General features: G+C 68.8%; 41 protein-coding genes (1 of these 41 running past the window's edge). 26 read left to right on the top strand and 15 right to left on the bottom strand.

Annotated elements, in window-relative coordinates:
• The 5 genes from AC06FP_RS05230 to AC06FP_RS05210 form a co-directional block, all read left to right on the top strand.
• Positions 1–241, top strand: the final stretch of a protein-coding gene (locus tag AC06FP_RS05230; RefSeq protein WP_478074790.1) for an FAD-dependent oxidoreductase. It extends 1316 nt beyond the left edge of the window; 241 of the gene's 1557 nt are visible here — the last part of the coding sequence; the start codon falls outside the window, past its left edge; the stop codon is at positions 239–241.
• Positions 238–762 carry a hypothetical protein gene (locus AC06FP_RS05225; protein WP_478074789.1) on the top strand — a complete coding sequence of 175 codons (525 nt, stop codon included), beginning with the start codon at positions 238–240 and terminating at the stop codon, positions 760–762. The genes AC06FP_RS05230 and AC06FP_RS05225 overlap by 4 nt, the downstream gene beginning before the upstream one ends.
• Before the next feature lie 89 nt (positions 763–851).
• Positions 852–2249 carry a cytochrome ubiquinol oxidase subunit I gene (locus AC06FP_RS05220; protein WP_478074788.1) on the top strand — a complete coding sequence of 466 codons (1398 nt, stop codon included), beginning with the start codon at positions 852–854 and terminating at the stop codon, positions 2247–2249.
• Between the two features lie 2 nt (positions 2250–2251).
• Positions 2252–3253 carry a cytochrome d ubiquinol oxidase subunit II gene (gene cydB, locus AC06FP_RS05215; protein ID WP_478074787.1) on the top strand — a complete coding sequence of 334 codons (1002 nt, stop codon included), beginning with the start codon at positions 2252–2254 and terminating at the stop codon, positions 3251–3253.
• A 78-nt stretch (positions 3254–3331) separates the two neighbouring features.
• The gene (locus tag AC06FP_RS05210; RefSeq protein WP_456119295.1) at positions 3332–3613 is read left to right on the top strand and encodes a DUF3247 family protein; all 282 of its coding nucleotides are present in this window, start codon (positions 3332–3334) and stop codon (positions 3611–3613) included.
• A 6-nt stretch (positions 3614–3619) separates the two neighbouring features.
• Here the strand turns inward: AC06FP_RS05210 and AC06FP_RS05205 are convergent, their stop codons facing one another.
• Together AC06FP_RS05205 and AC06FP_RS05200 are read right to left on the bottom strand one after the other, a co-directional pair.
• Positions 3620–3796: a hypothetical protein gene (locus AC06FP_RS05205; RefSeq protein WP_478074786.1), complete on the bottom strand. Its 177-nt coding sequence runs from the start codon at positions 3794–3796 to the stop codon at positions 3620–3622.
• On the bottom strand, positions 3793–4428 hold the full coding sequence (locus tag AC06FP_RS05200; protein WP_478074785.1) for a DUF4142 domain-containing protein: 636 nt from the start codon (positions 4426–4428) through the stop codon (positions 3793–3795). Before AC06FP_RS05200 ends, AC06FP_RS05205 begins: the two co-directional genes overlap by 4 nt.
• An 83-nt stretch (positions 4429–4511) precedes the next feature.
• Between AC06FP_RS05200 and AC06FP_RS05195 the strand changes: the two genes are divergently transcribed.
• Complete coding sequence (locus AC06FP_RS05195; protein WP_478074784.1) at positions 4512–5003, top strand: hypothetical protein; 492 nt, start codon at positions 4512–4514, stop codon at positions 5001–5003.
• An 11-nt stretch (positions 5004–5014) separates the two neighbouring features.
• Here the strand turns inward: AC06FP_RS05195 and AC06FP_RS05190 are convergent, their stop codons facing one another.
• From AC06FP_RS05190 to AC06FP_RS05170, 5 genes are all read right to left on the bottom strand, one after another.
• Positions 5015–5353, bottom strand: coding sequence for a hypothetical protein (locus AC06FP_RS05190; RefSeq protein ID WP_478074783.1), 339 nt, complete (start codon positions 5351–5353; stop codon positions 5015–5017).
• Positions 5350–5940, bottom strand: a complete 591-nt coding sequence (locus AC06FP_RS05185; RefSeq protein ID WP_478074782.1) for a hypothetical protein — start codon at positions 5938–5940, stop codon at positions 5350–5352. The genes AC06FP_RS05190 and AC06FP_RS05185 overlap by 4 nt, the downstream gene beginning before the upstream one ends.
• 25 nt (positions 5941–5965) lie before the next feature.
• Positions 5966–6745 carry a BON domain-containing protein gene (locus AC06FP_RS05180; protein ID WP_478074781.1) on the bottom strand — a complete coding sequence of 260 codons (780 nt, stop codon included), beginning with the start codon at positions 6743–6745 and terminating at the stop codon, positions 5966–5968.
• 198 nt (positions 6746–6943) lie between these two features.
• Complete coding sequence (locus AC06FP_RS05175) at positions 6944–7132, bottom strand: hypothetical protein (RefSeq protein ID WP_478074780.1); 189 nt, start codon at positions 7130–7132, stop codon at positions 6944–6946.
• Positions 7125–8435, bottom strand: a complete 1311-nt coding sequence (locus tag AC06FP_RS05170) for a sigma-54-dependent transcriptional regulator (protein ID WP_478074779.1) — start codon at positions 8433–8435, stop codon at positions 7125–7127. Before AC06FP_RS05170 ends, AC06FP_RS05175 begins: the two co-directional genes overlap by 8 nt.
• A 345-nt stretch (positions 8436–8780) precedes the next feature.
• On the opposite strand from AC06FP_RS05170, the gene AC06FP_RS05165 reads away from it, so the two are divergent.
• From AC06FP_RS05165 to AC06FP_RS05155, 3 genes are all read left to right on the top strand, one after another.
• Complete coding sequence (locus AC06FP_RS05165) at positions 8781–9158, top strand: response regulator (RefSeq protein ID WP_456119304.1); 378 nt, start codon at positions 8781–8783, stop codon at positions 9156–9158.
• Positions 9142–10539 (top strand): sensor histidine kinase, encoded by a 1398-nt coding sequence (locus AC06FP_RS05160; RefSeq protein WP_478074778.1) that lies wholly within the window; start codon positions 9142–9144, stop codon positions 10537–10539. Before AC06FP_RS05165 ends, AC06FP_RS05160 begins: the two co-directional genes overlap by 17 nt.
• 307 nt (positions 10540–10846) lie before the next feature.
• Positions 10847–12190, top strand: coding sequence for a hemerythrin domain-containing protein (locus tag AC06FP_RS05155; protein WP_478074777.1), 1344 nt, complete (start codon positions 10847–10849; stop codon positions 12188–12190).
• 109 nt (positions 12191–12299) lie between these two features.
• Here AC06FP_RS05155 and AC06FP_RS05150 read toward each other — a convergent pair whose 3' ends face one another.
• Positions 12300–13193: a LysR family transcriptional regulator gene (locus tag AC06FP_RS05150; RefSeq protein WP_478074776.1), complete on the bottom strand. Its 894-nt coding sequence runs from the start codon at positions 13191–13193 to the stop codon at positions 12300–12302.
• A 122-nt stretch (positions 13194–13315) separates the two neighbouring features.
• Here AC06FP_RS05150 and AC06FP_RS05145 point away from each other — a divergent pair, with 122 nt between their 5' ends.
• The 5 genes from AC06FP_RS05145 to AC06FP_RS05125 all read left to right on the top strand — a co-directional run bounded on the left by AC06FP_RS05145 (position 13316) and on the right by AC06FP_RS05125 (position 17668).
• Positions 13316–14371, top strand: coding sequence for an NAD(P)-dependent alcohol dehydrogenase (locus AC06FP_RS05145; protein ID WP_478074775.1), 1056 nt, complete (start codon positions 13316–13318; stop codon positions 14369–14371).
• 11 nt (positions 14372–14382) lie between these two features.
• Positions 14383–15417 (top strand): alpha/beta hydrolase, encoded by a 1035-nt coding sequence (locus tag AC06FP_RS05140; RefSeq protein WP_478075289.1) that lies wholly within the window; start codon positions 14383–14385, stop codon positions 15415–15417.
• A gap of 91 nt (positions 15418–15508) precedes the next feature.
• Complete coding sequence (locus tag AC06FP_RS05135; protein ID WP_478074774.1) at positions 15509–16726, top strand: MFS transporter; 1218 nt, start codon at positions 15509–15511, stop codon at positions 16724–16726.
• Complete coding sequence (locus tag AC06FP_RS05130; protein WP_478074773.1) at positions 16726–17223, top strand: cyclophilin-like fold protein; 498 nt, start codon at positions 16726–16728, stop codon at positions 17221–17223. The genes AC06FP_RS05135 and AC06FP_RS05130 overlap by 1 nt, the downstream gene beginning before the upstream one ends.
• A gap of 34 nt (positions 17224–17257) precedes the next feature.
• Complete coding sequence (locus AC06FP_RS05125; protein ID WP_478074772.1) at positions 17258–17668, top strand: (R)-mandelonitrile lyase; 411 nt, start codon at positions 17258–17260, stop codon at positions 17666–17668.
• 38 nt (positions 17669–17706) lie between these two features.
• Here the strand turns inward: AC06FP_RS05125 and AC06FP_RS05120 are convergent, their stop codons facing one another.
• Complete coding sequence (locus AC06FP_RS05120) at positions 17707–18342, bottom strand: LysE family translocator (RefSeq protein ID WP_478074771.1); 636 nt, start codon at positions 18340–18342, stop codon at positions 17707–17709.
• Positions 18339–19196 carry an NIPSNAP family protein gene (locus tag AC06FP_RS05115; RefSeq protein ID WP_478074770.1) on the bottom strand — a complete coding sequence of 286 codons (858 nt, stop codon included), beginning with the start codon at positions 19194–19196 and terminating at the stop codon, positions 18339–18341. Before AC06FP_RS05115 ends, AC06FP_RS05120 begins: the two co-directional genes overlap by 4 nt.
• A gap of 122 nt (positions 19197–19318) precedes the next feature.
• On the opposite strand from AC06FP_RS05115, the gene AC06FP_RS05110 reads away from it, so the two are divergent.
• Positions 19319–20272, top strand: coding sequence for a helix-turn-helix transcriptional regulator (locus tag AC06FP_RS05110; RefSeq protein WP_456119309.1), 954 nt, complete (start codon positions 19319–19321; stop codon positions 20270–20272).
• Positions 20273–20288: 16 nt separating this feature from the next.
• On the opposite strand, the gene AC06FP_RS05105 is transcribed toward AC06FP_RS05110, so the two are convergent.
• Both AC06FP_RS05105 and AC06FP_RS05100 read right to left on the bottom strand, forming a co-directional pair.
• A complete protein-coding gene (locus AC06FP_RS05105; protein WP_456119310.1) occupies positions 20289–20759 on the bottom strand; it encodes a DUF2269 family protein in 471 nt (156 codons plus the stop codon).
• Positions 20740–22020, bottom strand: coding sequence for an SDR family oxidoreductase (locus AC06FP_RS05100; RefSeq protein ID WP_478075288.1), 1281 nt, complete (start codon positions 22018–22020; stop codon positions 20740–20742). The genes AC06FP_RS05105 and AC06FP_RS05100 overlap by 20 nt, the downstream gene beginning before the upstream one ends.
• A gap of 24 nt (positions 22021–22044) precedes the next feature.
• Between AC06FP_RS05100 and AC06FP_RS05095 the strand changes: the two genes are divergently transcribed.
• Positions 22045–22494, top strand: coding sequence for a hypothetical protein (locus tag AC06FP_RS05095; protein ID WP_456119311.1), 450 nt, complete (start codon positions 22045–22047; stop codon positions 22492–22494).
• A 95-nt stretch (positions 22495–22589) separates the two neighbouring features.
• On the opposite strand, the gene AC06FP_RS05090 is transcribed toward AC06FP_RS05095, so the two are convergent.
• Positions 22590–25535 (bottom strand): bifunctional diguanylate cyclase/phosphodiesterase, encoded by a 2946-nt coding sequence (locus tag AC06FP_RS05090; RefSeq protein ID WP_478074769.1) that lies wholly within the window; start codon positions 25533–25535, stop codon positions 22590–22592.
• Between the two features lie 403 nt (positions 25536–25938).
• On the opposite strand from AC06FP_RS05090, the gene AC06FP_RS05085 reads away from it, so the two are divergent.
• The 5 genes from AC06FP_RS05085 to AC06FP_RS05065 all read left to right on the top strand — a co-directional run bounded on the left by AC06FP_RS05085 (position 25939) and on the right by AC06FP_RS05065 (position 31278).
• A complete protein-coding gene (locus AC06FP_RS05085; protein ID WP_456119313.1) occupies positions 25939–26583 on the top strand; it encodes a UdgX family uracil-DNA binding protein in 645 nt (214 codons plus the stop codon).
• 227 nt (positions 26584–26810) lie between these two features.
• Positions 26811–27863, top strand: a complete 1053-nt coding sequence (locus AC06FP_RS05080; RefSeq protein WP_478074768.1) for a DUF3182 family protein — start codon at positions 26811–26813, stop codon at positions 27861–27863.
• A complete protein-coding gene (locus AC06FP_RS05075) occupies positions 27853–28656 on the top strand; it encodes an alpha/beta hydrolase family protein (RefSeq protein ID WP_478074767.1) in 804 nt (267 codons plus the stop codon). Before AC06FP_RS05080 ends, AC06FP_RS05075 begins: the two co-directional genes overlap by 11 nt.
• A gap of 114 nt (positions 28657–28770) precedes the next feature.
• Positions 28771–29265, top strand: coding sequence for a DUF6496 domain-containing protein (locus tag AC06FP_RS05070; RefSeq protein ID WP_478074766.1), 495 nt, complete (start codon positions 28771–28773; stop codon positions 29263–29265).
• A gap of 51 nt (positions 29266–29316) precedes the next feature.
• The gene (locus AC06FP_RS05065) at positions 29317–31278 is read left to right on the top strand and encodes an erythromycin esterase family protein (RefSeq protein ID WP_478074765.1); all 1962 of its coding nucleotides are present in this window, start codon (positions 29317–29319) and stop codon (positions 31276–31278) included.
• Positions 31279–31532: 254 nt separating this feature from the next.
• On the opposite strand, the gene AC06FP_RS05060 is transcribed toward AC06FP_RS05065, so the two are convergent.
• The gene (locus AC06FP_RS05060; protein ID WP_478074764.1) at positions 31533–32186 is read right to left on the bottom strand and encodes a VOC family protein; all 654 of its coding nucleotides are present in this window, start codon (positions 32184–32186) and stop codon (positions 31533–31535) included.
• 530 nt (positions 32187–32716) lie between these two features.
• Between AC06FP_RS05060 and AC06FP_RS05055 the strand changes: the two genes are divergently transcribed.
• Positions 32717–40660 (top strand): DUF7507 domain-containing protein, encoded by a 7944-nt coding sequence (locus AC06FP_RS05055; RefSeq protein WP_478074763.1) that lies wholly within the window; start codon positions 32717–32719, stop codon positions 40658–40660.
• 411 nt (positions 40661–41071) lie between these two features.
• On the top strand, positions 41072–41875 hold the full coding sequence (locus AC06FP_RS05050) for an Imm26 family immunity protein (protein WP_478074762.1): 804 nt from the start codon (positions 41072–41074) through the stop codon (positions 41873–41875).
• Between the two features lie 202 nt (positions 41876–42077).
• On the opposite strand, the gene AC06FP_RS05045 is transcribed toward AC06FP_RS05050, so the two are convergent.
• Positions 42078–42971, bottom strand: coding sequence for a LysR family transcriptional regulator (locus AC06FP_RS05045; RefSeq protein ID WP_478074761.1), 894 nt, complete (start codon positions 42969–42971; stop codon positions 42078–42080).
• A gap of 368 nt (positions 42972–43339) precedes the next feature.
• Between AC06FP_RS05045 and AC06FP_RS05040 the strand changes: the two genes are divergently transcribed.
• The 3 genes from AC06FP_RS05040 to AC06FP_RS05030 all read left to right on the top strand — a co-directional run.
• Positions 43340–44188 (top strand): hypothetical protein, encoded by an 849-nt coding sequence (locus AC06FP_RS05040; RefSeq protein ID WP_478074760.1) that lies wholly within the window; start codon positions 43340–43342, stop codon positions 44186–44188.
• A 20-nt stretch (positions 44189–44208) separates the two neighbouring features.
• Positions 44209–44955 (top strand): MHYT domain-containing protein, encoded by a 747-nt coding sequence (locus AC06FP_RS05035; protein WP_478074759.1) that lies wholly within the window; start codon positions 44209–44211, stop codon positions 44953–44955.
• Between the two features lie 949 nt (positions 44956–45904).
• Positions 45905–57671: putative Ig domain-containing protein (locus tag AC06FP_RS05030; protein ID WP_478074758.1), on the top strand; the 11767-nt coding region annotated here is incomplete at its 3' end.

Genomic DNA, 57671 nt, shown 5'->3' with positions numbered 1-57671 from the left:
GCACCAGGTGGCGGTGTACCGCTCGGGCGACGGCATGCTGCACGCCCACAACGCACGCTGCACCCACATGGGCTGCGTGGTGCGCTGGAGCAGCGAGGAGAAATCCTGGGACTGCCCCTGCCATGGTTCGCGCTTCAAGGCGACCAGCGGCGCCATCCTCAATGGCCCGGCCAGCGAGCCGCTGGCGCCGTTCGAGCTGCCGCAGCAGGAGGTCGGGCGCGATGCCGGTAGGTCCGAATGAGCGGCACGGCCTGGGCCCATGCCGGCTACCTGCTGTGGCTGCTGGCCGGCTGCGCCGATTTCCGCTGCCACCGCCGCAGCGATCTGCCGCACACCTCCGGCCTGGCCGAATCGGGGCTGCACGTGCTGCAGATGGGCCTGATGGGAACGCTGGTGCTGGCGTGGCTGGCCGCGCGCCCGACGTTGCCGCTGCTGGCGCTGTCGGCGCTGCTGGTGCTGGCGCACGCACTGGCCGCTTACCTGGATACCCGCACCGCCTGGGGCCGGCGCCCGGTGACGCCGCTGGAACAGCACCTCCACAGCGTGCTCGACGCCGCGCCGTGGGTGGCGCTGGGCGTCGCGGCGTACGGCCAGGGCGCGGCGGCGCTGGCCCGTGGCTGGACGTGGGAATGGCGCTCGCCGCTGCCGCCGGCCCCGGCGTGGATCGCGGTGCTGCTGCCGGCGCTGCTGCTGTGCGTGCTGCCACTGCTGGCCGAACTCGCCGCGGCATGGCGTGCCCGCACCCGGGGTGCCGGCGGCTGACCCAACCGGCGGACAGAGCCGGCGGCGACGCCGTGGTGGACGAACGTGCGGCCCGCCTGCCGCGCGCGGTGCATCGGTGACGGCAGCGCATGGACACGTTGCTGCTTTCCCGCCTCCAGTTCGGCTTCGTGATCAGTTTCCACGTGCTGTTCCCGGCCTTCACCATCGGCCTGGCCAGCTGGCTGGCGTTCCTGGAGTTCCGCTGGCTGCGCACCCGCGAGGCGATCTGGCGCGACCTGTATTTCTTCTGGCTGAAGATCTTCGCCGTGTCCTTCGGCATGGGCGTGGTCAGCGGCATCGTGCTCAGTTTCCAGCTGGGCACCAACTGGTCGCGGTTGAGCGCGTTCGCCGGCGCGGTGCTCGGGCCGCTGCTCGGCTACGAGGTGCTGACCGCGTTCTTCCTGGAAGCCGGTTTCCTGGGGGTGATGCTGTTCGCTTGGTCGCGCGTGCCGGAAAAGCTGCATTTCCTGGCCACCTGCATGGTCGCGCTGGGCACCCTGCTGTCCACGTTCTGGATCCTGTCGGCCAACAGCTGGCTGCATACGCCGCGGGGGTACCAGATCGTCGACGGCGTGGTGCGGGTGGTGTCGTGGCGCGAGGTGATCTTCAACCCGTCCTTTCCCTACCGCCTACTGCACATGACGCTGGCCGCCTACCTGACCACCTGCTTCGTGGTCGGCGGGGTGTCGGGCTGGTACCTGCGTCGCGGCGTGCATGCGCAGGCGGCGTGGCGCATGCTGCGGCTGGCCACGCTGTTCGCGGTCATCGTCGTGCCGCTGCAGATCACCGTCGGCGACCTGCACGGCCTGAACACGCTGCGCCACCAGCCGGCCAAAGTGGCCGCGATCGAGGCGCACTGGCGGCCGGCGCCGGCGGGCGAGGGCGTGCCGCTGGTGCTGTGGGCGGTGCCGGACGAACAGGCCGAGCGCAACCGCCAGGAAGTGGCGGTGCCGGGGCTGGGCAGTCTGATCCTGACCCACTCCCTGCACGGCGCGGTGCCGGCGCTGACCGAACATCCGCGCGACGAGCGGCCACCGGTGAAACCGGTGTTCTATGCGTTCCGGGTGATGGTGGGCATCGGCGTGCTGATGCTGCTGCTGGCGCTGGCATCGGCGCTGGCCTGGGCGCGCGGCCGCCTGGCCGGCAGCCGCCTGCTGCACGGCTGCTGGAACCTGATGCTGCCGGCCGGGTTCGTGGCCATCATCGCCGGCTGGTTCGTCACCGAGATCGGACGCCAGCCATACGTGGTGCAGGGCCTGCTGCGCACCGAAGCGGCGGTGAGCGGGGTGGGTGCCGCCAGCGTGGCCGCATCGCTGGCGGTCTATGTGCTGGCCTATCTGTTCGTGTTCGGCTTCGGCGTGTTCTACCTGTACCGCATGTTCCACCGCGGCCCGTTGCCGCATGAGCCGCAGCCGCGCAGCGAAGGCGGCGAGCGCACGCCGGCGCGGCCGATCAGCGCGGCCGACGACGTACTGGAGGAGCACTGACGATGGACGTGGCGTACTGGTTGCCGGTGGCCTGGTTCGCGGTGATCGCCTTCGGCGTGTTCATGTACGTGGTGCTGGACGGCTTCGTGCTGGGCCTGGGCGTGCTGGCGCCGCTGGTCCGCGACGAGGCGCAGCTGGACGCGATGATGAACACCGCCGCGCCGATCTGGGACGGCAACGAAACCTGGCTGGTGCTCGGCGGCGCCGGCCTGCTGGCGGCGTTCCCCGCGGCCTATGCCGCGATCCTGCCGGCGCTGTACCTGCCGGTGCTGCTGATGCTGGTGGCGCTGGTGTTCCGCGGGGTGGCGTTCGAGTTCCGCTTCAAGGCCGTGCGCACGCGCCGGCTGTGGGGCTGGGCGTTCGCCGCCGGTTCGATCTGCACGGCGTTCTGGCAGGGGGTGATCCTCGGCGCGCTGGTGCGCGGGCTGCCTGTGTCCGGCGGCGACGCCTGGCTCTGGCTGCATCCGTTCGCGCTGCTCACCGGCGTGGCGCTGGTGGCCGGCTACGCGCTGCTGGGCGCGACCTGGCTGGTGCTGAAGACCAGCGGCGGCCTGCAGGCGCTGGCGCGCCGGCTGGCGCGGCCGCTGGTGCTGGCGGTGGCCGGTTTCATGGCCGTGGTCAGCGCCTGCCTGCCGTTCCTCAACTCGCGGGTGATGGCGCGCTGGTTCAGCGACGGCCACTTCTGGTGGCTGTCGCCGGTGCCGCTGCTGGTGGCGCTGGTGGTGTGGGCGCTGTGGCGGATGGCCGCGCATCCGGCGCGCGACGCGCGGCCGTTCGTGCTGGCGCTGGCCTTGTTCGCGCTGGCCTACGCCGGCCTGCTGCTGGGCATGTGGCCCTACCTGGTGCCGCCGTCGCTGACGGTGTGGCAGGCCGCCGCGCCGCCCTCGTCGCAGGCCTTCATGCTGGTCGGCGTGGTCTGCCTGCTGCCGTTGATCCTCGGCTACACCGCGTGGTCGTACTACGTGTTCCGCGGCAAGCTCGAACCGGGCCAGGGCTACCACTGAGGCCGGCGGTTGCTTCATGCGCCGGCGCGGGAAGACACGCCGGAAACCCGTGACATGTCACTGAAAGGAGTGGATACGATGAGCAGAACAGCGCCCCGTGTATACGTGGACCAGGCCGGCATCGACCACCTCAAGCGGCTGCAGCTGGCGCTGGACGCCGAACTCATGGTCGAGCTGCGCATGCGCGACGGCTCGAACCTGGTGGGTACCCTGGTGGATCGCCCCACGGTCCAGCAGTTCCGCGGCCCCGACGGCGGGGAGGGCACCAACGGCCAGGTGCGGATCGACCTGGGCGGCGGCGACATCCGCGACCTCTGGCTGGACGAGGTGGAGCACTACACCCGCCTGGGTTCGAGCTAGAACCGCTCAGTCCTTCCGGCGTGGCACCGGGGGACGTTCGTAGTCCTGCGGATGCGCGGTGTGTTCGGCCTCGGGCATGTCCGGGCGTTTCCACTGCGCCTCGTCGTTGCGCAGCCTGTCCGGGGTGTGGGCCTTGTCCTGGTCGCTGGCCTTGCCGGGGTTGAGCGGCAGCTTGTCGTTCATGGCGTGCTCCCGGCGTCCTGCGCCGGCGTGTCGGCAGTGGCCAGCGCACGTGCCTGATCCAGGTGCTGCGCCACCCGGGTACGGGTCTGCTGCAGGTGGGCCTGCACGTCCGGACGGGTAGCGGCCGGGATGAGGGTCTGGTCCAGCGCGGCCAGCGCATCGGTATGCCCGGCGACCATGGCCTGCACGTAGGCGCGTTGGTAGGCCTGGCCGTTCTGGGTGGACAACTGCTGCATCACGTCCTGGCCCTTCTTCATCTGCGCCCGGGCGTTGGCGCTGTCGGGGTCGGGGTGCAGGGCGTCGGTCTGCTGCCTGTTCTTGCCGTGTTCGTCGATCATCCGGCGCGCGTAGTCGGCGACCGGACCGGTGACGTTCTTTTCCAGGGCCTGCCGGCCCATGGCGATCTCATGGTCGTTGATGGCGTTCAGCACGGCCAGCGCGTCGCCATCGGCGTCGTGGGACGCCGCGCCGCCGGCGCGGGGCACCGGGCCCGGCGGGCCGTCGTGCGGCGCAGCGGCGGCATCGGAGGCGGTGGCCTCGGTGCCGCGCGAGGGCATGTTGTCGTTGCGGCAGGCGGACAGGGAGACGATGCAGATCAGCAGAAGCAGCTTTGCCAGGTCGAGGATCTTCATGGAAGGACTCCGTGGTGGGTGGCGCGCCGGTGCCGGCGGGCTCCGGCGCAGGTCCATGCTTGCCGCGCCGGCGTTCGGTGGGCGTGGACCGAGGTGACAAGAAGATCAGCGTGGCCATGGCCGCCACGCGGAACAATCTGCATCGCGGCTGCAGGTTTTTCATGGACGCATGGCGCTGGCGACGCGCTGCGGGGCAGGGCGGGTTGGCACGGGAGTTGCGTCACCCCGTCATTTCCGGAGGCATCGACAACGGGAGCAGCGACATGGCCGGCAACAGGGTGGTGCAGAAGGTGCAGGACGGGCGGTGGCTGCACTGGACCTTCGGTTGCGGCCACGTCCACCTGCGCGTGGGCCATGTCGACGTGCTGGAAATCCTTGCGATGGCGCCGGGATGGCGCGTGGAGACCGCCATCACCGACCTCGAAGGAAACCGCGCGCGCCAGGTCGTGCCCACGCTGCACGCCGCCCTGTGCTGGTCCTTGCGGTGGACGCGGGCGCGCTGGCCGTACCTGCTGGCCCTGTCGCGCACCTGCGAGGAATACCTGCGGCAGCGCGGCGCGGGTCGGCAGGCATGACGCAGGCGCGATCAGGCCGGGTCGGCATCCACCGCCGGCGGCGCGGGCGCCTGGCGCAGGCGCTGCCGGCAATGGGCACAGCCGGAGGCATGGGAGGCGGCGATCCGCTGCAGCAGGCGGACCCGCATCTTGGCCCAGCGCGCACCCCAGCGCATGCCCGCGCTGGGCGAGCGCACCGCCACCGACGGTTGCCGGTACAGCGGGTCCTGCAGGTGCACCTGCACGATCCAGCCGTGGCGCTGGGTGCGCACCTCGAGCACCTCCACGTCGCCCAGGAACAGGCGCCTGCTGTCCTCTTCCTCCATCCAGTCGAACGGCGCGGGAAGGCGGCACGGCACGGCGCGGCTCATGTCCCGCTCCCGGGCCAGTGCAGGGCCGCGCGCGCATCGGCGCGGAACGGCGCGGGCGGCCAGCGCCGCGACGCCGGCATCGCGGCGAGCAGTTCGTCGGCGCGCTGGTAGAAGTCCAGGTCGCAGGCCGAGGCGTCGACCGTCGCGATCGCCGCGGCCGCCCGCCGCCGCAGCGGGCGCCGCGACGAAACGCGCAGGGCCTGCAGGTGTTCCCGCGCCAGTTCCAGCCATTCCTGCATGGCCTGCGCGGCCCGCGCATCGAAGGTCTCATCGTCCTGCGCGTGGAGCAGGAACTGGCGCGGTTCGTCCGGCGCCTGCGCGGCCAGGAACGGGTGCCAGCTTCCCCCGCGCGCCAGCGCATCCAGCCAGCGCTGTGCGGCGGCGCGCAGTTCGTCACTGGCGGTGTGCTTGGCGATGGTGTCGGCGAGCGCCGCCGCGGCCGCCATCTCGCGGGCGAGCTGCGCCAGCAGCACGTCGTCGGCCATGCGCCCGGGATCGTTCCGGCGCCGGGCGGCGAGCAGGGCAGCGGCGCAGGCGCCGGCCGCGCCCACCAGCAGGTACCGCCAGGTTCTGTTCGTCGTGCTCATCTTCGGCCTCCTGTGATGCCGGCGCTCAGGCCGGCAGGCCGCCGCCGGGCGCAGCGTCGCGCGCACCGCGTGCGGCGCCCGCGACCGTGATCTCGTTGCGGATGTCCTTCACGCCGCCGCAGGAATCGGCAATGTCCTCGGCCAGGTGGCGCATCCAGCGCGAGGCGACGCTGCCGCGCAGGGTGGCGACGCCATCGACCACCTGCACGCTGATGTCGCTGGCGTCGAGCATGTCGTTGTCGGTGAGGCGCTCGTTCAGGTCCTCGGTGATGCGCTCGTCCGAGCGCGCGTAGTTGCGCGGACCGCGACCGCGGTAGGAGCCGGCGCGCGGTTCCGGCTGCCGCTGCCCGCCGCGGGCCTCGGCCCACGGCGCCCGCCAGTCGCGGCCATACCCGGCCCGGGAAGGCGGGGACGAGGGCGCGCGGTCGGGGTCGCCGACGCCGTACAGCGTGTTTCCCTGCCAGCCCGGCTGCTGGTATTCGTGGCCGCGCGCGTGCGCGCCGTAGTCGCGCAGGGCGCGTTCCTCGTCGTCCGGGTAGCCGCGGCGGTTCCAGCGCCCATCGTCGCGCCGGCCATCGCCATAGTCGGCCTCACTGGCGCCGAACAGCGCGCTGTCGCCGTGCGCCATGCCGCGCCACAGATCGCCGGCGCCGCCTTCATCCTGCGTGCCGCCCCATGCGCGTGGCAGCGGGGAGGCATCGCGGCGGCGCCCGCCGTCCGGATGCGGCCGCGCGTCGTCGTCGCCGTGTTCCCTGCCGAAGCCGCGCCCGCCCTGGTTGCCGTCCGGCCAGTCGTATCGAGTCATCTTGTTCTCCTGCATGCCGATGGAAAGTCGCCGTCCGTCTTCCGCGGGAAAGAACGGATGCAGGGTGCGGTCGCAAAACCCATGCCAGCGCGCATCGCGGCAATGCCAGTGCCGCCGGTGCCGCGGCGCGCCGGCGACGTGCAGCTTGTGCACGGAAATGAAGATTCTGCAGGCGCGGCCCGCTCGTGCGCGGCGGCGTCAGCGCCCGGCCCCGGGTTCCCTGGGCGCCACCGCCTGCGCGCAGCGCTCGAACGCGCGTTCGATCCGGTCCAGCGTGTCCACGGTTTCCGCCGGCGCCCCGGTGCCGAGCTGGCGCCGCAGCAGCGACAGGCCGACCCCGACCACGTTCAGGTCGTTGCGCAGGCGATGCAGGGTCCGCTCATCCATGGAGCCGGGACCGCGCCAGGTGATTGTGGACGGTACGCACGCTGACGCCGAGGCTGCGCGCGGTGGCGGTCTTGTCGCCGCCATGGAAGGCCAGCGTGCGCCTGAGCATTTCCTCCTCGATGTCCTGCAGCGGCGTGCCGATGCGGAACTGCACCACGTCGCCGCTGTCGTGCGTGCGCCGCGCCAGCGCCAGCGGGTTGATGTCCACCATCGGCCCGCTGGCGTTGAGGTAGGCGCGCTCGGTGGCCGCCATCAGCTCGCGCACATTGCCCGGCCAGGGGTGGCGCAGCAGCCGCGCGATGCCGGCCGGGTCCAGCCGCTTCGGCGGGCCACCGTACTTGTCGTTCAACATCGCCACGAAGCGGTTGGCCAGCAGGCGGATGTCGTCACCGCGCGCGCGCAGCGGCGGAAGCTCGATGAGGTAGTGGCCCAGGCGGTAGAACAGGTCGTCGCGGAGCATGCCTTCGTCGGGCAGGCGGTTGGTGGCCGCCACGATGCGCACGTCGACGGGGATCTCGCCGGTGCCGCCGACCCGCACCACGGTGCCGGTCTCCAGCACGCGCAGCAGGTAGACCTGCAGGGCGGCGGGCATTTCGCCGATCTCGTCCAGGAACAGCGTGCCGCCGTCGGCCTGTTCCAGGAAGCCGACATGGCGGTTGGCCGCGCCGGTGAACGCGCCGCGCTCGTGGCCGAACAGCTGGCTGGCCATCAGGTCGGCCGGCACGGCGCCGCAGTTCATGCAGATCAGCTTGCCGGAGCGGCCGCTGTGCGCGTGCACGGCGCGCGCGACCAGCTCCTTGCCGGTGCCGGTCTCGCCCAGGACCAGGACGTTCATATCGGTGGGCGCCACGCGCAGGATGTCGTGCTTGACCCGCTGCATGGGCGCGCTTTCGCCGACCAGATCGAAATCGTGACGCTCCTGCCCGTGGAAGCGGCACTGCAGGTCTTCCTGCACGCGGCGGAACAGCTGCTCCAGCGCATCGGCGCCCACCGGCTTGCCGATGAACTCGGTGGCGGGGCTGGCCACCGCGCGGCGGATCTGCTCGGCGTCGCTGGTGCCGGACACGAACACGATCTGGCCGTGGCGGTCGGCGGGAATGCGGTCGAGGATGTCCAGGCCGGTGCCGTCGGGCAGCGCCATGTCCAGGATGGTCAGGTCGGCGTCGTTGCTGGACAGCCAGAAGGTGGCCTCGGACACGGTATGGAACTGGTGGGTGAGAAAGCCCTCGCTCCGGGCGACCCTCGTCAGGAACACGGAAAAATCGGGATCATCATCGACGATGGCCAGGGTCGGGGCAGTCACTCGCTTCTCCTCCATTGCACGGCAACGACGCTAGGCGCCTGCGCGTTACTCCTTCGTCAGCTGCGTGCACCCGCATTTGATCGGCACAACACACGGCCTCGATGGGATGGCCGTGCCGGGCATGAAACAGCGGCGTCGGCCGCGCGCCGGTCCTGCCGCGAAGGTGCTGCATGTGGAATGCGGGAGCCGCGCGGAGCCCACCTGCGCACCGCGCCCTTCGCGGAAGGTGCTGCGCGTCGGGATATGGATGCGGTGGCGGCGCCGTGATGCGGTGGTGACATCCGCTCACATGCTGCATACATCCGCGTCCGGATATTCACCAATTCGACCGAGGGATGAACGACCATGACCAGCACGCTTTCCGGGCGCCGGATTCTCGTAGTCGAGGACGAATACATGCTTGCCGAGTGCCTGCATGAACTGCTGCAGGACGAAGGCGCCGAAGTGCTGGGGCCGGCCAGCTGCGTGGAGGATGCCAACGCGCTGCTGGACGGTCATCCGATGCCCGATGCGGCGGTGCTGGACATCAACCTGGGCCGGCAGAGCGTGTATCCGGTGGCGGACCGGCTGAGCGGGCAGGGCGTGCCCTTCCTGTTCACGACCGGCTACGACCACGGATTGATTCCCGAGCGTTATTCCGATTGCCTGCAATGCGTCAAGCCGTTCGGCGCGGAAGACGTGCGGGCGTTGCTCCTGGAACTGCTGCATGACCACGCCGGCTGAGGCTGGCGGGGAGGACGGGGCAGCCGGGTCGCGCATCGCCAGGCCCGCTCACCTGGCCGGGTGGGTCTGGCATGTGGCCAGCGATACGATCGCCTGGTCCGATTCGGGCTTCGACATCGGCGGCTTCCGGCCAAGCGTGGTCGCCCCGGACATGCACGGCTTCCTGTCGCGGGTCCACGAGCAGGACCGCGGGCGCATGCAGGCGCTGCTGTCGCGCACGGGCGAGGAACGCGGCGACTCCACCTGCCAGTTCAGGTACTGGCTGCCCGACGGGCAGCAGCGCCAGCTGCTGCTGAGGACGCTGTTCCGCCTGCGCGACGCGCACGATCTTGGCAAGGTGGCCGGCACCCTGCACGACGTCACCGGCCATGTCGATGTCGAAAGGGCGCTGCACGAAAGCATGGCGCGCTTCGCCCAGTTCGGCGAAGCCGCCTCCGACGTGCTGTGGATCCGCAATGCCCAGACGTTCCGGCTCGAATACCTGAGCCAGGCCTTCGATCACCTGTATGGGTGCGACCGCGGCACGATGCTGGCCAACCCGACCCTGGAAAAGTGGACGAGCCTGATCCTGCGCGAGGACCGGCACCGGGTCCGCGAGGCGCTGGAACGGGTCAGGACCGGCGAGCGCGTGGTGATCGAATACCGGATCCGCCGCGGCGACGGCACGATCCGCTGGATGCGCAATACCAAGTTCCCGCTGCTCGACTGCGAAGGACGGGTGGTGCGCATCGGCGGCATCGGCCACGACGCCACCGAGGAAAAGGAGGCCTCGGAGCGCGCCCAGGTGCTGATGGCCGAACTGCAGCACCGCACCCGCAACCTGATGGCGGTGGTGTGCGCGGTGGCCGACCGCACGCTGGACGAATGCACGACGCTGGCCGAGTTCCGCGACAGCTACCGCAGCCGCATAACCGCCATCGCCCGGGTGCATACCCTGCTTTCCAGCCTGGACGAGGGCAGGACGGTCACCTTCGACCGGCTGCTGCTGGAGGAACTGCAGGCGCATGGCGCCGACCGCGCGCAGGTGGTGCTGGACGGCCCGGGCGGCGTCGGCCTGGAATCGGCCACGCTGCAGACCCTGGCCCTGGCGCTGCATGAGTTGATGACCAATGCCACCAAGTACGGCGCGCTGGCTGCCGGCTCCGGCCGGCTGGCGGTGCGCTGGCGCCGCCACCGCCGCGAGGACGGCACGCCGGTGCTGAAGGTGGAGTGGAGCGAGGCGTGCAGCGATGTCGTGCGGCCGGAGCCCGGGCGCAAGGGCGGGTACGGCCGCGAACTGATCGAGCGCGCCCTGCCATACCAGCTCAAGGCGCGTACCTCCTATGAACTGACCGACCACGGCGTGGAGTACGTGATCGAGGTTCCGCTGCGCAGGCGCTGAATGCCGCGTCGGCCGCGCCTGCCGCGTGATGCGCGCAGGCACCCGGGTCGACGATGGACGGGGATGCCGGAGAAACCGGGCGACGCACCGCGTGCTGCACGGTGCGTGCGCATGCGCGCATGGTCGAAGCGGGCGCGATGCGAAACGCAGCGGCCACCCTGAAATATTTGCAGCGGGTGCGCATTTGCTTCGCGCATGCCGGCGCCACGGTCTTCGCGAAACCGCTTGAAACGCCGTGTCCGCGGCGAATCCGGCGTTGGCATGGTGTGTGCTGACTCTCCTGGTACCCGCACACGGAGTCCAGGAAATGAAGGCAAAAACCACCAAGGCCGCCACGACGAAGACCGCCAGCAAGAGCGCCAGCAAGGCCGTCGGCAAGACCGGCGCCGGGACTGCCGGAACGGCCGCCAGCAGGACGCCCACGCCGGCGTCGTCCACTGGCCAGGATGCGGTCGCACTGCTCAAGGCGGACCACCGCCAGGTCGAGCAGATGTTCGCGCAGTACGCCGCCACCGGGGATGCCGACGACAAGTCCGAGCTGGTGCGCAACATCGGCAACGCGCTGGTCATCCACGCCATGCTGGAAGAGGAGATCTTCTATCCGGCGTGCCGCGAGGGCGGCATCGAGGACGCGGTGATGGACGAAGCGCAGGTCGAGCACGACTCGCTCGGCATGTTCATCCAGGAGCTGACCGACGACAGCCCCGGGGCGCCGTTCTACGACGCGAAAGTCAAGGTACTTGGTGAGTACGTGAATCTGCATGTCCGCGAAGAAGAGAAGCCGAGCAGCGGGATCTTCGCGAAGGCCGTTTCATCCGGCCTGGACATGGCAGAGCTGGGGGAACGCCTGAAGGCCAGGAAGCAGGAACTCGAACTGCAGGCCGAAGCCGAAGGCGTGATTCCCCCGACCTCCCGCTCGCTCGGCAGACAGCGTTATTCCGATTATGGAGATATGAACATGGCACGATACAACCAGGAACGCGACGACCAGGGTCGCTTCGTGAGCGATGACGACCGCCGCTACTCCAGCCGCGGACGCCAGGACGATGACGACCGCCGCTACAGCCGCTCCCGCGACGACGAGCGTTCTTCGCGCGGACGCGACTACGATGATGACGACCGCGGCCGCTACAGCCGTTCGCGCGATGACGACGACCGCGGCGGTTCGCGTGGCGGCCATGGCGGCTGGTTCGGCGACCCGGAAGGCCATTCGCGCGCTTCCGAACGCGGTTGGGAAGGCCGCCGGAACGACGATGACGACCGCGGCGGCCGCTACAGCCGTTCGCGCTACGACGATGATCGCGGCGGTTCCAGCCGCTCGCGTTACGACGACGACCGCGGCGGTTCGCGTGGCGGCCATGGCGGCTGGTTCGGCGATCCGGAAGGCCATGCGCGTGCGGCCGAACGCGGCTGGGAAGGCCGCCGCGATGACGATGACCGGGGCCGCTACAGCCGTTCGCGCTACGACGACGACCGGGGCGGCTCCAGCCGTTCTTCGCGCTACGACGATGATCGTGGCGGTTCCTCGCGTGGCGGCCACGGCGGCTGGTTCGGCGACCCGGAAGGCCACGCCCGTGCCGCCGAGCGTGGCTGGGAAGGCCGCAGGGACGATGACGACGACCGCGGCCGCCGCAGTTCGCGTGGCCGCTGAGTAGCCCGGTGCGCCGATGCGCCGCATGGAGGGCCCGGTTCCGGGCCCTTCGTGCGTTGCTGCCAACACCAACACCAACACCAACGCCATCGCGCCTGCTGCCTGTTCCTCAGCTGCCCGCGCGCAGCGCCTCCACCACCAGCGCGAACGCCGGCGAATGCTGCTTCCGGCTGGGGTAGTACAGGTGGTAGCCGGAAAACGGCGGGCACCAGTCCTGCAGCACGCGCAGCAGGCGTCCTTCCTCGATGTGCGGCGCGAACTCGTCCTCTGGCAGGAACGCCACGCCCAGGCCGTCCAGCGCGGCCTGCACGATGGGCGGGGAGGCATTGAAGATGGCCTGTCCTTCCACCCGCACGTTCACCTGCCGGCCGCGGCGCTCGAACTCCCATACGTACAGGCCGCCGGCGGTGGGGAAACGCATGTTGATGCAGTTGTGCGCGGTCAGGTCCGCGGGCGCCTTCGGCGGCGGGTGGCGCTGGAAATAGGCGGGCGACGCGACCGCCGCCATGCGCAGCTTCGGCCCGATCGGCAGCGCGACCATGTCCCGGTCGATGCTCTCGCCCAGGCGCACGCCCGCGTCGAAACGGTCGGCGACGATGTCGCGCAGCCCGTAGCTGATGTCGAACTCGATGGCGATGTCCGGGTAGCGGTGCATCAGCGGCAGCAGCCGCGGCAGCAGCAGCGTGCGCAGCACGTGGTCACCGCAGGTAAGGCGCACCGTGCCGGCCGGCTTGTCGCGCAGCTCGGTCAGCGCATCCAGTTCGGCCTCGATCTCGTCGAAGCGCTCGCCGATGGCCAGCAGCAGCCGCTCGCCGGCCGGGGTGGGGGAGACGCTGCGCGTGGTGCGCGTCAGCAGGCGGATGCGCAGCCGTTCCTCCAGCGCCTTGATCGCCTGGCTGAGCGCGGACTGGGAAACCCCCAGCGCCGCGCCGGCACGGGTGAAGCTGCCTTCCCGGGCGACGGTGACGAAGGCCAGCAGGTCGTTGAGGTTGCGTCGTGCCATGGCGCCAGTGTGGCACGCTGGATTGATTAGCAGGGCTAATAGACCTTAAAAGAATCCATCGGCTAATCATTGCAATAAAGGAGGCGCAGAATGCCCCCACCTCCCATCCGGATGCAGCCGACATGACCCAGTCCGTCAAAGCCTATGGCGCCCACGCCGGCGACCGCCCGCTGGAACCGCTCGACATCACCCGGCGCGTGCCGGGCCCGCACGACGTGCAGATCGACATCGCCTACTGCGGCATCTGCCATTCGGACCTGCACCAGGTGCGCGCCGAATGGCAGGGCACCCGGTTCCCGTGCGTGCCGGGCCACGAGATCGTCGGCCGGGTGTCGGCGGTGGGCGGGCAGGTGAGCGGCTTCGCGCCGGGCGACCTGGTCGGCGTGGGCTGCATCGTCGACAGCTGCCGCCACTGCGCGGACTGCGCCGAGGGCCTGGAGAACTACTGCCAGGGCATGGTCGGCACCTACAACGGGCCGACCGCCGATGCGCCGGGCTGGACGCTGGGCGGTTACTCCGAACGCATCGTCGTCCACGAACGCTACGTGCTGCGCATCCGCCACCCCGAAGCGCAGCTGGCGGCGGTGGCGCCGCTGCTGTGCGCCGGCATCACCATCTGGTCGCCGCTGCGCCACTGGCAGGCCGGCCCGGGGCGCAAGGTCGGCGTGGTCGGCATCGGCGGCCTCGGCCACATGGGCATCAAGCTGGCCCATGCGCTGGGCGCGCGCGTGGTCGCCTTCACCACCTCCGGCTCCAAGCGCGAGGCCGCGCTGGCGCTGGGCGCCGACGAGGTGGTGGTCTCGCGCGACCGCGAGGCGATGGCCGCGCACGCCGGCAGCTTCGACCTGATCGTCAACACCGTGGCCGCGCCGCACGACCTGGATGCCTTCCTGGCGCTGCTGCGCCGCGACGGCGCCATGGTGCTGGTCGGCGCGCCGGCCACGCCGCACCCCTCGCCGAACGTGTTCAACCTGATCACCCAGCGCCGCACCCTGGCCGGGTCGATGATCGGCGGCATTCCCGAGACCCAGGAGATGCTCGATTTCTGCGCCGGACACGGCATCGTCGCCGACATCGAGCTGATCGCCGCCGACGGCATCAACGCCGCCTACGAGCGCATGCTGGCTGGCGACGTGAAATACCGCTTCGTCATCGACAACGCCACCCTGTCCCGATGAGGCCGATGCCGATGCGAACGCTGCTGCTCGCGCTGGCGTTGGCCGCCGCGATCCCCGCCGCCCCGGCGCAGGACCTGTCCCACGGTGCGGACAATTTCTACTGGAGCGAGCGGCTCGTGCACCGCAAGGTGGGCTTCGACAACCAGTACCGCATGCGCATCGCCGGCAACCTGTTCCTGCCCGGCGACCACGAGCCCGGCAGGCGCTACCCGGCCATCATCGTCGGTCACCCGATGGGCGCGGTGAAGGAACAGAGCGCCACCCTGTACGCGCAGAAGCTGGCCGAGCAGGGCTTCGTCACCCTGGCCATCGACCAGTCGTTCTGGGGCGAAAGCGCGGGACAGCCGCGCAACGCGGTGGCGCCGGACCTCTACGCCGAAGCCTTCAGCGCCGCGGTGGACTACCTGGGAACACAGGACTTCGTCGACCGCGAGCGGATAGGCGTGCTGGGCATCTGCGGCAGCGGCAGCTTCGCGATCAGCGCGGCCAAGATCGATCCGCGCATGAAGGCCATCGCCACGGTGAGCATGTACGACATGGGCGCGGCCAACCGCGACGCACTGAACCATTCGCAGACGCTGGAACAGCGCCAGGCGATCATCGACGAGGCCGCGCGGCAGCGCTGGGTCGAGGCCGAGGGCGGCGCGACGCGCTACACCAGCGGCACCGTGCACCGGCTCCAGGCCGATACCCACCCGATCCAGCGCGAGTTCCACGACTTCTACCGCACCCCGCGCGGCGCGTTCACGCCGGCCGGCTCGTCGCCCGAGTTGACCACGCACCCGACGCTGAGCAGCAACGTGAAGTTCATGAACTTCTACCCTTTCAACGACATCGAGACGATCTCGCCGCGGCCGATGCTGTTCATCAGCGGCGACCAGGCGCACTCCAGGGAGTTCAGCGAACAGGCCTACCGCCTGGCCGGCGAGCCCAAGGAACTGCTCTGGGTGGAGGGCGCCGGGCACGTGGACCTGTACGACCGCACCGACCTGATCCCGTTCGAACGGCTGGCCTCGTTCTTCCGGCACAACCTGCCGGCGCCGTAGCCGCCGCGCGCGCTCCGGCGCATTCGCCCCACCGTTGTCGACGACCGCGCCCCACCGGGCGCGCGGCGTCCTTCATCCCGATGGAACCGCAATGACCTCTTCCCCGATATCCGCCGCCGCGCCGCAGGACGCCGGCCGCGAGCGCGCCCGCTGGGGCGGCGTGTTCGCCATGACGTTGTGCGTGTTCGCCCTGATCGCCTCCGAATTCATGCCGGTCAGCCTGCTGACGCCGATGGCGGCCGATCTGGGCGTCAGCGAGGGGCGGGCCGGCTACGGCATCGCCATTTCCGGCGCCTTCGCGGTGCTGACCAGCCTGTCGATCACGCGGCTGGCTGGCGCCATGGACCGCAGGACGCTGCTGCTGGCGCTGACCGCGCTGATGGCGCTGTCCGGCGTGGTCGTCGCGCTGGCCCCGGACTACCCGACCTACATGGCCGGCCGCGCGTTCATCGGCGTGGTGATCGGCGGTTTCTGGTCGATGTCGGCGGCCACGGCCATGCGCCTGGTGCCCGCCGACCAGGTGCCGCGCGCCCTGGCCATCTTCAACGGCGGCAACGCGCTGGCGACAGTGATCGCCGCGCCGCTGGGCAGCTACCTGGGCGCGGTGATCGGCTGGCGGGGGGCGTTCCTGTGCCTGTTCCCGGTAGCGGCGATCGCGTTCGCCTGGCAATGGATCAGCCTGCCGCGCATGGCCGCGGCGACCGGCGCGACGCGCGGGCAGGGGCTCCAGTTGCTGCGGCGCAGGGTGGTGCTGCTGGGCATGGTGGCGTGCGGCGCCTTCTTCATGGGCCAGTTCGCGCTGTTCACCTACGTGCGCCCCTTCCTGGAGCTGGTGACGCGCGTGGACCCGCGGGGCCTGTCGCTGGTGCTGCTGGGCATCGGCGTCGCCGGCTTCCTCGGCACCGTGGCGATCGGTGCGTTCCTGCGGCGCGGCCTGTACCGCACGCTGGTCGTCATTCCGGTCGCGATGGCCGCCATTGCGCTGGTGCTGATTCCCACCGGTGGCTGGCTGTGGGCCGCGACGGCGCTGCTGGCGCTGTGGGGCCTGCTCGCCACCGCGGCGCCGGTGGGATGGTGGAGCTGGGTGGCGCAGACGTTTCCCCACGACGCCGAGGCCGGCGGCGGGCTGATGGTCGCCGTCGTGCAGTGTTCCATCGCGCTGGGGTCGACCGTGGGCGGCGTGCTGTTCGACGGCCGTGGCTACCAGGCCACCTTGGTCGCCGCCGCCGCGATCCTGCTGCTGGCGGCGCTGCTGACGGGCTGGACCGCGGGAACGCAGCGGCGGATGGCGATGGGAGCGGGGCGCTGATGCGTGCCGATACCCGTGCCTTGCGATTGCCGCTCGCCTTGCTGTGTCTGCTGTCCCTCGCGCCAGTTGCATGCGCGCAGCAGGATGATCCCCATGCTGCCGCACGCCCACAGGCTGCCGCCACACCGGAGAACCGTTCGATGAAGATCCGACTGCTGATCGATGGCCGCGCGTTGTCCGCCACGCTGGAGGACGGCGCCGCTACCCGCGACTTCCTCGCGCAGCTGCCACTGAACCTGCAGCTGGAGGACTACGCCGCGACCGAGAAGATCGCGCCGCTGCCACGGCCGCTCTCGACCGTGGGCGCGCCCGCCGGCGTGACTCCCGTTGCGGGCGATCTGGCCTTCTACGCGCCGTGGGGCAATCTGGCGATCTTCCACAAACCGTTCGGCTACTCGAAGGGTCTGGTCCGGCTGGGCCGCATCGACGGCGACCTGCAGGCGCTGCGGCATCCAGGGCCGGTGCAGGTTCGCATTGAGCCGGCCGCGGATGACTGATCCCAACGCCCTCATCCAAGAAGCGAGGCATTCCATGGAACTCAAACGCGCTGGCTCCCAGCCCTCGGTCAAGGGCCCTGCCGAGTGGTTCACCGGCACGGTCCGCATCGACCCCTTGAACACGCCGCCCGGACCGGCCCGCGTCTCCTGCGCCGCGGTCACCTTCGAGCCGGGCGCGCGCACGGCCTGGCATACGCATCCGCTGGGGCAGACCCTGGTCGTCACCGCCGGCTGCGGCTGGACCCAGTGCGAGGGCGGCCCGATCGTCGAGATCCGCGCCGGCGACGTGATCTGGTGCCCGCCGGGACACCGCCACTGGCATGGCGCATCGCCGACCACGGCCATGACCCATATCGCCATCCAGGAAGCACTGGACGGCAGGAATGTCGAATGGGCCGAGCATGTCAGCGACGCGCAGTATCTGGCGGGGCCGCCGCGCGGCTGAGCGAACGGACGCGATGGGGCCGGTGCCTCCCTGCGCCCTTATGCCAGCCGCCAGCCTTCCCACGCGGTGAAAGCCGCCACCGCGACCAGCAGCGCGCCGACGCCGCGCGCGACGCGCAGGTTGGCCGTCGGCCGCGATTCCAGCCAGGCGCGCACGCGCTCGCCGACCAGCGCCATGGAGCCGTACACGCCGGCCTGGCAGGCGGCGATGATCGCCCACAGCACCACCGCCTGCAGCCACAGCGCACCGTTGCCCGGCTGCAGGAACTGCGGGAACACCGCCAGCATGAACAGGTAGGCCTTGGGATTGAGCAGGCTGGTGAGCAGGCCCTGGCCGAAGCTCGCCCCGCCGCCGCGCGCCGGCACCGATGGCAGGGCGCCGAAAGTGGCGCGGCTGCGCAGCAGCGACACGCCGATCCAGGCGATGTAGAGCGCGCCTGCCAGCAGCATGACGTTGAAGGCGGCGGGCACCAGCGCCAGCACTGCCATGATCCCGAGCACCCCCATCAGCACGTGGCAGGCGCCGCCCGCGATCACGCCGGCGGTCGCCAGCAGGCCCGCGCGCCGGCCGCCGACCAGGGCGTTGGCCATCACGCAGGCCATGTCCAGGCCCGGCAGCAGCACCACCCCCAGCACCATCACGAAGAACAGCCACAGGTGCGCGGCGCCGGTCATGGCGCGTCCTGCGCGGCGGTGGCATCGAACGGCAGCCAGCGCAGCCGCGAGCGCGGCGTGGGGTCCATGACGATGCGTTCGACCGGCCCGCGCAGCGCGCCGCCGGCGCCCAGTTCGCGTTCGGCCGCTTCCAGCCGCGGCGACAGCATGCGCAATGCCGCTTCGTCGCGGCATACGCCCAGCCACACCAGCCACGGGCCGTCCCCGCGGACCGGCAGCTGCGGGAAGTTGTTGGGCACGTCCAGCGACACCAGCACGCCGGCGCCATGCACGCCCGGCCCGTCGTAGGCCGCGAACGCGCGTTCGGCATGCCTGGCGAAGGTGTCGAGGTCGTCCTTCTCCACCGCGAACACCTGCGCGATGACGATGCCGCCGGCACCGCCGGGCTCCGCCACCGGATCGACCGCCGGCAGCACGGCGACACCGCGGCCGGGGTGCAGCGGCCGCATCAGCATCACGTTGTCGCTGTCGGGCAGGATCGCGTTGACCTTGGCGCGGTGCTCGCGCCACAGCGGTCCGTAGTAGAAGGCGGCGTTCACCACCGGCCGCGCCTGCAGGTCGTGGAATCCGCGCAGCCAGGTGAAGCGCTGCGGGTCGCCGCGCTCGGCGAACTGGCCGAACACCATCGCGCCGAGCTGCTCGAACGCTTCCGGGAAATAGGCATCGAAATAGCGCGCGAAGTCGCCGCGCCGGCCCGCGGCGGTGACGTAGCGCCGGAACTCGATGACCTGGTAGTCGTGCAGGTGCGCCACCGTCTCCATCGGCGGCGGCATGGCGGGTGCAGGGGCGGCCTGCGCCGCGAGGGGCAGGGCGCACAGGCTGGCGGACAGCGAGAGGCGGGCGGCAAGCGTCATCGAGTTTCCCCGGTTGGATGGATCACCGACAGGCGGTCGCAAGGGGCCACTCGCCGGGCACCGCGCTACCGTAGAAGCCAATCAGGGCAGAATGCGTCCTGATTGAATCCGGAAGCGCGGTCATGACTCTCCCGACCACCCGTGTTCTGGCGGTGCTCGAACTGCTGCAGGCCCATGGCCGCATGAGCGGCCCGGAACTGGCGCGGCGCGTGGGCGTGGACGGCCGCACCCTGCGCCGCCAGGTCGCCACGCTGGAAGCGATGGGCGTGCCGGTGACCGCCGAGCGCGGCCGTTATGGCGGCTACGCGCTGGTGCCGGGGTTCCGGCTGCCGCCGATGGTGTTCAGCAATGACGAGGCGCTGGCGCTGTCGGTGGGCCTGCTCGCCGCGCGCGGCCTCGGCCTGGCCGGCGCGGCGCCGGCGTCGGCCAGCGCGCAGGCCAAGCTGGAACGGGTGATGCCAGAAGCCCTCAAACGGCAGGCGCGCGCCATCGACGACAGCGTCGCCCTGGATATCGCCGGCGCCGGCACGGACGGCGGCGTGGACAGCGCCGCGCTGGGCGTGCTGAGCCAGGCGGCGCAGTCGCGCCAGCGCGTGCACCTGCGCTACCGCGCCGCGGGCGGCACCAGCGAGCGCGATTTCGATCCGTGGGGGCTGGCCTGGCGCGGCGGCCGCTGGTACGCGGTCGGCCATTGCCACCTGCGCGGCGGCGTGCGCTCGTTCCGGCTCGACCGCATCGAGCAGGTGCAGGCCATGCCGGCCAGCTTCGGCCGCCCGCACGGCTTCGACATCCTCGCCCATCTGGCTGCTTCCGTGGCCACGCTGCCGCGCGCGCACGCCATCGAGGTGCTGCTGCACGCGGACCTGGCCACCGCGCGGCGTGGCATCTTCGACGCCCTCGGCGTACTGGAGCCGAGCGGCGAGGGCACCCGGCTGTGCGCGCAGGCCGACGACCTGGACTGGTTCGCGCGCGAACTGTCGCGGCTGCCGTTCGACTTCCAGGTGCGCCGCCCCGCGGCGCTGCGCGACGCCCTGCAGGCGCAGGCCGCGCGGCTGCAGCGCCTGGCGTCGGCCTGACGGACTTCACCGCGCTTCACCAGAACGTCTGCCTGGCGGTCATCAGGTAGAAGATGGCCAGGAACGAGAGCAGCGCCGGCACGCCCAGCGCGGCCCAGGCGCCCAGGTGCCGGTCGTATTCCAGGGGCAGGGGCTGGCCGCTGTCCGCCGCCGCCTGCGCGATGTCGCGCAGGCGGATCTGCAGGCGCACCACCGGCAGCCAGCACAGGGCGGCGATCAGGAACAGGACCAGCGACCAGTACAGCCACGGCGTGCCCAGCGGGATGCCCAGGCGATGGGCCAGGTACAGCCCGGACAGCGGCTGGAACACCACGGTGGTGGCGGTGAAGATCCAGTCGGCCACCACTACCAGCCGCGCGACCGCCGCCACCACGCGCGGATCGCGGCCGCGGCTGGCGAACAGCAGGTAGAAGGCGGTGCCCACGCCGGTGCCGAACAGGAAGGTCGAGGAAAGGATATGCAGGTACTTAACCAGCACGATGTCCACGCGGGGCCTCCAGCCAGAGCAGCAGCAGGGTCAGGGCGAGCAGCGGCAGGTTCTTGATCATCGGGCCATAGGGATGCGCCCAGTACTCCGGCAGCCACAGGCCGATGACCACGCTGTAGAACAGCACCATGCCGATCTGGACCAGGTAAGCCGCCCGCCGCCAGCGTCGTACCCACATGCCCAGGCCCAGCGCCGCATCCAGCGCCGCGGCGGCATGCAGCGATGCGGGTGCCAGGGCCGCCGGGACATGCGCGCGCAGCAGCAGGTCGATGCTGGCGGCCTGCGGAAAAACGAACAGCGATACCCAGGCGGTATACAGCCAGGTAAGCGACAGGCTGGCGCGCAGCAGCGGCAGCATGTTGGCCAGCACCGCGGCGCGGCGCAGGGCCGGCCGCCGCGCCGGCGCGATGAAGGCGGCGGGGTCGCGCGGTTCGCGCCGCAGCAGTGCGCGCCATGGCGCCGCGTCGCCGGTACTGGGCCGGGCGAGCATGCGCAGCGCATCGCCGTCGACCGGCTGGCCCGGCAGCCACCGCAGCGCGCTGGCCGCCGTCCGCGCCACGCGGTCGGCAATGCGCAGCACGCGTGGCGGGCGCGCATCCAGCGGCGACAGCGCCCGCAGGTAGGACGCCAGCGGCAGCGCCCGCGGACCGACCGCATCGATCTGCGGTGGAGGATCGGGGTGTTCCAGCAGGGCGACCAGGCCCTCGACCAGGTCGTCCAGGTGGATGGGCTGCACGTCGGCCGTCGTGGCCGGCAGCGGCAGCCACGGCAGCGTGGCCAGGCGCTGGAACAACAGGCTGCTGGCACCGTCGTCGGCATAGACCAGCGACGGCCGCACCACCACCGACGTGCCCGGGAAGGCGCGCGCGCAGCGGTCGCCGCGCGCCTTGCTGCGCCAGTACGGCGTGGGCGCGTCCAGCTCCGCGCCCAGCGCCGAGAGCTGCACGACGCGGGCGACGCCGGCCAGTGCCGCGGCCCGGAAAAGGCTGCACGGCCCGTTCACGTGGACGTCGTCGAAACTCTGCTGCCGTCCTTCCTTGAACACGCCCGCGGCGTTCACCACCACGTCGGTGCCGGCCAGCGCATCGGCCAGCGCCTCAACCTCCGGCGCCACGAAATCGAAACGCACTACGTGCGCTCCCGGCCGCCGCCGCTTCATGGCAGCCACGTCGCGCACGCCGAGGATCACCGCATGCCCCGAGCGCTCCAGCCTGTCCGCCAGCGCGCCGCCGATCAGGCCGCTGCCGCCGGCGATGAACACCGTCAACGCCCGTTCTGGCGCCGCGTGCTGGCCCGCGCCCTGTGCTCGGGCAGCTGCGCCAGCGTCTGTTCCAGCCTGCTGGTGTCCTGGTTCAGCCACCGCCGCAGCCGCGCCGCGGCCGCCGGCACCAACGCCACCAGCCATTGGATCTGGCCGCGGCAGGCGCACCTGCGCACCGGCTGGAGCCTGCGCCATACCCTGACCGGCTACCTGATTCATCACGCCTCCTCGGTGTTCTGGGCCACGGCATTCGAAGCGCTGCGCAACGGACGGTCCTCGCCGCGCCGCACGCTCGCGCTGGCATCAGCCACCGCGGCCACCGCCTACCTGGTGGACTACAAGGTCGTGCCGCCGCGGCTGACGCCGGGCTTCGAAAGGCGGCTTCGACCTACGGACATGTTCTGCATCTACGCCATGTTCGGTGCCGGGCTCGCCCTGCCGTGGCTGCTCTCCCGGCGCCGATCCAGGCGCTGATGCCGCGTACTCCACGCCATGCTCGGCGATCGCGCATTCGCGGCGCATGCATCGCCGTGAGGCCGGTGTAGAGGCCTGCGGCCGGTGGGGCGCCACTAGCCGGCGTCCGCTGCGGCGCCCGCGCCGCCGGAATCGCGGTGATCGTCCAGCCACGATGCGAAATCCTCCAGCCGCATGGGCCGCGCGATGAGGAAGCCCTGCGCGCTGTCCACCCCGTGCCCGCGCAGCCACTGCAGTTCGAGCGGGTGCTCCACGCCTTCGGCGATCAGTTCCAGGCCGAGGCCACGGCCGAGCGCGATCAGCGCCTGGCAGATGGAGGCGTTGCGCGGATCGCGGTGCACGTCCTGGACGAAACTGCGGTCGATCTTGAGATGGTTGAGCGGCAGGTCGCGCAGGTAGCCCATGCTGGAGAAACCGGTGCCGAAATCGTCTATCGACACGCATACGCCTTCGCGCTGCAGTTCCTCCATCGCCGCGCGGGCGATCTCCGGCCGCTGCAGCATCGCCGTTTCGGTCAGTTCCACGTGCAGGGCGCCGCGCGGCAGCCGGTAGCGCGCATGCACCCGCCGCAGGCTGCGCGGAACCGCGCCGGACATGAACTGCACCGCCGAGATGTTGACCGCGATGGAGATGGCGTCGTGGCCGCGCGCGCCCAGCTGCTGCCGCGCCTGCGCCGCCTGGTCGATCACCCATTCGCCGATGGGCACGATCATTCCCGATTCCTCGCACAGTGGAATGAAGGTGGCCGGGGAAACATGGCGGCCGTCCACGCGCCAGCGCAGCAGCGCCTCGGCACCGGTGACGCGGCCGTCGCCGATGCGCAGGATGGGCTGGTAGACCAGCTCGAACTCCTCGTTCGCCAGCGCGGTGCGGAGCCGGCCGACGGTGGCGAGCCGTTCGGCCGCGCGTTCGGCCATGCTGGCCGAGTAGAGCATCGAGGCCTGGTTGTGCGCACGCGCCTCCAGCGCGGCCAGCACCGCATGCCCGGCGGCCTGCTCGGCGGGCTCGCCGGCCTGCTGGAAGGCGACGCCCAGCCAGGCCTGTACCCGGTGGCGACCGGTGGCCGATTCGATGGGCGCCGCGAGCGCGGCCTTCATCTCGTCGACCAGCTCGTGCCAGTTCTCCGCCTGCCACATGGCCAGCACGAATGCGTCGGAAGGCAGGTAGGCCACCAGGCCATGGCGCTGCACGACCTGTTCGATGCGGCGCGCCACGTGCAGCACGATCTCGTCGCGGGTGCGCGGGCCGAAGGTCGGCGAGACGAGTTCCAGATCGCGCAGCTGCACATGGACGAAGGCATGCGTGCCGGTGCCGCCGGCGGCGCCGCGTGCGTCCACGGCATCCAGCAGCGCACGCAGGTGCAGCAGGCCGGTGCTTTCCTCATGGGTCGCGCGCCATTCCAAGTCGCGCTCGTACGCCACGCGCTCGCTCACGTCCTCGGCCAGCACCAGCCGCGCGTCGCGGCCGTCGAAACGGATGGTGCTGCTGTGGACGCGTACGTGGATGAGCCGGCCGTCGCGGGTGACATGCTGCCAGACGGGCCGGGAATCGCGCGGCTCGGCGGTGTCGGCCACCGAGTCGCGTACCTCGTCGGCGGCCTGTTCGGGGCGGATCTGCAGGATCGTCATCGCCAGGAATTCCTCCCGCGAATAGCCGTAGCGCTGCACGGCGGCGGCATTGACCGCCAGGAAGCGCAGGGTGGCGATGTCGAACACCCAGAACGGCAGCGGGTTGCGCTCGAACAGCTCGCGGAACTGCGCCTCGGCGCGCTGCAGCCGCGCCTGCTGCCGGCGGCGTTCGGTGATGTCGGCGATGGTGCCGGTCATGCGCAGGCCCGCGTCGTGGTGGGCGACCGGCGCGCCGCGCGCGCTTATCCAGCGCACCGCGCCATCGGGCAGCGCCACGCGGTACTCGAAGGCGAAGGCGGCGCCCCGGTTCCAGGCATCGGCGAACTCGGCCTCGATGCGGCTCCGGTCGCGCTCGTGGATGCGCTCGAAGAACGCCCGCGCCGGCAGCGGCGCGGTCCCCGGCGGCAGGCCGAACAGCTGCCGGGCGTGCGCGGAGGCGTGCACCTCGTCGTTGACCGCGTCCATCGCCCATACCCCCATGCGCGCCGCCTCCTGCGCCTTGCCCAGCCAGTCGGCCTGGCGCTGCAGTTCGGCATGGACCGTGCGCCGGACCGCTTCGGCCGCGGCCACGCGCCGCGTGAGGTGGATCATTCCGGCCCAATAGAGCAGGAGCAGGCCCAGTGATGCCGCGGACGAAGCGAACCAGGGCGCCAGCACGTCGCGCCGCGACAGGGAAACCACCACTTCGAAGGGATAGCCGCTCGCCGCGGACCTGCCGACGATCGGCGCCGCGAGGGAATGCAGCCACGACGGGCGAAGCGGCGGCGCGTTCGCGGCGGTGGCCGGCGGCCACGCGCCGGGGCGCCGCTGCGCCAATACCTGGCCGCTGGCGCCCAGCAGGGTGATGCTGCCGCGCCTGCCCAGGTCGGCATCGCCCAGCATCTCCTGGAGCTCGGACGCATGTAGGTACGCGACCAGCCAGTTCTGCTTCGGCGTGCGCACGACCAAGGGCACCACGGGCTGCGACCTGCCCTCGTGCAGCACGGCGCCGGGCACCAGCCGGCCGGTGGCACTCGATCGCAGCACGTCCGGCGGAACCGCACGCGCCGGCGCGTCGACGCCGTGGTAGAGCAGGCGCCCGTCCCGTCCCACCAGGTCGATGTCCTGGAGCTCGCCATTGCGCGCGACCACGCCGCGGATCGCGCCCGGCAGGTCCCATGCCGCCGGGTCGGCGGCGTACCCGTCCGCCTCGGTGGCCATGCCGTTGAGCGCGCGCTCCAGATTGCGGATCTCGTACCGGAGCAGCTTGTCGATGCCGGCCGCGACCGCCGCGCTCTGCCGGCGCGCGGCGTCCAGCCGGGCGAAGCCGCCATGCACCACCATCGCGACCAGGCCGGCGCTGAGCGCCAGTCCCAGCAGCATGCCGATCCACGGCGCCCTGGGCGCCGCACCGTCGCCGGTCTTCGGTGTCACTCTCCAGCCTCCGCTTCGGCTCCACGCCGCTTGTGTTCGCGGCGTATCGGGGTGTCGCGCCGTCCTGGATCCCGCGCGACGCGATCCCGCGCCCAACATGGGCGAAGGAAAGGAAGCACGAGGTGATCGGGCCGTCGTTGCCGCGTGAGAATCCGCGCGGATGGTAGCCAAGTCCGCCAGGTACTGCAGCACCCCTCCAACGCGGTGCGGCCGCACGCGGCAGTGACACCCGGATCGCCGTTCCCGGGCTGCTGCATGCGCCGAAGTGAAATGCGTGGGAAGCCGCGGAAGGTGCGTGGCGCGTTCCCGGCCGTCCGCGCAGGGATGCGGATGGGCGTGGCGTGGTTCCGCGGGCGCGATGTGTTTCACGCCTGGCCAGTCACGCCCCGGCTACGGTGGCGCCATGGCACGCATTCCCGCCCGCGAACCGCCCCGGCTCGCCAAGCCCGTGGACGACATCCCGTCCGGCAGCCTGGCGGCGCTGCGGCGCGAAGCGGCCGGGTGCCGGCGCTGCCCGCTCTGGCGGCATGCGACGCAGACCGTGTTCGGCGCCGGCCCGGGCGGCGCGGCGCTGATGCTCATCGGCGAACAACCCGGCGCGCATGAGGACCTGGAAGGCCGGCCCTTCGTTGGCCCGGCGGGGCGGCTGCTGCGCGAGGCCATCGCCGAAGCCGGGCTGGACGCCACCGGGCTGTACATGACCAACACGGTCAAGCACTTCAAGTACGAACAGCGCGGCAAGGCGCGCCTGCACAGGCGCGCAAGCGCGTCCGAGCAGGCCGCGTGCCGCCCGTGGCTCGCCGCGGAACTGGCGCAGGTCCGCCCGCGCATCGTGGTCGCGCTGGGCGCGATGGCGGCGCAGACCCTGTTCGGCAACGCATTCCGGGTCAGCCAGGACCGCGGTGCATGGCAGGCACTGGGCACCGGTACGCGTGCACTCGCCACCTGGCATCCTTCGGCGATCCTGCGCATGCCGTCGCCCGGCCGCGAGCGCGCGCGCAGGGAACTGGTCGCCGACCTGACATTGGCGGCCATGGCGCTTACATGAGGGCAGCGTGGCGTGCATGGCCGGGACGCACGTCGGGACGCTCCACGACGCGGGTCGGGGCTCCACCCGGTTAGACGCGGGTGACGAACGCCGCAGGGCCGCTCACGGGTCGACCACCATGCCGCTGCTACAGCTGCCCACGACGCCGGGGAACCCGGGACGGCCCCTGATCGCACAGACCAGTTGCCTGCCGGCATGGATGCGGAGCGGCACGCCCCGGAGCAGGAATGCGCAGGCTTTCCCTCATCTTCGATGGTACGCACCAGTGCAGCGCGCACGAAGTCGCCACGCTGCGCTTCGCGGCAACGCGGATCGCGGCGCTGCTGGGGCTGGAGTACGACGCGGCGCTGGCGTCGCCGGGCATCAACGGCGGCAGCTATTGCATTCCCATGTCCACCCTGACCCGGCGCGAGGCCGATGCCCTGGGAATCCAGGACGAATCGCAGTTGTGGGGCGGCGTGGTGCCCCACGATTTCGTCGCCACCAAACTGATCAGCCATCGGCCGTGGCGCGCGGACGCATCGCTGCCAACGGGATGGCAGGAACTGGACGGCATCGAGCGGCTGACGCTGCCCGGCTGCTGCGTGTTCACCGCCGATGACGCGTGGGCGGCGGGAACCGAGTTGCTGCGCGAAGGCGAGGTGCGGCTCAAGCAGCCGTTCGCGCGCGGCGGCAACGGCCAGGCGATCGTGCGCGCCCCCTCGGCGCTGGCGCGCTGGCTGGAGGCGGTGGACGGGGCGCTGGAGGACGGACTGGTCCTGGAAAGGAACCTGGTGCGGTCATCGACCTGCAGCATCGGCAGCGCCAGCCTGCCGGGTCACGAGATCGCCTACTGCGGCCAGCAGCGCACGGTCGTGGACCGCGCCGGCCGCCAGGTATACGGCGGCTCCACGCTCACCGTGTTCCGCGGGCCGTTTTCCAACCTCGCCGGAAAGGCGCCCGCCGAGGCGGTGGCCGTCGCGCTGGCCTACGACGCGCTGGTGCGCGGCAGCTACGGCGTCCTGGCATCGCGGCGGAATTACGACGTCATCATTGGCGTGGATTCCCGGGGCCGGCGACACGTGGGCGTGCTCGAACAGTCCTGGCGCTTCGGCGGCGCCAGCATGGCCGAGGTGATCGCGCTCGAATGGCTGGCGCGCCACCCCGACCGCCCGTCGGTCGTCGCCGAAACCCGGGAATCCTACGACGACGCGCCACTGCCGGCCGAGGCCATCCTTTATGGCGACGGCGATGCCGGTTCGCCACGCAAATACGCCAGGATCGTGCCCGATGGACGTTGAACTGGACCATTGCCGCATCGAGGTGACCCCCGAGGAGAGCGTGGAGGCCACGATCCTCTCGCCGCAGCGCGAACTGCCCGGCGTGCTGTTCGTGCATGGCTGGGGCGGAAGCCAGGAGCACGACCTGAGCCGGGCGCGGGAAGCGGCCGCGCTCGGCTGCGTATGCCTCACTTTCGACCTGCGCGGGCACCGGGCCAGGGCGGCCAGCCGGGACACGGTCACGCGCCCACAGAACCTCCAGGACCTGTGCGCCGCCTACGACTGGCTGGTACGGCAGCCGCATGTCGACCGCGATGCCATCGCCTTGGTCGGCATCAGCTATGGCGGCTACCTGGCCGCGCTCCTGTCGCAGCTCAGGCCGGTACGCTGGCTGGCGCTGCGGACACCGGCGATCTACCTGGACAAGGACTGGGAAGCGCCGAAGCGGCAGTTGAACGAGGACCCCGGGCTGGCCGGCTACCGTCGCCGTCCGCTGGCGGTGGATCAGAACCGCGCATTGCAGGCATGCGCGCGCTTCGCCGGCGACGTGCTGCTGGTCGAAGCCGAGCACGATGAGATCATCCCGCGGCAGGTCATCGACAACTACGCCGGCGCCTTCGGCAGCGCCCGCTCGATGACCCGCCGGCTGATACGCGGCGCCAGCCACGCGTTCGACGACAAGGCGGCGCAGAAGGACTACACCGACGTGCTGATGTCGTGGATGACCGAGATGATCGTCGGCTCGCGCGGCGCGATCGCCGAGCGCAAGGTGCGCGACTACAAGCAGGAAGGGCGCATAGACGCGGTGAGGTGAGGGCGCCGCGGTCTGCGTATCGCGTGCAGGGCACGCTTCTTTCACGCGCTTTCGCTCGCGGGTAACCGCCGCGCAGGCAGGTTCACCGCAACCGTGCGTCGCAGGAGAACGCTCATGCCCGACAAAGAAACCACACGGCGGGCCAGGCAGGACAGGCGCGAAGGAAAGTCGCCCGGTACCCAGGCCGGGGAGTTCGTGCGCGAGGAAATCGAGCACGTCCGCGAAGGCAGGCATGGCGCCCGTTCCACCCGGCAGGCCATCGCCATCGGCCTGTCCAAGGCGCGGCGCGCGGGTGTCGACCTGCCGCCGCCCCGCAAGGGCAGCGCCGAGGTCAGGCACAAGGCGGAGCAGGGCCTGCAGGCCGGCAGGAAACCGGCCGGGAAGGTATCGCGCACGCGCGCCCGGGCCACCACCGAAGCGCTGGAGAAAGAGGGCACGGCGGCCGCCTCCAGGACCGCGTTGGCGCGGCAGGGCAAGGCCGCGGCGCGCAAGCGCAGCGCGGCGGACCGTTCGGCCGCCGCCAGGAAGGCCGCGCGTACCAAGGGCGCCAAGGGCCGTTCGGAGGCCGCCAGGAAGGCGGCGCGCACGCGCGCACGGCGGTCCGGATAAGGCGCGTACCCGCCTGGGGGGGGTACGCACCATCAGCCGGGAGGACGGCCCATGATCTTCGCCAATCGCCGCGAAGCGGGAAGGGCACTGGCGTCGGCACTGCACCCGCATGCCGGGCGCGACGCGGTCGTGCTGGCGCTGCCGCGTGGCGGTGTACCCGTCGCCTTCGAGGTCGCCCGTCAGCTGCGGGCGCCATTGGATGTATTCGTCGTACGCAAGCTGGGCATGCCGGGCCACGAGGAATTCGCCATCGGCGCCATCGCCAGCGGCGGCGTGCGCGTCGTCAACCCGCAGATGCCGGTCGATCCTGCTGCGCTCAAGGCGGCCACGACACGTGAACGTGCGGAACTGCAGCGGCGCGAGCGCCTGTATCGCGGCGACCGGCCGCCGCCGTCGCTCGCGGACAAGACCGTGATCGTCGTGGATGACGGCCTGGCCACCGGCTCGACCCTGCGCGCGGCATTGCTGGCGCTGCGCCAGCTCGGCGCGCACCGGTTGGTGGCGGCCGTGCCCATCGGCACCCGCGATGCCTGCAAGGCGCTGCACGACCTCGCGGACGAGGTGGTCTGCCTGCACACACCCACGCCGTTTCGTGGCGTAGGCGAGTGGTATGGCGATTTCGCACAGGTCCAGGATGCCGAAGTCCGCGAACTGCTGCAGCGCCAGTCGCGGCTGCCGTCCGCGAAGGGGGCGGGTGCGGCGGAAGCGGCCGACATTCCCGTGCTGGAAGCCCTGCACCGCGCGGCATGGTCGATGGAGGCTGGCGACGACGCGCTGTTGGAGCGCATCGGCGGGGCGCGGCTGGTGCTGATCGGCGAAGCCAGCCACGGCACCCAGGAGTTCTACGCGCGGCGCGCACGGCTGACGCGCCGCCTGATCGAGGAGAAGGGCTTCAACGCCGTGGCGGCCGAGGCCGACTGGCCGGATGCCTACCGGGTCAACCGCTTCGTCCGCGGACGGAGCGACGACGCCGATGCCGATGCGGCGCTGTCCGGCTTCAAACGGTTCCCCACCTGGATGTGGCGCAACACCGTCGTCCGCGATTTCGTCGCATGGCTGCGTGCGCGCAACGACGGCACGGCCGATCCGTCGGACAAGGCCGGCTTCTACGGCCTGGACCTGTACAGCCTGCACGCTTCGATCGACGCCGTGCTCGCCTACCTGCGCAGCCACGATCCGGCGGCAGCCGAACGTGCCCGGCAGCGCTATGCCTGCTTCGACCATTTCGGCCAGGACGTGCAGGCCTATGGCTACGCCGCCGGCCTTGGCCTGGACCGTTCCTGCGAGGAGGCGGTGGTGGCGCAGCTGGTCGAACTGCTCGGGCATTCGGCCGGTGCCGGCGGGCACCGCGACGACGAACTGTTCTCGGCCGAACGCAACGCGCGCCTGGTCGCCGGCGCCGAGGCCTACTACCGCAGCATGTTCGGCGGACGCAACGCGTCCTGGAACCTGCGCGACACGCACATGATGGATACGCTGCAGTCGCTGCTGGACCTGCGCGCCGATGCACGGTCGACGAAGGTGGTGGTATGGGCGCACAACTCGCACCTGGGCGATGCGCGCGCGACCGAAATGGGGCAGCGCGGCGAGCTCAATCTCGGCCAGCTCGTGCGCCAGCGCGTCGCCGACGCGGTGCTGGTGGGCTTCTGCACCCATCATGGCGAGGTGACGGCGGCCGAAGACTGGAACGAACCGGCGCGCAGGCGCAGGGTGCGGCCGGGACTGCCGGGCAGCTTCGAGGCGCTGTTCCATGCGCTCGGCCGGGAAGCGTTCCAACTGGACCTGGGCGACGCCGCGCTGAAGCAGGCGCTGACGACGCCGCGGCTGCAGCGGGCCATCGGCGTCGTGTACCGGCCGGAAACCGAGCGCCAGAGCCACTACTACCGCGCGACCTTGCCGGTGCAGTTCGACTGGATGATCCATATCGACCAGAGCCGGGCGCTGCGCCCGCTCGAACCGGGCGAGGGCTGGCATGCGGGGGAGCCGCCGGAAACCTACCCGAGCGGGCTCTAGGCGCGTGCTGCAGATGCGCTCCGGCCCGCCGGTTCTCTACGAATTGGGGAAAGCCGATACCAGGCACTGCTTCCCGCAAGGCTCCCCGGGTACGCTTTGGCTGTCCTCTCCGTCGCAGGCATGCGCGATCACGGGCCAGTTCCCGGTGCGGCGTCTGGCGGACACGTTGCCGCCAGCGCGGGGGGAATGTCTGCCGGCGACCGTTACCCGATATCAGCAGGCAGGCGAAGCGTTGCCGGAAGGACCTGCCGGCTTCACCATTCGCTGAAAAGAAGGAAGTTTCCGAACGGGTCGCGTACATACAGGGCCGGCCCTCCCGGGAACCCGTAAGGGCCGGCGAAGTGGCCGTCCGGCAACTCGCCCCAGGAGTCCGAGATTATGGACAGCTCGGGGAGGTGGCGTTTCACGTGTTGGTGGATGGGGGCGATCTTCGCTTTTCTGAAATGGATCCGGGCTCCCCGTTCCTGATTCAGGAGATCCAGCAGGTCCAGGTTGCGGGGCCTTCCTATCCTGATCCTGTAATTGCCGATCTTGTTGTCCCCGACGATCATGAAGCCCTTGTCGTCCGGAGCGGGCCGGACCAGGGACAGGCAATGGAAGGGAAGCTTTCTGCAGTAGAAATCGTGCGCTGACGCGATGTCACTCACGAATATCTCGGAAACGATCATTCTGTTGCGGATTCCCTGGTTTCCAGCCGGAGGCGGAGCGCGCATTCCGGATCGGCTGGACGGTCCCGCCTCCGGCTGGATCGCCAGGTGGCCGACCTGCGAGCGGGTGCCTATGGTGAAGCGGTCATGCCGGCCGGTGTCGGTCGCTCCGTCAAGAAGGCTCGATATCAGCCATCGCATTTCATGAAGCCGACATTGCATGCAGCCGGAGGGCGCAGCGCCGCTTTCCACCGCCTCCATTCGACTTCGGCATACGTGGCCCATGCACCACGGCAGGTTCCGTCGACTGCCGTGTCCGGTAATGAAACAGCGTCTCTCCGCGCAGTGCCATACGATTAATCGCAAATTCCGATTGCTTGAATCGGATGGCCAATAATTACCGCGGCGCCCCCTTCGCTATTCTTGCCGCGCATCAAATTGGTGCTGGAGAAGAGCTCGACGCCTCCAGCAATTCGTTTGCTGGGATTCGACTTTGACGACGCATGACTGGTGTAGCGGGATTCCTCCCGCATATGCCCGTTGTCCGTGCTCGGGTTGTGTGAGTAGGTTCGACGGAACATCGGTTTGAGCCCTCCAGCAGGAACCTTGGCGTCACCGGAACAGTGTGGGTGACTGTGTGTTTGAAAGGGGATGGGCGCGTGCGCTTTACTGAAGTCAGAGCCGTTGGGCGTTCGTTGCTTCCGACGCCGGTTGGGCTCCTCGGCCGTAACAGGTCTTTGCCCGTTCTCATGCGGTTCTGCTGTGGGCTGGTCGGGCTTTGTGCCCTGCTCGTGGCGCCTTCGCTGCGCGCTGAAGTCAACGGCACCTGGTCGACCACGACGACCGTGAGCACCGCGAACGTCGCTGGTATTACCGTCACGCAAAGCGGGGCGCCCGGCGGTCCCGAGAACTACCAGAACCAGACCTTCGACACCGGCTCCTACTGGCTCAACCCTTACACGGGCACCGTTCCCGGCGCTGCGAGCCTCCGGTTCGCCACCGCTGCGGATCCCAATGACTCGCGCGACATCACGATCACCTTCGGCAAGCCCGTCGACAACCCGGTGCTTCATGTCGCACGGCTTGGCGGCTTCGCCTTTACCAATCCGCAGCCGCCGACCAGCAATACCTCCGTCTGGACGTTGATCGATTCGGTTTCACAGAGTGGTCCGGTCGATATCACGCGGTTGTCGGGAAACCAGCCCTTCCAGGTCCTCAACGGCAACCGCTTCCAGCGCGAACCGGATGTTGCGAACGTCCAGCAGATCGCCAACTGTCGAGCGGACGGTCTCGGCACCGCCTGCGGGTCCATCCGCTTCAACGGTACAGGGATCACACGACTGACGTTTCGTGTGACGTCGGCGGGCGCCAGTGCCAACAACAGCCGAGCCGACGGCCTGAACTTCGTATGGAGCTTCGAGGGCTCGCGCGTCACCGTCAAGAAGGAAAGCGTCGGCACGACCGGCGCGTATGCCTTCTCGCACGGCAACCTGAAGAACCTGAACGATTCGGCTGCCGGCAATTTCAGTCTCGATACGGCGGCGAGCAATCCGGCGACGTCCGCGCAGTACAAGATCAGCAACAACGCGCAGGCCGTCACGATCACCGAGACGATCCCGGCGGGGCAGTCGCTCACCGCCTCCTGTGTCAATGGACAGGGCGGGGCGGTGAGCTCGAGCCTCAACGGCGGCACGCTGACGATTCCGGCCAACGCCTACGCTGGCAACGAGCAGCTCACCTGTACCTTCGTCAATTCGAAGCGGCCGACCCTCCAGACCACGAAGATCACCCAGGGGGGCGTCGGCACGTTCCGGTTCACCGGCTCCAATGGCGTCGCGCAGCACGACATCACCACGACGGTCGAGGGGACCGGCGTGTCGGGGCCGGTGCAGACGCTGGCGGAGACGGGCATCGGCACCGATCTGATCGAACGCCTGGATCCCGACTATCGCGAGCCCGAGGTGGAATGCCGTGGGCTGGGTGAGGGCGGCAGTTACCAGGTGAGCCTGGGGCTGGTTCATCTCGATGCCGCGGCAACGGCGGCCGGGGCGGCCATCCAGTGCACCTTCGTCAACAGGAAGAAGCTTCCCGAGATCGTGGTCGAGAAGGTTGCCGACAAGACGTCGATTTCCGCACCCGGAAAGATCGCGTACACGATCACGGTCAGGAACACCGGCGACGGCAAGGCGCGCGATATCAGCGTCACCGACGTATTGCCGGACGGCCGATCCGTCACGCTTTCCGGGCCCAGCGGCGACAGCGGCGACGACCCGAACGAGCCGGGCGTCCTCGATCCCGGCGAGACCTGGACCTACACGGCGGAATATGACGCGACGCAGGAGGACATCGACTCCGGCGAGACGCTGGTCAATACCGTCAAGGTGACGTCGTCGTCGCTGCCCGGCCGGGAGTTCAGCGACACGGCCGAGACGTCCATCCAGCGCAACCCCGGCCTCAGCGTCGTCAAGACGGTCGACAAGCAGTCGACCGGAACCGTCGGCGACACGCTTTCCTATACGATCGTCGTGCGCAACACCGGCAATGTCACGCTCAACGACGTCACGCTCACCGACACGTTGCCGGACGGCAGCGAGGGGAGCCTGGGCGGTGGAGCGAACTGCGTCGTTCCGCTCTCGACGACGGAAAGCTGCCCGCTGCCGCCCGGCGAGAGCTGGACCTACACCGTCACCTATACGGTGACCCAGGCCGACCTCGACGCCGGCCGGGATCTCGTCAACAAGGTCGACGTCACCTCGAACGAGACGCCGACTCCCGCCAGTGATACCGCGGTGACGCAGATCCAGCGCAACCCTGCGCTGGCCATCGACAAGGTGGTCGACAAGGCGACGACGACCACGGCGGGCGATGTTCTCACCTACACGATCACGGCGCGCAACACCGGCAACGTCGGGCTGGAGAACGTGCAGGTCAATGACACGCTGCCCGATGGCTCCACCGCGACGTTGAGCGGCCCGTCCGGCGACGCCAACGGCAACGGCATCCTGGACATCGGTGAAGAGTGGACCTGGACCACCACCTACACCGTGAGCCAGGCGGACATCGACGCCGGCAACGAGCTCGTGAACCAGGTGGTCGGGACCGCCGACGGTGCCCAGCCGGCGAGCGACAGGGCGACCACCGGCGTGGCGACCCGGCCTGGAATCGATATCGAAAAGGACGTCGACAGGGATTCGATCAGCGCGCCCGGTGTCCTGAACTACACGGTGACCGTGACCAACACCGGCAACGTGACCCTCACCGACGTGGTCGTGACCGACACCATGCCGGACGGCACGGTGCTGCAGCTCACCAATCCGTCGGGCGATGGCGGCACGCCCGGTGCTCTGGATGTCGGCGAGGTCTGGGTCTATACGGTGAGCTACACCGTCACCCAGCAGGAGATGGACGCCGGGGCCGACATCGTCAATACGGTGGAGGTCACCGCCGAGGACCCCAGCGGCCAGAAACAGGATTCGGATTCGTCCGCGACCACCATCAACCAGATGCCGAGGGTTGTCGTCGAGAAGGACGTCGACCGTTCGACGATCCATGAGCCGGGCACGCTGACCTACACGGTCAAGGCGCAGAACACCGGCAACGTCTCGCTGCAGAACGTCACGCTGGACGATTCGCTCTCGAATGGCGGCAACGTCACCGTCGGCGCGCCCTCGGAGAGCGGCGCCGCCAATGGCGTCATGGAAGTCGAGGAAGTCTGGACCTGGACGGTCACCTACGAGGTGAGCCAGGAGGACATCGACGCGGGCGACGTCATCACCAACAGCGCGACCGTGAGGGGAACCAGCCAGGACGGAACGCAGGCCAGCTCGACGGACACGGCCGATACGCGCATCGAGCAGTCCCCCTCCCTGGCCATCGAAAAGTCGATCGACAAGAGCTCGACGGCGGTGGCCGGCGATGTCCTGGATTACACGATCAGGATTACCAATACCGGCAACATCGCCCAGACGGGAATCCTTGTCACCGACCTTCTGCCCGATGGCAGTACCGGCACCCTGGATGGCCCCAGCGGCGATGGAGGCGTTGCGGGTACGCTCGAGGTCGGCGAGAGCTGGACCTATACGATCAGCTATACGGTGACGCAGGACCAGATCGACGCCGGCGCCGATCTGGTCAACGAGGCGAGCGTCCGCAGCGACCAGGTCACGACTCCGGTGGTGGACAGCGCCACCACCACCATCCACCGTGAACCAAAGCTCTCGATCCTCAAGCGCCAGGTGAGCGGGCCCAATCCCGTCACCGCCGCCGATCAGGTGATCGGCTATGAGATCGTCATCGAGAACTTCGGCAACGTAACGCAGACGAACATCGTCGTGACCGATACGTTGCCGGACGGCAGCGCCGGGCAGCTGTCGGGCCCGAGCGGCGACGACGGCGTGGCCGGTGCGCTCGATGTCGGTGAGACATGGACCTACACGGTGAGCTACACCGTGACGCAGGCCGACATCGATGCGGGTGCGGAGCTGGTCAACAATGCGAGCGCGAGGAGCGAGCAGGTCACCGCTCCGGTCACCGCTTCGGCGGCGACGTCCGTCGCCGGTGCGTCGGGTATCGAACTCGTCAAGACCGCGGGCGCGATCACCGACGCCAACGGCAATGGGCGCACCGACCAGGGCGATACGATCGCCTACACGCTGACGGTCAGGAACACCGGCTCGCTGACGCTGAACTCGGTTACGGTCAGCGATCCCAGGCTCGGCATCACGGATTCCCCCGTCCAGCCGGCAACGCTTGCGCCCGGTGAGTCCGGCACCGCCGGGCCGTTCACCTACACGCTGACCCAGGCCGACATCGACGCGGGCAAGGTCGACAACGCGGCGCAGGCGCACGGCAAGGACGCGCAGGGCAGCGACGTCACCGACGATGCCGAGGTGTCGACGCCGATCGACGCGGCATCGGCGATGACGGTTGCAAAGTCGGCCGGACAGATCACCGACGCCAATGGCGACGGCCGCAACAGCCAAGGCGACACGATCGCATACACCATTACCGTCAGGAACACCGGTTCGCTGTCGATCGACGACGTTACGGTCACCGACTCCAAGCTTGGCATCAGCAACCAGCCCGTTTCGCCCGCGACCCTGGCTCCGGGAGAGGAGGGGACCGCCGAACCCTTCGTCTATACGCTGACCCAGGCCGACGTCGACGCCGGCAAGGTCGACAATGTCGCGCAGGGGCACGCCACCGACCGCCGCGGCAGCCGGCTCGACGGCGAAGCCCAGGTTTCGACTCCGGTTGCAGGTTCGCCGGGCATCACGCTCACCAAGACCGCAGGCGCCATCAGCGACGTGAACGGCGACGGCAAGGTCAATGCCGGCGACACCCTCACCTACAGCTTCGAGGTCGAGAACACGGGCTCGGTGACGCTTTCGAACGTGACGGTCGACGACGCCAAGCTCGGCATCAGCGGGCTTGCCGTCACTCCGGGCACGCTTGCGCCCGGCGAGAAGGGCAGTGCGAGCGCCACCTACACCCTGACCCAGGCTGACGTGGATGCCGGCAAGGTCGACAACAGCGCGACCGCCAGCGGCAAGGCACCCGATGGGGCGGAGGTCAGCGCCGATGCCACCGTCTCGACGCCGGTGGCCGCGTCTCCGGCGATCACCCTGACCAAGACCGCGGGCGCGATCACGGACGCCAATGGCGACGGCAAGGTCAATGCCGGCGACACCCTCACCTACAGCTTCACCGTCGAGAACACAGGCTCGGTGACGCTTTCGAACGTGACGGTCGATGACGCCAAGCTCGGCATCAGCGGCCTTGCCGTCACTCCGGGCACGCTTGCGCCCGGCGAGAAGGGCAGCGCGAGCGCCACCTACACCCTGACCCAGGCCGACGTGGATGCCGGCAAGGTCGACAACAGCGCGACCGCCAGCGGCAAGGCACCCGATGGGGCGGAGGTCAGCGCCGATGCCACCGTCTCGACGCCGGTTGCGGCTTCCCCGGCGATCACCCTGACCAAGACCGCGGGCGCGATCACCGACGCCAATGGCGACGGCAAGGTCAATGCCGGCGACACCCTCACCTACACCTTTACCGTCGAAAACACGGGCCCGGTGACGGTGACCGACGTCACTGTCGATGATCCGAAGCTGGGGCAGGCCGGGCTCGCGGTGAATCCGGCTACCCTGGCACCGCGCGGGACAGGCACGGCCACGGCCACCTATGTGCTGACCCAGGCCGACATCGACGCAGGCAAGGTGGACAATACCGCCCGGGCCGATGCCAAGGGGCCCGATGGCGTGTCGGTCAATGACGAGGCCACGGTCTCGACCGCCGTTGCCGGCGAGCCGGCACTCAAACTGACGAAGGCGGCCGGTCCGGTTACCGACGCGAACGGCAACGGCCGCACCGATGCCGGCGACACGATCGCCTACACGCTGACGATCGAAAACACCGGGTCGGTGACGGTGAGCGACATCACGGTCACCGACGCGAAGCTGGGGATCGAGCGGGCGGCGGTGTCGCCCTCGACGCTGGCCCCGGGCGCGAGTGCGACCGCTGGCCCGTTCACCTACACCCTGACCCAGGCCGACCTGGATGCCGGCAGGGTCGACAACACCGCATCGACCTCGGGTCGTGCCCCCTCGGGGCGCGAGGTTGGCGACGAGGCGGGCGTTTCGGTTCCGGTCGTCGGCGTGGCCGGCATCACCATCGAGAAGACAGCCGGGGAACCTTCCGGCCAGACGGTCGGCTCGACCCTCACCTACCGCTTCAAGGTCACCAACACCGGCAGCGTCGGGCTCACCGGCGTGACCATCGCCGATGCGCTCGAAGGCGTGGTGGTCAGCGGCGGGCCGATCGACCTGGCCCCGGGGGCGGTCGACAGCACGAGCTTCACCGCGACCTACAGGTTGACGCAGGAGGACCTGAACCGGGGCGAGGTGACCAACACCGCCACCGCCAGCGGCGATCCGGCCAGCGGCGGCGACCGGGTCACCTCCGAGGCGAGCACGGCGACGGTCAAGCTCAACCCGCGCGCGGCGCTCGCCCTGGTCAAGAAGGCGACCCCGCCGGCCGAGGCCCGTGCCGGCCAGGTCATCAGTTACACCTTCGAGGTCACCAACACCGGCGATGTCGAACTGACCGACATCACGCTCAGCGACACGCTCGACGGCGTGACGCTCAGGGGCGGCCCGATCGACCGCCTGGCGCCCGGCGAGACGGATGCGACGACCTATGCCGCGATCTACACGCTGACCCAGGCCGACATCGACCGGGGCGAGGTGGTCAATACCGCCACCGCGACCGGTACGCCGGCCAACGGCGGCGATCCGGTCACTTCCGATCCGGCGCGGGTCACGACGCCGATCGAGCAGGAGCCCAGCCTGGCGCTGGAGAAGACCGGCGAGATGGTCGACGTCGACGGCAATGGCGCGATGGAAGCCGGCGACACGCTGGTCTACCGCTTCAAGGTCACCAACACCGGCAATGTCACCCTGGCCGACGTGCAGCCGATCGATGCGGGCCCGACCTTCAACGGCCAGCGCGGTACCGGCAGCCTGGGCGCCTTCAGCCCCGGCGCGGTCGCGATCGAACCGGGCCAGGTGCAGACGTTCGAGGCGACCTATACGCTGAGCCAGGCCGATGTGGACGCGGCCGCGGGGCTGAGCGAGGGCGTGGCCAACACCGCCACGGCGCGTGGCTACCACCGTCGCGGCGCGGGCCAGGGCAGGGCGGTCGACACCGCCGAGTCGCAGTCCCGGCTGTCCCTGCCGGCCGCCGCGCCTTCGGATGTGACGATCACCAAGCAGGCCGGTCTGCGCATGATCCGCCGGGGCGAGCGGGCACCGTTCGTCATCAAGGTGACCAACAACACCAACCGCGCGGTGAGCGGGCTGCAGGTGGTCGACCGGATCCCGGCCGGTTTCCGCTATGTCGAAGGCTCGGCGAGCATCGACGGCCGGCCGCCGGCCGCGGACCAGCTTGCCACCAGCGGCCCGAACGTCATCTTCCGGGAGCTGGCGCTTGCGCCCAGGGGCGAGAGCCTGCTGCGCCTGCAGATGCTGGCACTGAGTACGGCCACGCCCGGCCGCCACAGCAACCGCGCCAATGCGCTGGACCGGGCGGGCAACCGCCTGGCCCCGGAGGCGAGCGCGGCGATCGAGATCATGGTCGAGCCGGTGTTCGACTGCGGCGAGATCATCGGCAAGGTGTTCGACGACCGCAACGGCAACGGCTACCAGGACGAGGGCGAGCCTGGCCTGCCGGGCGTGCGCGTGGCCACGGTCCGCGGCACGCTGATCACCTCCGATGCGTTTGGCCGCTTCCATGTGGCCTGCGCCGACCTGCCGGAGGCGCGTACCGGCTCGAACTTCATCATGAAGCTGGACCCGCGCACGCTGCCGACCGGTTACCGGTTGACGACCGAGAACCCGCGTGTGGTGCGGCTGACGGCGGGCAAGATGACCCGGCTCGACTTCGGTGCCGCGCTGGGCCGGGTCGTGCGCCTGGACATCACCGATGCCGCGTTCCTTGCCGGCGCCAGTGCGATCGACCCGCAATGGGCCGCCACGCTGGACGACCTGATCGCCCGGCTGCGCGAAGCACCGGCCACCCTGCGCATCGCCTACCACGCCACCGACCCCGCGCTGGCGCAGCGTCGCATCGACGCGCTCAAGGACGAGATCGAACGCCGCTGGAAAGCCACCGGTGACAACCACCCACTCAGCATCGAAACACGCACCGAGGCAGCGCAGCCCGGAACTCGACCATGAGTGGCCATGCCCGGACGGCCGGGAAGACCTTCTTCCCGGCACCTCTTCTGGTCGCGCCTTGTCGCCCGTCGGCGGCATTGGCGCGGCGACCATATCTGCGGAAGCTGTACTGATCAAAACACCAAAGACCGCGTGCAGCGTATCGAGTGATCGGATACGGGCATCGTCCGCCTGGATTTCTGCGCAAAGGCGGATTCACCTCCGCAGTTTGTTGGCGTGGGCAATATGTCGACGTTCTTCAGGTGTTGGATTAAAGGCGCCGAAGTGAATGCCGTCATTGGCATCGGTATTTTCGATGTTACCTATCAGGTAACTCGCCGAATATTCCCATGCATCCTCATTGCCTGAAGATATAATTAACGCGTTCCCAGTGCCCTGGGACGTTTTCGCCAAGAACGCAAGGACGCGTTCTTGGCGAATTTTCTTGAATTTTGGGGCGATTCCCTGCCGCTGCAGGCAGGTGATATACGTTCTACTGTTTTTAAAGATACTGCTTTGACTTCTCTGGTTGGCGAGATGCCCGGTCACAGAGATTGCTGGCCGGCTTGGTTTCTCTTGCAGCGCTGCGTCAAAAATGATCGGTTGCAGCGATCAAAAGTAACGCGCTGCGATAGCAGGCTTTGGGCCGGGGCAGGGGGAATGCCTACACATACACCCGTCAAGACGAGGTTGCAGCAGCTGAGAGCGCCGCACCGCATGCCCAGGATGGGCGACGTATTTGTTCTTCGCCCGGAGGGGCGGGGGTACTATTTTGGCCGGGTTGTTCGAACGGATGCATCGGTCCACGCGGCAGCCGGCTGCCTGCTGGTCTATATTTTTGGAATCGAATCCCAGGTCAAAAAGCCGCCTGAGCATCTGTCGGTCACCAGCTTGCTGATTCCGCCGGTAATCACCGACTATCAGGCATGGAGGCTTTGCTACTTCGAGACCGTGCATAACCGCCACTTTGGGCCGCGCGAGCGGCTTCCCAGTCACTGCTTCAGGCAGCCAGACGCGGATCCTCCACGCTACTTCGATGAGGAAGGCAATGTGCTGGCCCGGCGTGAAGGTCGCTGTGGTATCTACGCCCTGCATGGCTGCCTGGACATCGATGCCGCCGTCAGCACTGCATTGGCACGGCGTCGAGCAAGAAGGAATCCCGTTTACAGCGGGAGTACTGATAGAAGGCGGCTCTCCTGTCCCAGATGGGTCGGAAATCCTTCAGATCAGCGCTGAGAACCAAACTCCAGAGCATCACCGGGGCATGAAGACAAGGTCCCATGACTCCCGCAAGACCCGTCGTGATCCTGCGCCTTGCAGTACGCGTCGATCATGGGGTGCCGTTCCTGTGCGCAGGAAGGAAATCACTGCAGTTCGATTGCGCCAGTACCAGCGAGACACGCGGATCCAAGTGGCCATGCGTGTGGGACTGTTGCTTTCAGGGTAATAGAGAAAACCCGTCTATCTCTGAAATGTACTTCTTTGCCAGCGAAATGGTCTCCCGGACCTTCGGAAGAATGGGGCGGCTGGCGGGCACCAGTGCCGTCAGTTCGAACGGGGGAACTCTGTGGGCTGGAAGCAATTCAACCAGGCGGCCGTCGCGAAGTGCTCCGGCGCAGGCAGGGGTCTGCACCACGCCAATGCCATTGCCCGACAGGAGCAGCTTGTACATCGGGTGCCAATGGCTGGTGACTATGCGGGGAGAGATTGCCGCCTGCACCGAGTTGTCCTGGGAGTCCTTCAGCGTGATCTTCCCATTGGCAAAGATGCCCTTGACGTGTATGAAAGGGTGCACCGCCAGATCGTCTGGCGAATTGATCGGGGCATTGCTGGAGAGATAGGCTGGCGAGGCGACCAGGCTGCGCTGGATATAGCCGATCCGCGTGGCAATCAGGTTCTCGCCCAGGTTGGGGCCAAGGCGGAATGAAAGGTCCACGCCTTCCGTGACGGGATCCACCACTCTGTCATTGAGTGTCAGGTCAATTTTCAACGAAGGGTGATGTGCAACTATTTTTGCAAGGATGCGCGGAAAAACTATGTCACCGAAGCACTGTGGGCAGGCCACCCGGATGCTGCCGGATAGGGTGCGTTTCTTCAGATCTATGGCCGCGCAGGCTTCATCGGCTGCAGCTATCACTATCTTGCAATGGGCATAGAACTCCCAGCCTTCTTCGGTGCAGGTCATCGCACGGGAAGTGCGATGCAGCAGGCGGATACCCAGAAAGCGTTCCAGTCGATCGATCCGCTCGCTGATTGAAGACTGTACCGTGCCGAGATCCCTTGCCGCCTGAGACATGCTGCCTCGATCAGCTACCCGCACGAAGACACGCATGGCAGAGAGTAGGTCCATCGGCGGAGCCTATCAAAAGTCAAAAATGGGCACTAGTAGTCGAGTGCGGGAATGTAAAGGCATCGGGCGGCGCAGGCCCTGTATTTGCATGATCTCCGCCATCAATCGTATTAAACGATAGCTGCCATTATTGTTTTAGATTGTAATTCTCTCCGCGCGCAATCGCTGGAATGCTATTTTGTACGGGATATATTCAGGGGTTTCGATCCGAGCCCGTGTTCTGTGATGCCTGTCGATGAGGGGGTACTCCCTCAAGCTGATCTTTGGTTATCTCATGGCCTGCGGTCCTGCCCGTTGGCTCTGCCCTCCAGGTGGATATTAGTGACGATGGAAAGTTTCAGGGGTTATCCATGCTGGTGAGCGCCGAGTTCCGGATTTTCAGCAATCAACGGGAAGGTCTGCTGCTCGATGTCGGCAAGATCCTTTCGGAGAACGGATTCCACATACGCAGGCAACGACTTACTCCTGGCGGGGGTGGGGCCATTCTCGTCATCGGCGTGAAAGGACAATCCGACAGCCTGTTGCATGTGCAGGAAAGCCTCGTAAACCATCCGCTGGTGCGCAGCTTCGAGATGGAAATGCTGGATATTCCCGAGAAGGAAATGCCGGCTTCTCCTCGAGCCCGTGGCATCACCAGTCCGGCTGCATCGGTTTCGGCGCCAGGTGTCGAGGAGAAAAGCGTTCCTCCAGCAGCAACGGCGCTGTCTCCTGTCCGCTCTCCGCCGGCAGCCGGTTCGATCAGGGAGCGCCCTGAAACCGCTGCCCGGTACGACTCCGAAGCTGTACTTGCCAGGATCGCGCAGACCTATCCCAATGTATTTCCACATCTGGAAACGCTAGAGGGTGCGCTGGCGCCGGGCCAGTTTGAGCCCACCATGATCCATGTCGGGCGACGGGTCGGTGCATGGGTATACAAGCGCGATTTTGCCCTGGGGGGACGCCTGGAACTGCCCGAAGCGCTGCGAAGAATCGTCCTGCCTGCCATGCGGCGGATCGTCCAGGTGGGGCTGCGGAATGATCTCCTGGAAGTGCACGGGAGTCCATTCTGCCATCGCGGTCACGCCGGCGAATGCTGCCACTTCTTCCGTGGGTTCATCGCCGGATTGCTCGGCTCCGAAATGGAGGGGAGGCATCTGGCCGTTTCGGAAATCGCCTGTTGCAACACCGGCGCGGCTTCCTGCCATTTCTCAGTTGTCTGAGTGCCTGACGAGGATCGACTTTGCACGCTCACCATACAATTCAATGCATCCATGATCCGCTGCTGGTGGTGCTGTCCTATATTGTTTCCGTCCTCGGATCCTATACTGCACTGCAGCTGGCTATCGGCATACCTGCAGCCCGTACCCTGACTGGGCGATGGCGGGCAATCACCTGGTCCGGCATGGCGATGGGGGGAGGTGCGATCTGGGCAATGCATTTCATTGCCATGCTGGCCTGTCGAATGGATGTCGAGGTTTCATATGACCTGACTGTCACGGTCATGTCCGCCCTGATCGGGATGGTCTCCTGCATGGCCGGACTGGCCTTGGCCGGCCTTGGCGTGTTCAGCTGGTACAAGCTGGGGGTGGCGGGGACGATCATGGGCCTGGGGGTTGCAGGCATGCATTACTCTGGAATGGCGGCGATGATAATGAAGGCCGACACGGTCTATGCGCCGTCGCTGGTTCTCCTTTCCGTGGCCATTGCGATTGCCGCCTCGATGGCGGCGCTCTGGCTGGCATTCAACATGCGCGGCAGATGGCAGATGGTGGGTAGTGCCCTTGTAATGGGGGGCGCTGTCTGTGGCATGCACTACACCGGCATGGCGGCCGCATCCTTTGTCCCGAATGATCTGCCGGTTGAACATGCGGGTATCAGTGGCAGTTATCTGGGGATGGGAATTTTTGCGGTGACCACGATCCTGCTGGCAGTCGTTCTCTCGACCAGCATCATCCGCCAGCGACAGCGCCAGCAAGTGAGGATATGACGCCTGGTTCCGGCTTCCGGTCACGTCGATCGTGAGGCCATGACAGCGATGATGCGAGGCAGTTCGATCGGAGCCGCAGGGGCGGGTGGCGCCGACCGGCCGGGGAGGGTTGTCTGCAATCCCCCGGCTCAGGGGCAAGTTGTTGGACGACCTGCAACGCCGGGCGCACCTTGGCGTCCTATGAGGCAACAGCTGTGCGAGCAGTGCGGACGCAGACTGTAGGTGCTGCGGGGAGCGATTGTCAGAAGGGCTGGGATGGGCCTTGCAGGACTTTGCTGGTCACGGGCAGGTAACTGTTGCGGGGTGCCATGGTCCGTACCTGGTGTCGTCTGCGGCCAGCTCCAGTGCTTCGTGGTGCCGGATGCCGAGGCTGCGCTCGCGTTTTCCGCGGGGCAGCTTCTTCATCGCGGGGACGCAGCCTCACGGGCGCGGGGATTTCGCCTGTGCCGATGTGGCCCAACTTCAGATCCTGGAGGCGCAACCGACAACCTCCGAAACCGAGGCGGCTCAGGGGTGCGTGCTGCAACTGCACCGAATCAGTTGTCTCGGCTGGAGGGCTGACCGGGCCTGCAGCCGCAGTCTGTCCAAGCCCCAGGCTTTGCCCTTTGCCGCCACCGCCCTGTGACGAATCGCGTTTGCCCATTGCGATCGTGTCCGGTTGCTGCGTCCCTGGCACCTGGTACAGCAGGCATCGGTTTGTCGGCCGCACGAAGCAGGCCAGATGGAAAGAGAGATCTCTCCCCGGGGCGAGGGCTGGCGGCTCCTTCCGCAACGGCATGGCCCGCCACCGGCCTGCGCGTCTGGAGATGCATGGCATCCATGGTCCGTCTTCCCGGCACAGCCAGCAGGGGCAGGCGCGACCCTAAACTTTCTTCGGCTCGCCGGGACTGATCACCAGAGGAGCCCGACTGCGTCCATGAGGGAGGCGGGGCAGCTGGGGAGTTTGTTCATGTCGGCAGTGTTCACGGGTAATGGTCTGGGTCTGTTCAACACGTCGCTGAGCCAGTTGGGGTATGGACTGGGCGGTGGTGCGGGGGTGGGACAGGGGCGGGACAGCCAGTACGTGAACGCGGCCACGGGCAACCTGGTATGGCAGAGCAGCGACGAGCATCTGGTGTTCCGCGGGTTGAGCGTGAACCTGATGCGGACTTACAACAGCCTGGGGCTGTTGTCGGAGGTCGGGGCCGATGGCTGGGTGACGGGTTTCGAGCGGCGGGTGGCCCTGCAGGGCGGCACGTTCAACGAAGCCGGCAGCGTGATGCGGCGTTTTGCCGGTGATGGTTCGTATCAGGACTTTGCCTATGTATCGGCCAACACCTATCGCTCAACCGGAGGGGAAGGAGCCCACGACACGCTGAGCTGGACGGGGAGCGGGTGGCGTTATGTGGAGGGCAGCACGCGCCGGGAAGAGGGGTATGCCGACCACGCCGATGCTGTCCGGCAGGGACGGTTGACGTACCTGCGCGAGCTTCGCAGCGACGGGACGCTGCCGGTGACCTGGCAGGTTGACTATGACGCCAGCCAGCGGATCGCACAGATCCGTGCCGACGATGGCGGCAGTGGCGGGGATGCGCTGGTCTTCGGGTACGACGGGGCGGGCCGGTTGAACAGCATCGCTACCCGGGAGGCAGGCGTGGTGCGCCACCAGGTGGCCTATGAATACGACGGCCAGGGAAGGCTGGTCGGGGTGGTGACGGACCTGACGCCGGACAATGCGGCCGACAACACCTGGAACGCCACGACCGCGTCCCAGAACGACGGGCGGCTGTTCCGCACCCAGTACACCTATGAGGGGACGAGCCTGCGGCTGGCGTCGGTCAGGCAGGGCGACGGGACGGTGGTGAGTTTCACCTACCACGCCGATGGCCGGGTCAAGACGGTCACGCGGGGAGATACGAACGCCGACGATGCCGATGGCCTGGGCGAAACCTTCACCTATGCATATGCGGCGGGCAGCACCACGGTGAGCGACAGTCTGGGTCGTGCGTGGGTGTATGGATTCGATGCCGAGGGGCAGCTGACCAGCCTGGTGGCGCCGGCGGTATCGGGGCAGTCGGACGTGACGACCTACCAGTACGATGCGTCGGGCAACGTGGTGCAGGCCAGGACCGTGCGTGGCGCGGCGGTGCTGTCGCAGTTGGACTATGCCTACGATGCGTCGGGCAACGTGACGTGGGAGTGGGACGGGCTGGGCAATGCGATCAGCCGTACGTGGAGTACGGGCAATCAGTTGCTGAGCCTGACGCGTTACACGGGCGCGGATCCGGACCGGGAGGGCGCGGTGCTGCCCACGGGCGGCCAGACGACACGCTACGTATATGACGCGCAGGACCGGCTGCGTTTCGTGATCGACGCGCTGGGCCAGGTGAGCGAGTTCACGTATGCGGCCAGCGGCAACGGGATCGGCCAGCAGAGCAGCCTGCGGCAGTATCTGGGAGCCAGCTACGCCGGTACGTTTGACCTGGCGGGGCTGGAGGCGTGGGCGACCAGTGCGAGGAAGGCGAGCAGCCAGCTGACCGACCTGGGCTATGACGCGTGGGGACGACTGAGCCTGCGCGCGGAGTACGCCACGGTCGATGCATCCGGCGTCGGGGTACTGGATTCGGCGGCGAGCCTGACCCGCTACACCTACGATGCGCAAGGGACGCTGCGCCAGCAGGTGACGCTGCGCAACGGCAACCGCACGGGCGGTGGGGCGGCGCTGGCCGGCAGCCAGCAGGTCGACTATGTCTACGACGGCCTGGGGCGGTTGTTGAGCAGCACCAGCCGCGAGATCGGCGTGTCGGGCGTTCTGCAGACGAATTATGCGTACCTGGACTCGGGCCACCAGGTGGTGATGACCGACAGTGGCGGGCGCGTGGTCACGCAGACGCGCGATGCGGCCGGGCGGCTGGTCTCGGTCGGCGAGCAGGGCAGTGCGGGCAGCCAGGCCCGCACGCAGTTGAATTATTACGACGCGAGCGGGCAGCTGCGCGCCAGCGAGGATGCCGCCGGCGGGCGGAGCTATTTCTTCTATGACGCCAAGGGTCGGCTGGAAGCCACGGTGGATGCCACCGGGGCGGTCACCCGGACCTACTACGACGGGGCGGACCGGGTGGTGGGCACGCGGCAGTACGCCAACCGCCTGACGACCGGCACCTGGCTGGTGGCCGGCAAGGTGGTGCCAACGCAGGTGGACAGCCTGGGGATCGTGGCCAATGCGCAGCTTGACCGTGTCACGGGGCGCACGTACGACGCCGCGGGGCGGTTGGCCACGCAGACCGATGGGCTGGAGGGCAGCGCCGAGCGCTCGATCAGTACGTATGCCTACGATGGCGCGGGCCGGCTGCTGCAGGTGCGCACGACCGATGCGGCCGGCACCGCGGCCACGGCAAGGGTGGTGCGCTACTTCCATGACGAGGCCGGCCGCCAGGTCGGCGTGCTGGACGCGGACGGGTACCTGACCGAGACGCAGTACGACCGGGCCGGTCGCATCCAGTGGCAGACGCAGTATGCGAGCGCATCGCCATCGGCGTACCGGGCGGCGGGCACGCTGGCGCAGCTGCGTCCCGGCGCGACGGGACAGGACCAGACCACCCGCTACTTCCACGATGGGCGTGGCCAGCTGGTGGGCGTGCTGGATGCGCAGGGCTACCTGACCGAATACATCGTCGATGAGACATGGAGCGTGCGCGCCGAGCGTCGCTACGGCACGGCGGTGGCCTTCGTCCAGGGCGACACGCTGGCCAGCCTGCGCGCGCAGGCCGGTACCTACGAGCAGGTGCGCAGGCAATACGACGGCCAGGGCCGGCTGGCGATCGAGTCCAACGCCGAAGGCACGCAGACCCGGTACAGCTACGATGCGGCCGGGCGCCTGGTGAAGACGGAGACGGCGCTGGGCACCAGCGAGGTGCGGGAGGGACACCGGCGCTACAACGCCTTCGGCGAGCTGATCGGCGAAATCAGCGGCGAGGGAGCGCTGCAGCTGCTGCCGGGGATGAGCGAGGCGCAGCTGGATGCGATCTACGCGCAGTACGGGGTGCGCCACGACTACGACGTGCTCGGTCGCCGGATCGAGAGCATCGACGCGGCGGGCAACAAGACCTGGTACTTCTACGACAGCGCCGGTCGGCTGACCTTCACGGTCAAGGGCGTGGACGATAAAACGGGGCTGCAGAACGCACGTGGCGAGGTGACCGAAACCCGCTATACCGCCTTTGGCGATGTTTCCGACACGATCGCCTATACCGGCCGACTGACCATTGCGGTGCCGGGCAGCCGTGCCAGCGCGGCCAATGCCATCAGTACGCTGGCCTATGCGGCGGCGGTGGACACGCGGCGCCAGTATGCCTATACCGCGCGTGGCCAGCTGGCGCAGGCCATCGATGCCGAGAACGCGGTGACCACCTACGCGTATACCGCGTTCGGCGAGCTGAGCCGTGTCGTTGCCGCCAGCGGTACGGCATCGGCTTCGACCACCGACTACGTCTACGACCGCCGTGGCCACCTGACCCAGCGCACCGAGGGCGTGGGCAGCGGCAGCGTGCGCATTGCCGGTTTCAGTTACGACGCCTTCGGGCGGGTGATCGGCGAGGTCGATGGCCGCGGTACGCCCACCGCCTATGGTTACGACCGCCTGGGGCGGCAGATCAGCGTCAGCCGTACGGTGCAGGGCCGGGTGGAGACGGTGAGCACCGCCTACGACGCCTACCGGCGTACCCGCGTCACCGATGCGCGCGGCATGGTGACGACCTACGCCTACGATCCGGCCACGCAGGTCATGACGGTGACCTCGGCCGAAGGCATCCAGGTGAGCACGGCCTACAACCGGCACGGCCAGGTACTGACGGTGACCGATGCCGCCGGCCGGGTGGTCACGCGCAATGCCTATGACCGCGATGGCCTGCTGACGAGCAGCCGCGATGCGCTGGACCAAGCTTCGACCCAGTCCTACGATGCCCGCGGGCTGCTGGTGGCCACGGTCGACGCCAGCGGCCGCCGGGTCGAGTTCCGCTACGACGCGCAGGGACGGTTGCTGCAGCGGATCGAGGATCCGGGCGCGGGCAAGTTGAACCACACCACGAGCTACAGTTACGACGGGCAGGGGCGCCAGCTGACGGTGACCGATGCCAGTGGCCGGGTGACCGGCTACAGCTACGACCGGGAAGGGCGCCTGGCGCAGGTGGCCCAGAACCCGGCCGGCCTGAACCAGCGCACGGTGTTCGCCTATGACGCGCAGGGCCGCCAGGTCACGGTGACCGAAGGCTACGGCACGGCCGAGGCCCGGGTGACGCAGTATGTCTACGACGCGCTGGGTCGGCGCACCGCCGAGGTGGTGGATCCGGGCGCCGGCAAGCTCAACCTGACCACGTCCTATGCCTATGACGGCAACGACAACGTCATCCGCCGCACCGATGCGACCGGCGCGGTCACGCGCTACTACTACGACGAAGCCAACCGCCAGATCCACCAGGTCGATCCGCTGGGCGGGCTGACCCGCAACTGGTACGACGCCAATGGCCGCCTGGTGGCTACCCGCAGTGCGGCGCAGGCGTTGACGCCGGCACAGCTGGCCGCGCTGGGCGACGCCACCACCGTGGCCCAGCTCGATGCGCTGCGCGTGGAGAGCGCCAACGATGCCGGGCGCTTCCTGACCTATGACAACGATGGGCGGGTGCGCTACAGCATCGACCTTACCGGCGCGGTCGAGCAGACCCTGTACGACAATGTCGGCCGGACCATCGGGACGCGCGCCTACGCCGGCAAGCTCAGCCTGGGCAGCACGCTGATCGCCCAGCTGCGCGCCGGAACGGCCGCGGTTTCCCCGACAGCCAATGACGGCAGCGACCAGCGCACCTGGAATGTCCTGGATGCGGCCGGGCGTATCCGCTACGTGATCGACGGGCTGGGACAAACCAGGGAAATCTACTACGACGCGGCCGGCGGCATTGCCGGTACGCGGGCCTACGCAACGGCGATCGCACTGGACGCGCCCCTGGTCGGCAAGCTCGATGGCGGCACGGCGGCCCCGGCGGACATCAGCGGCAAGCTTGCCGTCAATGATGGCCGGGACATGCGCAGCTACAACGTCCTCGACGCGGCGGGCCGGCTTCGTTATGTCGTCGATGCGTTGGGAGCGGTACGGGAATACCTGCTGGACGCGGCCGGCCGCACGGTGGGTACCCGGCGCTACGCGCAGGCCATGACGGTCGACAGCGCCCTGCTTGCAAAGCTGAAGGCGGGCACCGCCACCACGGCCGACATGGCCGCCAGCATCGTCGCCGACGAAGCGGCCGACGAGCAGAGCTACCAGGTCTTCGACGCCGCCGGTCGCGCGCGGTTCACGCTGGACCTGCTCGGCGACGCCGCGGGCGCCACCACCGGCATGCTGCGCGAACTGCGCTACGACGCGCTGGGCCGTGTCACCGAAAGCCGCGAACGCGAGACGAGGATCAGCGCGACCGCACTGGGCCCGCGGCTGGAGGCGCTGCGCAACGGCACGCTGCTTTTCAGCTCGATCGCCAGCTGGATGAACGGCGCCCAGCGCATCACCCGCTTCGTCCATGACGCGGCGGGCAACCAGCGCTACGTCCTGCGCGAGGACGGCAATGGCGCCTCCACCGTGCAGGAGCGCCGCTACGACGCGGCCGGCCGGGTCGTGGCCGAAACCGCGTATGGCGTGACCATCCCGTCGACCACGGCGACGACGGTGGAGGACGTGGGCGCCGCCCTGGCCGCGGCCAACGGCAACGCCGCCGCCAACCAGCGCACCACCCGCATGGTGCACGACGCGAACGGCGCGGTGCGCTTCGTGGTGGACAGCCTGGGCGGTGTCACCGAACGCCGCTACGACGCCCTGGGGCGCGTGGTGGAGAGCCGCCAGTATGCGGTCGCGATCGCGGCTGCCACCGCCATGACCGAAACGGCGCTCGCCGCTGCGGTCGCGGGGCAGGGGGCGGGCAACGTGCGCAGCACCACCACCGCTTACGACGCGGCCGGACGCGTGGCGTCCGTCACCGATGCTGCAGGCGGGATCGAGCGCCATGCCTACGACGCGCTGGGCAACCGCATCAGCTACACCAACAAGCTGGGCCACGTATGGACCTACGCCTACGATGCGGCCGGGCGCCTGGCGGAGGAGAGCAGCCCCGTCGTCACGGTGGCCACCGCCACGGGCGCCGGCACCGTAAGTACCGCCACGCGCAGCATCAAGACGGTCACGGCCTATGATGCGCTGGGCAATGTCGTCAGCCGGACCGAGGATGCCGCCAGCACCCAGCCGCGCATCACCCGGTACGAGTACGACAACCGCGGCAACCAGGTCCGCACGATCTTCCCCGACGCATGGCAGATCAACCCCGCTACCGGCCAGCTGGCGGCAACCGGGACCACGCCCACGGTCGAGGTGACCTATGACGCGCTGGGCCGTGCCGTGGTGCAGAAGGATGTGCGCGGGAACCTCAGCTACAGGATCTACGACACGCTGGGGCGCATCGCCTGCGAGATCGACGCCGAAGGCCATGCCACCGGCTACACCTACAACACTTTCGGCGATCAACTGACACTGCGCCGTTACGCCATCAAGGCCAATACCTCCGTCAACAGCGGGTGGAGCGCGGGTGAGCCCATCACCCAGGTACTGGCCGCCACCGCCGGCTTCATCACGACAGACGCGGCGGACCGGGTGCTGACCAACGCCTACGATCTGTTGGGCCGCCAGGTCTCGGTCACCCAATCGTCGATCAGCTACGTCAAGGCCAACGGCACCACCGCCAGCGCTTCGCCCCGGACCGAATTCGCCTACAACGGCCATGGCGAGCTGGCCAGAACCTCGGTCCTGCTGGATGCGGAGAGCAATACCTGGGCCGACACGTTCCAGTACTACGACGAACTGGGCCGGGCCACGCTGAGGGTGGATGCGGAAGGGTACGTGACCCGGACGCAGTACAACGTCCAGGGCGAGGTGACCGAGGTGCGCGAGTACGCCCGCGCCCTGTCGGCCGCGGTGCAGTCGGGGCTGACGACGCAGGCACCGCCGCCCCCGCCGGCGGCCGGCGATACCGCGACCGGTTACGACCGCGTGGTGAGCTACACCTACGATGCGCTGGGCCGCAAGGCCAGTGAGGCCGTGCTGCGCCACCATGGCCAGGTCGACGGCTCGCAGGGCGTGCGCAGCGTCACCACGCAGTGGACCTACGATGCGGCCGGGCAGATCGTGCTCACCGACCTGGACGGGCAGAAGACGCGCACCAGCTACGATGCGCTGGGCCGGGTGGTCGCGGTACAGGAAGCGGCGCAGCAGCGGCTGTCGGCCAATGCCGAAAGCCAGTTGCTGGGAACCACCGCGGTCGGCCTGGGCACGCAGGCGCTCTACGTCTCGGTCTCGGCCTACACGGCCATGGTCCATGACGCCTTTGGCAATGCGGTGCGGATCACCCGCTATGCCAATGGCCTACAGGAAGGGCAGACCGCGCCGGTGGCCGATGCGGCCAACGACCAGGTCAGCGTGGTGAGTTACGACCGCCAGGGGCGGGCGGTGATGAGCCAGGACGCGCAGGGCCAGCGCGTGTTCCTGCAGTACGATGCCGCCGACCATGTGCTGCACAGCTGGTACACCCTGTCCGGCAACGACGGCCGCGACACGACCGTACACAGCTATTACACCTACGACGGCGCGGGGCGGCAGCTGACCAGCCGCACGCAGCGCGATGGCGCCAGCGCGCCGGATCAGCGCGAAGCGGTGCGCTACAACGCCTTCGGCGAGATCATCGCCAAGGGCGACGACGACGCGGCCGGCGCCACGCTGCAGGCGCAGTACCAGTACGACCGGGCCGGCAACCTGGTGCGCAGCAATGCCGAGGGCGGCGTGTGGCGCGACTACGGCTACGATCTGGCCGGCCACCAGCGGCGTGAATCGCACAGCGTGCGGGCCAGCACCGGCAACGTGACGGCGGTGACCCGGTACGTGAACGACCGCCTGGGGCGCACGGTGCAGATGGTGCTGCCCTCGCATACGGACGACGTGAACCAGTCCAATACCCTGGCCAAGCGCCTGGACCGCTGGGGCAACGTGCTGGAACTGACCGATCCGCGCGGCTACCTGACCACGTACGAGTACAACGAAGGCAACCAGCTGGTAAGGCAGGTCCAGCCGCTGGTGAAGGTGGTGACCAACAACGCCGCCGGCACCTGGCTGCGGCCGGAGCTCACCTGGTCCTACGACGCGCTCGGCCGCCTGATCGCCAGCCGCGACGGCAATGGCAACCTCACGCGCTACGAGTACGACGGCGCCGGCAAGCAGACCCGGGTGATCGATGCCAACGGCAGCGTGACCCTGACCGCCTACGATGTCCTCGGCCGCGAACGCATCGTCCAGAACGCGCTGGGGTACCTGACGTTCAAACAGTACGACCGGCTGGACCGGGTCACCGCCCACGGCGACTACCTGCCGACATCCAACGGCGCCGCGCGCACCAAGAAGACCCTGGAAAGCTACACGCTCAACCAGAACGGCCAGCGCCTGCAGGTCGCCAACGCCATGGGGCAGACCTACAAGTACGACTACGACAGCCGGGGGCTGCTGCTGCGCAGCCAGACCCCGATGGGCGTAGTGATGGAGTACGCCTACGACCTGGGCGGGCGCCGGGCGCTGGAACGCTATGCCCTGAGCCATGCCAACGTGGTCGACCGCGATGGCGAAACGGTGCGGACCAACGAGCAGACCTGGGACTACGACTACTTCGGGCGCCTGGTCGACCACAACGACCTGAGCGGACGGGACTACGACTACACCTACGACGCCACCTCCGGCCAGCTGCTCAGCGAAACCAACAGCTCCGGCCTCAACCGCACCACCACCTACTACGCCAATGGCCTGGTGCGCCAGATACAGGAAGCCGGCGGCGGCACCTTCACCTATGCCTACGACCAGGCCGGCAACCGCATCCAGGAACAGGTGCAGGTCTCCGACAGCCGCGGCAAGGCCTTCAACCTGCGCACCCAGATCGTCTACGACAGCCACAACCGGCTGCAGCAGGTCCTGCAGGACGACCTGGGCACCGGCCAGCGGATGTTCGAGCTGAGCTACGACTACGACGCCGCCGGCAACCGCACCCACGTGCTGGCGCGCAGCGCCTATGGCGAGAACGCCCTGCCGATTACCGTGGTCGACAGGCCGCCGGAAGTCATCGGCCTGCCGCCCGGCCGCACCCTCCGCACGGGCGTGGCTTCCGAATTCCGGGTGCGCCTGACCGACCTGTTCCGCGACCCGGAAGGCAAGCCGCTGAGCGTGAGCGCCGCCCAGGTGGTGGCCGGATCGGTCGCCGCGCTGCCCTCCTGGCTCAGCTACAGCGTGGACGCCGCCACCGGCGAAGCCGTGTTCCAGGCGACGGCCGGCTCCAGCGTGGCCAACAACCAGACCTTCCGGCTGCGCCTGACCGCCAACGATGGCGGCAGCACCGCCCATGTCGAATTCGACCTGGGCGTGCGCGACAACACCGCGCCGACCAACAAGGCCGGCGCGCCCACCAGCTTCCCGGTCAAGACCGGAAGACCCTGGGCGATGGAATTGCTGGCGGACGACTATTTCGTCGATCCCGATGTGGGAGACAGCCTGGCCATCAGGGCCAGCGTCAGTCCCGCCGCCGGCTGGCTGGTCATCGACGCCTCCAACCCCTCGGTACTGCGGCTGAGCGCATCGTCCCCGGTGGCTGGAACCTACACCCTGACGCTCCGGGTCACCGACCAGCTGGGCGCCACCAAAACCCGGAACGTCACCCTGGTGGTGGCGGACAACAGCGCGCCGGCCGTCGTCGCGCCGATCCCGGCGCAGGAAGCGACCCGTGGCCGCAATTTCGTGCTGGAGCGGGACCTGTCGCAGGTATTCAGCGATGCGCAGGGCGATGTCCTGGGCGTCCAGGCCTCGCTGTCCAACGGAGCGGCGCTGCCCTCCTGGCTGAGTTTCAGTTTCCTCGGCGGCCAGGCCGTGCCGAAGCTGCGGTTCGATGGAGATGTTCCGGCCAGCGTGGCCAACGGCACGGTCCTCACCATCCGGTTGACCGCCACCGATCCTGACGGCGCCACGGTCTCGACCACGTTCACGCTCACGGTGCGGAGCAACCGTGCACCGAACGCCATCGGCACCGTGCCGGCCCAGCAGCTCCGCATCGGCGAGGCATTGAACCTCCAGGTTCCGGTCGCGACGCTGTTCCAGGATCCGGAAGGCGATGCGATGACCTACGAGTTGTTGCATCCCGAAGGCACGGCCAAGAGCGGCTGGATGCGGCTGGAGTTCGACGCCGCCAGCGGCCAGCTCAAGCTGCTGGGGACGCCCAACAATGCGGCCAACCACGTCGGCACCTATACCGTGCAGATCCGGGCGCGCGACATCGAGGGCCTGACCCAGACCATCACCGTTTCCCTGCAGGTCAGGAACGAGACCGCTCCCACGCGTTCGGCCATCGCGCTTCATGACCAGACGATCAAGATCGGACGCAGCTTCAGTTTCACGCTTCCGGAAAACCTGTTCGTCGACGCGGAAAACGATCCCATTGCGCTCAGCCTTGGAGTGGTGGTCCAGCACAAGGAATGGCTGGACACCGTTCCTCCCCAGTGGATCTACTGGGTCGAAGAAGGGCCGCTGCCCGCCTGGATGAGCTTCAACCCGGCGACGCGCGTCGTGTCAGGCACCGTGCCTGCGGGCACGAGCGCGCACTCCTTCGTGCTGCGCGTCGACGCCCATGACGGCCGGCGATGGGCCGCGCAGAGCGACCAGGTCGGCCCAGCGGGGGAGGTTCTGGACAACGACATCAAGATCGACGTCGTCCCCTTCGTTAACTCCGCTCCGGTCTACAGCAGTGGGGCCTTGCCCAACCGGGCGCTGGTCCATGGCGGCGCCGTGGATTTCGCGCTGCCGGCCGGGGCCTTCAGCGAACCCGACGGCGATGCGCTGACGTACTCCGCGGAAGTCCTGGTCGGAAGCATCTGGAAGAACATCTCCGAACTGGGGCTGAGCATCAATGCCACCACCGGCAGAATCACCGGCACCGCGACCAGCCTGTTCCAGGCCAGTTACAGCGCCCGCATCGTCGCGCGCGATCCGCAGGGCGCATCGGCGACCGGCAGCTTTTCCTTCAGCGTCAACAATACGGCGCCCACCGCCGCGACCATTCCGTCCCAGGCGCTGGCGCGCAATGTCAGCGGCAGCATCCCGGTGGCCGCCTACTTCAGCGACGTCAACGCCGATGCCCTGACCTTCAGTGCCACCGGGCTGCCCGCTGGACTGAGCATCTCCACCTCGGGCGTGATCAGCGGCGCGGCCACCGCGGCGCTGGGGAGCTACGTGGTGACGGTCACCGCCAACGATGGCCGGGGCGGAACCGTTTCCAGCGCGTTCACACTGACCCTGACCAACAGCGCCCCCACCGCGCCAACCATCCCCAACCAGAGCGCCGCGGCCGGAGCGGCCTGGAGCTACACCGTCCCGGCCTTCACCGACCCCAACGGCGATGCCCTGACCTACACGGTCAGCGGCCTGCCGGCCTGGATGAGCTTCAATGCCAGTACCCGCGTGCTCAGCGGTACCCCGGGCGCCGTGGGCAGCTGGACCATCACGGTCACCGCCACCGACCCCTCGGGCGCCGCGGTCAGCAGGGCCTTCACCGTCACCACGCCGAATGCGGCGCCGGTGGCCGGCACCATTCCGGCGCAGTCGATGGCGCGCAACATCAGCGGCAGCA

The sequence above is a fragment of the Stenotrophomonas sp. Steno-Z2 genome, from assembly GCF_056393235.1.
The sequence above is the reverse complement of the archived record's forward strand: the minus strand, read 5'-3'. Positions and strand labels throughout refer to the sequence as shown.

Excerpts from the sequence above, each read along its gene's own strand:
- AC06FP_RS05225 (WP_478074789.1), top strand. The coding sequence starts at position 238 with ATGAGCGGCACGGCCTGGGCCCATGCCGGCTACCTGCTGTGGCTGCTG.
- AC06FP_RS05220 (WP_478074788.1), top strand. The coding sequence starts at position 852 with ATGGACACGTTGCTGCTTTCCCGCCTCCAGTTCGGCTTCGTGATCAGT.
- cydB (WP_478074787.1), top strand. The coding sequence starts at position 2,252 with ATGGACGTGGCGTACTGGTTGCCGGTGGCCTGGTTCGCGGTGATCGCC.
- AC06FP_RS05210 (WP_456119295.1), top strand. The coding sequence starts at position 3,332 with ATGAGCAGAACAGCGCCCCGTGTATACGTGGACCAGGCCGGCATCGAC.
- AC06FP_RS05205 (WP_478074786.1), bottom strand. The coding sequence starts at position 3,796 with ATGAACGACAAGCTGCCGCTCAACCCCGGCAAGGCCAGCGACCAGGAC.
- AC06FP_RS05200 (WP_478074785.1), bottom strand. The coding sequence starts at position 4,428 with ATGAAGATCCTCGACCTGGCAAAGCTGCTTCTGCTGATCTGCATCGTC.
- AC06FP_RS05190 (WP_478074783.1), bottom strand. The coding sequence starts at position 5,353 with ATGAGCCGCGCCGTGCCGTGCCGCCTTCCCGCGCCGTTCGACTGGATG.
- AC06FP_RS05185 (WP_478074782.1), bottom strand. The coding sequence starts at position 5,940 with ATGAGCACGACGAACAGAACCTGGCGGTACCTGCTGGTGGGCGCGGCC.
- AC06FP_RS05180 (WP_478074781.1), bottom strand. The coding sequence starts at position 6,745 with ATGACTCGATACGACTGGCCGGACGGCAACCAGGGCGGGCGCGGCTTC.
- AC06FP_RS05175 (WP_478074780.1), bottom strand. The coding sequence starts at position 7,132 with ATGGATGAGCGGACCCTGCATCGCCTGCGCAACGACCTGAACGTGGTC.
- AC06FP_RS05165 (WP_456119304.1), top strand. The coding sequence starts at position 8,781 with ATGACCAGCACGCTTTCCGGGCGCCGGATTCTCGTAGTCGAGGACGAA.
- AC06FP_RS05160 (WP_478074778.1), top strand. The coding sequence starts at position 9,142 with ATGACCACGCCGGCTGAGGCTGGCGGGGAGGACGGGGCAGCCGGGTCG.
- AC06FP_RS05155 (WP_478074777.1), top strand. The coding sequence starts at position 10,847 with ATGAAGGCAAAAACCACCAAGGCCGCCACGACGAAGACCGCCAGCAAG.
- AC06FP_RS05150 (WP_478074776.1), bottom strand. The coding sequence starts at position 13,193 with ATGGCACGACGCAACCTCAACGACCTGCTGGCCTTCGTCACCGTCGCC.
- AC06FP_RS05145 (WP_478074775.1), top strand. The coding sequence starts at position 13,316 with ATGACCCAGTCCGTCAAAGCCTATGGCGCCCACGCCGGCGACCGCCCG.
- AC06FP_RS05140 (WP_478075289.1), top strand. The coding sequence starts at position 14,383 with ATGCGAACGCTGCTGCTCGCGCTGGCGTTGGCCGCCGCGATCCCCGCC.
- AC06FP_RS05135 (WP_478074774.1), top strand. The coding sequence starts at position 15,509 with ATGACCTCTTCCCCGATATCCGCCGCCGCGCCGCAGGACGCCGGCCGC.
- AC06FP_RS05130 (WP_478074773.1), top strand. The coding sequence starts at position 16,726 with ATGCGTGCCGATACCCGTGCCTTGCGATTGCCGCTCGCCTTGCTGTGT.
- AC06FP_RS05125 (WP_478074772.1), top strand. The coding sequence starts at position 17,258 with ATGGAACTCAAACGCGCTGGCTCCCAGCCCTCGGTCAAGGGCCCTGCC.
- AC06FP_RS05120 (WP_478074771.1), bottom strand. The coding sequence starts at position 18,342 with ATGACCGGCGCCGCGCACCTGTGGCTGTTCTTCGTGATGGTGCTGGGG.
- AC06FP_RS05115 (WP_478074770.1), bottom strand. The coding sequence starts at position 19,196 with ATGACGCTTGCCGCCCGCCTCTCGCTGTCCGCCAGCCTGTGCGCCCTG.
- AC06FP_RS05110 (WP_456119309.1), top strand. The coding sequence starts at position 19,319 with ATGACTCTCCCGACCACCCGTGTTCTGGCGGTGCTCGAACTGCTGCAG.
- AC06FP_RS05085 (WP_456119313.1), top strand. The coding sequence starts at position 25,939 with ATGGCACGCATTCCCGCCCGCGAACCGCCCCGGCTCGCCAAGCCCGTG.
- AC06FP_RS05080 (WP_478074768.1), top strand. The coding sequence starts at position 26,811 with ATGCGCAGGCTTTCCCTCATCTTCGATGGTACGCACCAGTGCAGCGCG.
- AC06FP_RS05075 (WP_478074767.1), top strand. The coding sequence starts at position 27,853 with ATGGACGTTGAACTGGACCATTGCCGCATCGAGGTGACCCCCGAGGAG.
- AC06FP_RS05070 (WP_478074766.1), top strand. The coding sequence starts at position 28,771 with ATGCCCGACAAAGAAACCACACGGCGGGCCAGGCAGGACAGGCGCGAA.
- AC06FP_RS05065 (WP_478074765.1), top strand. The coding sequence starts at position 29,317 with ATGATCTTCGCCAATCGCCGCGAAGCGGGAAGGGCACTGGCGTCGGCA.
- AC06FP_RS05060 (WP_478074764.1), bottom strand. The coding sequence starts at position 32,186 with ATGGAGGCGGTGGAAAGCGGCGCTGCGCCCTCCGGCTGCATGCAATGT.
- AC06FP_RS05045 (WP_478074761.1), bottom strand. The coding sequence starts at position 42,971 with ATGCGTGTCTTCGTGCGGGTAGCTGATCGAGGCAGCATGTCTCAGGCG.
- AC06FP_RS05040 (WP_478074760.1), top strand. The coding sequence starts at position 43,340 with ATGCTGGTGAGCGCCGAGTTCCGGATTTTCAGCAATCAACGGGAAGGT.